This is a genomic window from Clostridium sp. CM039 (genome assembly GCF_055081075.1).
This window is the reverse complement of sequence record NZ_CM143649.1, coordinates 692,058-749,728: the sequence shown is the minus strand read 5'-3', so window position 1 is coordinate 749,728 and position 57,671 is coordinate 692,058. Positions and strand designations below refer to the sequence as shown.

The 57,671-nt window shown below is 31.3% G+C and carries 57 protein-coding genes and 1 pseudogene (2 of these 58 cut by a window edge); 7 read left to right on the top strand and 51 right to left on the bottom strand.

Features of this window, described 5'->3' with window-relative positions:
* Together pulA and ACWJJ2_RS03515 are read right to left on the bottom strand one after the other, a co-directional pair.
* A protein-coding gene (pulA, locus tag ACWJJ2_RS03520) for a type I pullulanase (protein ID WP_462953824.1) crosses the window boundary here: on the bottom strand, positions 1-1,524 show its 5' portion. Its footprint begins 1,224 nt before the window's first position; only the first 1,524 of its 2,748 coding nucleotides appear in the window; it begins with the start codon at positions 1,522-1,524; the stop codon falls past the left edge of the window.
* 338 nt (positions 1,525-1,862) lie between these two features.
* Positions 1,863-2,099 carry a TIGR04540 family protein gene (locus ACWJJ2_RS03515; RefSeq protein WP_165412791.1) on the bottom strand — a complete coding sequence of 79 codons (237 nt, stop codon included), beginning with the start codon at positions 2,097-2,099 and terminating at the stop codon, positions 1,863-1,865.
* Positions 2,100-2,295: 196 nt separating this feature from the next.
* On the opposite strand from ACWJJ2_RS03515, the gene ACWJJ2_RS03510 reads away from it, so the two are divergent.
* Complete coding sequence (locus ACWJJ2_RS03510) at positions 2,296-2,463, top strand: hypothetical protein (RefSeq protein ID WP_224578941.1); 168 nt, start codon at positions 2,296-2,298, stop codon at positions 2,461-2,463.
* Positions 2,464-2,554: 91 nt separating this feature from the next.
* Here the strand turns inward: ACWJJ2_RS03510 and deoD are convergent, their stop codons facing one another.
* Positions 2,555-3,268: a purine-nucleoside phosphorylase gene (gene deoD, locus ACWJJ2_RS03505; RefSeq protein ID WP_165412790.1), complete on the bottom strand. Its 714-nt coding sequence runs from the start codon at positions 3,266-3,268 to the stop codon at positions 2,555-2,557.
* A 407-nt stretch (positions 3,269-3,675) separates the two neighbouring features.
* Between deoD and nudC the strand changes: the two genes are divergently transcribed.
* Entirely contained in the window at positions 3,676-4,503 is an 828-nt protein-coding gene (gene nudC / locus ACWJJ2_RS03500; protein WP_165412789.1) for an NAD(+) diphosphatase, read from the top strand.
* Between the two features lie 574 nt (positions 4,504-5,077).
* On the top strand, positions 5,078-6,256 hold the full coding sequence (locus ACWJJ2_RS03495; RefSeq protein ID WP_462953823.1) for a DUF4317 family protein: 1,179 nt from the start codon (positions 5,078-5,080) through the stop codon (positions 6,254-6,256).
* Positions 6,257-6,305: 49 nt separating this feature from the next.
* Here the strand turns inward: ACWJJ2_RS03495 and ACWJJ2_RS03490 are convergent, their stop codons facing one another.
* The 10 genes from ACWJJ2_RS03490 to ACWJJ2_RS03445 form a co-directional block, all read right to left on the bottom strand.
* On the bottom strand, positions 6,306-7,001 hold the full coding sequence (locus ACWJJ2_RS03490; RefSeq protein ID WP_165412788.1) for a response regulator: 696 nt from the start codon (positions 6,999-7,001) through the stop codon (positions 6,306-6,308).
* Between the two features lie 5 nt (positions 7,002-7,006).
* Positions 7,007-8,578 (bottom strand): ATP-binding protein, encoded by a 1,572-nt coding sequence (locus ACWJJ2_RS03485; RefSeq protein WP_220320190.1) that lies wholly within the window; start codon positions 8,576-8,578, stop codon positions 7,007-7,009.
* A gap of 20 nt (positions 8,579-8,598) precedes the next feature.
* Positions 8,599-8,949, bottom strand: coding sequence for an FMN-binding protein (locus ACWJJ2_RS03480; RefSeq protein WP_165412786.1), 351 nt, complete (start codon positions 8,947-8,949; stop codon positions 8,599-8,601).
* Positions 8,950-9,094: 145 nt separating this feature from the next.
* The gene (locus ACWJJ2_RS03475; RefSeq protein ID WP_165412785.1) at positions 9,095-9,838 is read right to left on the bottom strand and encodes an ABC transporter permease; all 744 of its coding nucleotides are present in this window, start codon (positions 9,836-9,838) and stop codon (positions 9,095-9,097) included.
* Positions 9,839-9,840: 2 nt separating this feature from the next.
* The gene (locus tag ACWJJ2_RS03470) at positions 9,841-10,587 is read right to left on the bottom strand and encodes an ATP-binding cassette domain-containing protein (protein WP_216302834.1); all 747 of its coding nucleotides are present in this window, start codon (positions 10,585-10,587) and stop codon (positions 9,841-9,843) included.
* Positions 10,584-11,165, bottom strand: a complete 582-nt coding sequence (locus tag ACWJJ2_RS03465; RefSeq protein ID WP_165412783.1) for a UbiX family flavin prenyltransferase — start codon at positions 11,163-11,165, stop codon at positions 10,584-10,586. Before ACWJJ2_RS03465 ends, ACWJJ2_RS03470 begins: the two co-directional genes overlap by 4 nt.
* Positions 11,166-11,177: 12 nt before the next feature.
* Positions 11,178-12,041: a UbiA-like polyprenyltransferase gene (locus ACWJJ2_RS03460; protein ID WP_220286561.1), complete on the bottom strand. Its 864-nt coding sequence runs from the start codon at positions 12,039-12,041 to the stop codon at positions 11,178-11,180.
* Complete coding sequence (locus ACWJJ2_RS03455) at positions 12,022-13,467, bottom strand: menaquinone biosynthesis decarboxylase (protein ID WP_216302832.1); 1,446 nt, start codon at positions 13,465-13,467, stop codon at positions 12,022-12,024. The genes ACWJJ2_RS03460 and ACWJJ2_RS03455 overlap by 20 nt, the downstream gene beginning before the upstream one ends.
* A gap of 24 nt (positions 13,468-13,491) precedes the next feature.
* Positions 13,492-14,463: a polyprenyl synthetase family protein gene (locus ACWJJ2_RS03450; protein ID WP_216302831.1), complete on the bottom strand. Its 972-nt coding sequence runs from the start codon at positions 14,461-14,463 to the stop codon at positions 13,492-13,494.
* Between the two features lie 176 nt (positions 14,464-14,639).
* Positions 14,640-16,496: an FAD-dependent oxidoreductase gene (locus ACWJJ2_RS03445; RefSeq protein WP_216302830.1), complete on the bottom strand. Its 1,857-nt coding sequence runs from the start codon at positions 16,494-16,496 to the stop codon at positions 14,640-14,642.
* Positions 16,497-16,916: 420 nt separating this feature from the next.
* On the opposite strand from ACWJJ2_RS03445, the gene ACWJJ2_RS03440 reads away from it, so the two are divergent.
* The 3 genes from ACWJJ2_RS03440 to ACWJJ2_RS03430 all read left to right on the top strand — a co-directional run bounded on the left by ACWJJ2_RS03440 (position 16,917) and on the right by ACWJJ2_RS03430 (position 21,169).
* Positions 16,917-17,867, top strand: a complete 951-nt coding sequence (locus ACWJJ2_RS03440) for an ABC transporter substrate-binding protein (protein ID WP_216302829.1) — start codon at positions 16,917-16,919, stop codon at positions 17,865-17,867.
* An 82-nt stretch (positions 17,868-17,949) separates the two neighbouring features.
* The gene (locus tag ACWJJ2_RS03435) at positions 17,950-19,899 is read left to right on the top strand and encodes a peptidase U32 family protein (RefSeq protein ID WP_216302828.1); all 1,950 of its coding nucleotides are present in this window, start codon (positions 17,950-17,952) and stop codon (positions 19,897-19,899) included.
* Positions 19,892-21,169 carry an aspartate aminotransferase family protein gene (locus ACWJJ2_RS03430; protein ID WP_462953822.1) on the top strand — a complete coding sequence of 426 codons (1,278 nt, stop codon included), beginning with the start codon at positions 19,892-19,894 and terminating at the stop codon, positions 21,167-21,169. The genes ACWJJ2_RS03435 and ACWJJ2_RS03430 overlap by 8 nt, the downstream gene beginning before the upstream one ends.
* 132 nt (positions 21,170-21,301) lie before the next feature.
* Here ACWJJ2_RS03430 and ACWJJ2_RS03425 read toward each other — a convergent pair whose 3' ends face one another.
* From ACWJJ2_RS03425 to ACWJJ2_RS03400, 6 genes and pseudogenes are all read right to left on the bottom strand, one after another.
* Positions 21,302-21,667 carry a hypothetical protein gene (locus ACWJJ2_RS03425; RefSeq protein WP_216302826.1) on the bottom strand — a complete coding sequence of 122 codons (366 nt, stop codon included), beginning with the start codon at positions 21,665-21,667 and terminating at the stop codon, positions 21,302-21,304.
* 117 nt (positions 21,668-21,784) lie between these two features.
* A complete protein-coding gene (locus ACWJJ2_RS03420; RefSeq protein WP_216302825.1) occupies positions 21,785-22,516 on the bottom strand; it encodes a TIGR03915 family putative DNA repair protein in 732 nt (243 codons plus the stop codon).
* Complete coding sequence (locus ACWJJ2_RS03415) at positions 22,509-23,771, bottom strand: putative DNA modification/repair radical SAM protein (RefSeq protein WP_216302824.1); 1,263 nt, start codon at positions 23,769-23,771, stop codon at positions 22,509-22,511. The genes ACWJJ2_RS03420 and ACWJJ2_RS03415 overlap by 8 nt, the downstream gene beginning before the upstream one ends.
* 75 nt (positions 23,772-23,846) lie before the next feature.
* Positions 23,847-23,975, bottom strand: coding sequence for a hypothetical protein (locus ACWJJ2_RS03410; protein ID WP_258280755.1), 129 nt, complete (start codon positions 23,973-23,975; stop codon positions 23,847-23,849).
* A gap of 231 nt (positions 23,976-24,206) precedes the next feature.
* A complete protein-coding gene (locus tag ACWJJ2_RS03405) occupies positions 24,207-24,395 on the bottom strand; it encodes an alpha/beta-type small acid-soluble spore protein (RefSeq protein ID WP_165413544.1) in 189 nt (62 codons plus the stop codon).
* Between the two features lie 142 nt (positions 24,396-24,537).
* Positions 24,538-24,705: pseudogene (locus tag ACWJJ2_RS03400) on the bottom strand (RNA polymerase sporulation sigma factor SigK); the annotation flags it as partial.
* Between the two features lie 575 nt (positions 24,706-25,280).
* Here ACWJJ2_RS03400 and ACWJJ2_RS03395 point away from each other — a divergent pair.
* The gene (locus ACWJJ2_RS03395) at positions 25,281-25,787 is read left to right on the top strand and encodes a methylated-DNA--[protein]-cysteine S-methyltransferase (RefSeq protein ID WP_216302841.1); all 507 of its coding nucleotides are present in this window, start codon (positions 25,281-25,283) and stop codon (positions 25,785-25,787) included.
* A 59-nt stretch (positions 25,788-25,846) separates the two neighbouring features.
* Here the strand turns inward: ACWJJ2_RS03395 and ACWJJ2_RS03390 are convergent, their stop codons facing one another.
* The 32 genes from ACWJJ2_RS03390 to ACWJJ2_RS03235 all read right to left on the bottom strand — a co-directional run.
* Positions 25,847-26,053 (bottom strand): hypothetical protein, encoded by a 207-nt coding sequence (locus tag ACWJJ2_RS03390; protein WP_165413541.1) that lies wholly within the window; start codon positions 26,051-26,053, stop codon positions 25,847-25,849.
* Between the two features lie 65 nt (positions 26,054-26,118).
* A complete protein-coding gene (locus ACWJJ2_RS03385) occupies positions 26,119-26,862 on the bottom strand; it encodes an amino acid ABC transporter ATP-binding protein (protein ID WP_216302823.1) in 744 nt (247 codons plus the stop codon).
* Between the two features lie 13 nt (positions 26,863-26,875).
* Positions 26,876-27,559, bottom strand: coding sequence for an amino acid ABC transporter permease (locus tag ACWJJ2_RS03380; protein ID WP_216302822.1), 684 nt, complete (start codon positions 27,557-27,559; stop codon positions 26,876-26,878).
* 12 nt (positions 27,560-27,571) lie between these two features.
* Positions 27,572-28,369: an amino acid ABC transporter substrate-binding protein gene (locus ACWJJ2_RS03375; RefSeq protein WP_216302821.1), complete on the bottom strand. Its 798-nt coding sequence runs from the start codon at positions 28,367-28,369 to the stop codon at positions 27,572-27,574.
* Between the two features lie 248 nt (positions 28,370-28,617).
* Positions 28,618-28,956 (bottom strand): hypothetical protein, encoded by a 339-nt coding sequence (locus ACWJJ2_RS03370; RefSeq protein WP_165413537.1) that lies wholly within the window; start codon positions 28,954-28,956, stop codon positions 28,618-28,620.
* A gap of 196 nt (positions 28,957-29,152) precedes the next feature.
* Entirely contained in the window at positions 29,153-30,325 is a 1,173-nt protein-coding gene (locus ACWJJ2_RS03365; RefSeq protein WP_216302820.1) for an NAD(P)-dependent malic enzyme, read from the bottom strand.
* 32 nt (positions 30,326-30,357) lie between these two features.
* Complete coding sequence (locus tag ACWJJ2_RS03360; protein WP_165413535.1) at positions 30,358-31,638, bottom strand: dicarboxylate/amino acid:cation symporter; 1,281 nt, start codon at positions 31,636-31,638, stop codon at positions 30,358-30,360.
* A 411-nt stretch (positions 31,639-32,049) separates the two neighbouring features.
* Positions 32,050-33,477, bottom strand: a complete 1,428-nt coding sequence (locus ACWJJ2_RS03355) for an aspartate ammonia-lyase (RefSeq protein ID WP_258280667.1) — start codon at positions 33,475-33,477, stop codon at positions 32,050-32,052.
* Between the two features lie 696 nt (positions 33,478-34,173).
* Complete coding sequence (locus ACWJJ2_RS03350; RefSeq protein ID WP_165413534.1) at positions 34,174-34,614, bottom strand: GatB/YqeY domain-containing protein; 441 nt, start codon at positions 34,612-34,614, stop codon at positions 34,174-34,176.
* Between the two features lie 145 nt (positions 34,615-34,759).
* The gene (tenA, locus tag ACWJJ2_RS03345) at positions 34,760-35,413 is read right to left on the bottom strand and encodes a thiaminase II (RefSeq protein WP_462953821.1); all 654 of its coding nucleotides are present in this window, start codon (positions 35,411-35,413) and stop codon (positions 34,760-34,762) included.
* An 80-nt stretch (positions 35,414-35,493) separates the two neighbouring features.
* Complete coding sequence (locus ACWJJ2_RS03340; RefSeq protein WP_462953820.1) at positions 35,494-36,360, bottom strand: polysaccharide deacetylase family protein; 867 nt, start codon at positions 36,358-36,360, stop codon at positions 35,494-35,496.
* Positions 36,361-36,551: 191 nt separating this feature from the next.
* The gene (gene spoIVA / locus ACWJJ2_RS03335; protein WP_216302817.1) at positions 36,552-38,030 is read right to left on the bottom strand and encodes a stage IV sporulation protein A; all 1,479 of its coding nucleotides are present in this window, start codon (positions 38,028-38,030) and stop codon (positions 36,552-36,554) included.
* Positions 38,031-38,177: 147 nt separating this feature from the next.
* Positions 38,178-39,170 carry an NAD(P)H-dependent glycerol-3-phosphate dehydrogenase gene (locus ACWJJ2_RS03330; protein ID WP_216302816.1) on the bottom strand — a complete coding sequence of 331 codons (993 nt, stop codon included), beginning with the start codon at positions 39,168-39,170 and terminating at the stop codon, positions 38,178-38,180.
* 1 nt (position 39,171) lies between these two features.
* Positions 39,172-40,488, bottom strand: a complete 1,317-nt coding sequence (der, locus tag ACWJJ2_RS03325) for a ribosome biogenesis GTPase Der (RefSeq protein ID WP_216302815.1) — start codon at positions 40,486-40,488, stop codon at positions 39,172-39,174.
* On the bottom strand, positions 40,488-41,825 hold the full coding sequence (locus tag ACWJJ2_RS03320; RefSeq protein ID WP_220286567.1) for a DUF512 domain-containing protein: 1,338 nt from the start codon (positions 41,823-41,825) through the stop codon (positions 40,488-40,490). Before ACWJJ2_RS03320 ends, der begins: the two co-directional genes overlap by 1 nt.
* A gap of 301 nt (positions 41,826-42,126) precedes the next feature.
* The gene (locus tag ACWJJ2_RS03315) at positions 42,127-42,951 is read right to left on the bottom strand and encodes a substrate-binding domain-containing protein (protein ID WP_220320203.1); all 825 of its coding nucleotides are present in this window, start codon (positions 42,949-42,951) and stop codon (positions 42,127-42,129) included.
* A gap of 65 nt (positions 42,952-43,016) precedes the next feature.
* The gene (gene phoU, locus ACWJJ2_RS03310) at positions 43,017-43,673 is read right to left on the bottom strand and encodes a phosphate signaling complex protein PhoU (protein ID WP_220286569.1); all 657 of its coding nucleotides are present in this window, start codon (positions 43,671-43,673) and stop codon (positions 43,017-43,019) included.
* 23 nt (positions 43,674-43,696) lie between these two features.
* Positions 43,697-44,449 (bottom strand): phosphate ABC transporter ATP-binding protein PstB, encoded by a 753-nt coding sequence (pstB, locus tag ACWJJ2_RS03305; protein ID WP_165413525.1) that lies wholly within the window; start codon positions 44,447-44,449, stop codon positions 43,697-43,699.
* Between the two features lie 12 nt (positions 44,450-44,461).
* The gene (gene pstA, locus ACWJJ2_RS03300; RefSeq protein ID WP_220286570.1) at positions 44,462-45,349 is read right to left on the bottom strand and encodes a phosphate ABC transporter permease PstA; all 888 of its coding nucleotides are present in this window, start codon (positions 45,347-45,349) and stop codon (positions 44,462-44,464) included.
* A complete protein-coding gene (gene pstC / locus ACWJJ2_RS03295; protein WP_462953819.1) occupies positions 45,349-46,260 on the bottom strand; it encodes a phosphate ABC transporter permease subunit PstC in 912 nt (303 codons plus the stop codon). Before pstC ends, pstA begins: the two co-directional genes overlap by 1 nt.
* A gap of 202 nt (positions 46,261-46,462) precedes the next feature.
* Complete coding sequence (locus ACWJJ2_RS03290; RefSeq protein ID WP_462953818.1) at positions 46,463-47,350, bottom strand: phosphate ABC transporter substrate-binding protein; 888 nt, start codon at positions 47,348-47,350, stop codon at positions 46,463-46,465.
* A gap of 180 nt (positions 47,351-47,530) precedes the next feature.
* Positions 47,531-49,234, bottom strand: coding sequence for a two-component system histidine kinase PnpS (gene pnpS, locus ACWJJ2_RS03285; RefSeq protein WP_165412724.1), 1,704 nt, complete (start codon positions 49,232-49,234; stop codon positions 47,531-47,533).
* 2 nt (positions 49,235-49,236) lie between these two features.
* Positions 49,237-49,932, bottom strand: a complete 696-nt coding sequence (locus tag ACWJJ2_RS03280) for a response regulator (RefSeq protein ID WP_165412725.1) — start codon at positions 49,930-49,932, stop codon at positions 49,237-49,239.
* 233 nt (positions 49,933-50,165) lie between these two features.
* Entirely contained in the window at positions 50,166-50,621 is a 456-nt protein-coding gene (gene nrdR, locus ACWJJ2_RS03275; protein WP_165412726.1) for a transcriptional regulator NrdR, read from the bottom strand.
* Between the two features lie 60 nt (positions 50,622-50,681).
* Positions 50,682-50,942, bottom strand: a complete 261-nt coding sequence (locus ACWJJ2_RS03270; protein WP_165412727.1) for a YlmC/YmxH family sporulation protein — start codon at positions 50,940-50,942, stop codon at positions 50,682-50,684.
* Between the two features lie 312 nt (positions 50,943-51,254).
* A complete protein-coding gene (locus tag ACWJJ2_RS03265) occupies positions 51,255-52,073 on the bottom strand; it encodes an IS3 family transposase (protein WP_253198320.1) in 819 nt (272 codons plus the stop codon).
* A 74-nt stretch (positions 52,074-52,147) separates the two neighbouring features.
* On the bottom strand, positions 52,148-52,831 hold the full coding sequence (locus ACWJJ2_RS03260; protein WP_462953817.1) for a helix-turn-helix domain-containing protein: 684 nt from the start codon (positions 52,829-52,831) through the stop codon (positions 52,148-52,150).
* 79 nt (positions 52,832-52,910) lie between these two features.
* Positions 52,911-53,618 carry an RNA polymerase sporulation sigma factor SigE gene (sigE, locus tag ACWJJ2_RS03255; RefSeq protein WP_165412728.1) on the bottom strand — a complete coding sequence of 236 codons (708 nt, stop codon included), beginning with the start codon at positions 53,616-53,618 and terminating at the stop codon, positions 52,911-52,913.
* Positions 53,619-53,673: 55 nt separating this feature from the next.
* Positions 53,674-54,480 (bottom strand): sigma-E processing peptidase SpoIIGA, encoded by an 807-nt coding sequence (gene spoIIGA / locus ACWJJ2_RS03250; protein WP_165412729.1) that lies wholly within the window; start codon positions 54,478-54,480, stop codon positions 53,674-53,676.
* Between the two features lie 286 nt (positions 54,481-54,766).
* On the bottom strand, positions 54,767-55,858 hold the full coding sequence (ftsZ, locus tag ACWJJ2_RS03245) for a cell division protein FtsZ (RefSeq protein WP_165412730.1): 1,092 nt from the start codon (positions 55,856-55,858) through the stop codon (positions 54,767-54,769).
* 15 nt (positions 55,859-55,873) lie between these two features.
* Complete coding sequence (gene ftsA / locus ACWJJ2_RS03240; protein WP_165412731.1) at positions 55,874-57,127, bottom strand: cell division protein FtsA; 1,254 nt, start codon at positions 57,125-57,127, stop codon at positions 55,874-55,876.
* A 374-nt stretch (positions 57,128-57,501) separates the two neighbouring features.
* Positions 57,502-57,671, bottom strand: partial view of a type IV pilus twitching motility protein PilT gene (locus ACWJJ2_RS03235; RefSeq protein WP_216302811.1) — the 3' portion only. Its footprint extends 886 nt past the window's final position; the window shows 170 of its 1,056 coding nt (coding positions 887-1,056); the start codon falls outside the window, past its right edge; the stop codon is at positions 57,502-57,504.

The window sequence follows — 57,671 nt, the reverse complement described above, 5'->3', positions numbered from 1 at the left end:
GTACATGTGATTATAAACTACATCCATGGTTACCCTTAATCCGTTATCATGAAGAGATTGTACTGCTTGTTTCAATTCTTTAACTCTAGTGATAGGATTGTATGGATCTGTTGAATAACTTCCTTCAGGTGCATTATAATTTTTAGGATTGTAACCCCAGTTAAATTGTGGCTTTTTTGAAGTCTCATCCACACTAGCATAATCAAACATTGGCATAAACTCCACATGCGTTACCCCTAGGTCTTTTATATAATCAACACCCGTCTTGGTACCATCTGTTCCCTTTGTCCCTGTTTCAGTAAACGCTAAAAATTTACCTTTGTTTTCCACACCACTATTTTGGTCTATAGAAAAGTCTCTAACATGTAGTTCGTATATAATTGCATCATTTAGATTTGTGAAATTAGGTTTTTCACTTGGCTTCCATTTTTCAGGAGTTGTTTCCTTTAAGTCAATTACAGCGCCCTTATCTCCATTTACAGACACAGAACGAGCATAAGGATCTACAGCCTCGTTCCAAACCCCTGCAATATTGACCTTATAAGTATAAAATATATCCTTTTGATCTCCATTTAAGTCAAAGGTCCAAGTGCCTTTGACGCTTTTTTTCATGCTAGATTCATTACCAATTTTATCATCCCATTTTTTATAAGTTACAATCTTTACCTCGGTTGCAGTTGGTGCCCATACTCTAAAGCTTGTTTTATTGGTAGAATAAGTATTACCTAAATCATTTCCTTCATAATAAAACATTTTTTCAAAACCAGCACTTCCCATTACATCCCCAATCACTACGTCCTTTTCCGGAAAACCTTCCTTAGAAACCGTAAGTTTTTGACTTAGTTTAACATTTTCACTAAGCTCTATCTTCGCAACTGTTGTAGTACCATCTTTTACTTCATTACTTGTTACTTCTTTTATTTTTACAGACTTACCATCGGCCTTAACTATAATGCCTTCAGTACTTTGTGCGATAAATTTAAATGCTAAGCTTGTTTCTATGCTTATGCTATTCAAGTCATCTAATTTTGCAGCTATAAATTTACCTGACTTATCTAAATTATTTCCAGCAGGTACGACCACCTTTGGAGCACCTACTTTAGCTTCAGCTACTGAATAGTATACTTTAGAGTCGCCTCCATTAATCCAAACTTCTCTAGCACCATCATTGAATTTCTCAATAAATCTATTCTCATCAGTGTCCTTTTCCCCTTTGTCTGTGCGTACTATAAACCCCACTTTATCATCGAATTTATCATCGAATTTAACTTCACATATCTCACCAAATGCATCCTTGCCAGCGACATCGAACTTACTTCCCTCTTCATCATCAGTCAACAACCACATGTTCCATTTTAAATCACTGCTTGGATTTTTAGCATAATGAACAATTATCTTCATATTACCGCTTTTAGCAAAAGTATCCATGCTTGGGAACAGAAAAAACAATTCTGTTATAACTAAAATAGCTGCAAGAAAAATGCTAAATGCCTTACTCTTGTTACTCTGAATATCAAAGTTCATAAATTTCTCCTCTAAAAAAATTATGGTCATCTAATCTATGTACTATCACTTACTATATAAACATTTTTAACCTTAATCCATTATATAATTTTAGAAAGATATATACAAGTAATTTATTAATCTCTTAAATCATCTTCTGCGAAGCTACAATAGCTCCGCAGGAGATGGTTTACGACTGCGGAAGGGAATGTATCCTATTCCACAAGTGAAAAACCGTACACTTTATCTCCCGTGTACGGTTTTCATTAGTTTTATTTGTAACATCATCTAAATAAAAAGACTCTTACTTAAATCATCTCCTGCGGAGCTACCTATTTTCATTTCTTATAGCTGCATAATTAATCTTGGCTTTCTGAGAATACCTTGTTAATAATATCTACTCTGGAACTACCTATTATATTAGATATTTTTAAAGATATATTACCATCCTTATAAATTCTATCCTCATTTGCATTAACTAATACCATTATTTTTTCTTTTAACTTTTCATATGATATAACATCATCCAAATAAAAATCCACTAAATCCTTCAAACATGATGCTAATGCTTTTGGGTCCTTATAAACTTTTCTCATACTGTACTCCTTATTATTCATTTTAATGTGTATCTTCTTATTATAGCCTAATATCTTTAAAATTTAAAGATATGTTGAAGGAATTGTAGCTACTTTCTATATAATTACCTTGGGAAATGTATTGTTAACAATTTTAACCAAAGAAATTTTACTAATATTAGGCAAGTATGATGTAATTGCTAATTGGAGGTATTTTATGATATTTTATTTTTCAGGAACTGGTAATTCACTTTATATTGCTAAAAGCATAGCAATGCAAAATAACGAAAATCTAATTTCCATAGCAGCTACTATGAAGAAAGATAACGAATCCTATGAATACACATTAAAAGATAGCATCCTAAAATTAGAGTTAATGATATGATAATAAATTAACTCTAAAAAACCCTCAATAATTTTATATTGAGGGTTTTTTAGAGTTAAGCATGAATGGAACTAGATTTACTACTTGACTATTATTCAGCCATCTCTAAAGCTATTTTCATCATATTAGTAAAGGCTTCTTGTCTTTCTTGAGACGTAGTCACCTCATGAGTTACTAAATTATCAGAGACTGTTAATAAACAAGATGCTTTCTTCCCCAATATATTTGCATTATGGAATAGAGCAAATGATTCCATTTCTACGCAAGTACAACCGTACTTTTCATAAATATCCTTATACTCATCAAAATTTTCACGATAAAATACATCCGATGAGTGAACTCTATTTTTATGAATTTTTATGCCTAAATCCTCTGCCGTTTTCTCTAACTTACTATTTAAAACAGATGATGCAGCAATTGTATCGGATTCATATCCACTTTGAGTTTTTGCATAAGTGGATTCACTCCAAGCCTCAGTGCAAAGTACTACATCATATAAGTTTAAATCAGCAGTGTAAGCACCACATGAACCAATTCGTATAATATTTTCTACACCATAAAAATTAAATAATTCATATGAGTAGATACCAATACTAGGCATACCCATGCCACTAGCCATTACAGAAATTTTACGTCCTTTATATGTACCCGTGTATCCAAATATATTTCGTACGTTATTAAATTTGGAAACATTTTGTAAAAATGTTTCTGCAATAAATTGTGCCCGTAATGGATCCCCCGGCATTAAGACTGTTTTTGCAATAATTCCTTCTTCTTTTACTTCAATATGCGCTGTTGGTATCATATTGAAACCTCCTTATACTTATATTTATTTTTTGAAATATAGTGAACTGTATTCCTACTAATAACAATTAAGGTACATTCATATTATACCAAATTAAAAGTATAAAAAAATGCTATATGCTATTTATTTGACAATATTTTTGATTTAATTTACAAACTCAAGCATATCTAATATATAGATTGTTATTTCGGCTTTTTTACAATATTAATTATTAATGTAGGTTTACATTTTTGTAGGTTTACATAATTACAATTATGTAAACCTATTTTCGTTATATCTCAAATTCTTTTTATTTATTAATTTTTATAATATTAATAATTATTCGTGTATGATATAATTGTATGATAATTAAAATGAATTCTAATTGTTTAGACAATTTAAAATTATAGATTGGAGATATGATACTAATGCATAACGATAAAATTATATCAACTTTTATACCCTCAGTAGCTTCAATTTTACCTGAAACAAATAATGATATTTATTTTTTATTTTACAAGGATGAGTTATTAGTTAAATCTGACGCTAATAAAACAACAATACCTACAATTAGAGATCTAGTAGATTTAAAATTAAATAATATTCAATATCTTGGCTCCATAAATGGTGAAAATTGCTTTTGTGGAGAAATGAATAAAGATGCTATTATCCCAAACAGTATGTGTTTGCTCGACCTTAAATCTTTAACTCACCAGTTACCTAACGAAATGTTTTGGATAGCTGGGAGAGCTAAACAAATAGTAAGCTTTAATAATGATCATAAATATTGTGGCAGATGTGGCACATTAACTCAGAGCGTTGGTGGAGAAAGATCTAAAAAATGTTCCAAGTGTGGACTTGTAAATTACCCTAGGATTTGTCCAGCTATAATTGTAGCTGTTGTAAAGGATGGGAAATTACTTCTTGCTCATAATAATCAATTTCCGAAAGATTTATATAGTGTAGTTTCTGGTTTTGTAGAGGTTGGAGAGACTTTTGAGGAGTGTGTTGTTCGCGAAGTTTGTGAAGAAACAGGCATTACTGTAAAAAATATAAAATATTTTGGAAATCAACCTTGGCCTTTTCCTAATTCTCTAATGATAGGATTTACTTGCGAATACGAAAGCGGAGAAATACAAGTAGACGGAAAAGAAATTGGGCATGCTAAATGGTATAGTTCTACTGAACTACCTTTAACACCTGATAGTATAAGCATAGCTAAAAAATTGATTGACTGGTTTACTGAAAACAATTAAATCAGAGAATATATATACTAATACACAAACAAATAGAAGTTAGAATCCTTAATTCACAACGAATTAGATTCTAACTTCTATTTGTTCTTAATATATTTAACAATATTTTTTCTCCTTAAACTATATTTTCTTTTTAAATTTTAATCAATAAATCAGTATAGTGTTACAATTTTAATACTTAATTTATTACGGTTAAACTTAACTTTTGTATTCCTAAGTAATTTATAAAATGGCTTCCTAGCCGATTGCAATGGCAATCATCTTTGAATTCTTAGTTTACGTATAGTTTCTATATATTTTTTATGACCTCTCCCCACTCTATTATATTTTATTGGGGGTATCAAGTTTGTTTAAAGATTTTACTAAATATATGATAAGTTGCGCTTCTTATATTTATAATATAACATGATAATTATAATTTGTCAATAGTTATTATTAATCAACAAAGGAAATTTTATAATTCCAATCCATAATTTTGTGGTATAATTTTATGTATATGAAAGAAAATAACAAGTCACTGATTTCGAGAATATTTTCTTGAATTGCTTATAAAATAACAATGAAAAGAGGTTTAATGATGAATAAAAAAGAGTTGGCAAACATAAGAAAAGGGTTTAAATTAGATAGTGGCATGATGAAAATCCAGGAGATTTATAGTGTTTATCTAAAAAAAGATAATGTACGAATTGATTATGAGCCAGTTATTCATTCAGAATTTGATTACTTTGATAGAATGGATATGGATAAAAAAGAGTTGTTCTTAGGTAATTTTAAGAAAGTTCTTACCGGTGCTATTGATACTAAAATTTTCGAGTTGAATGTTCAAAATATAGAAGAAGAAAATAATACTCAAGAAATTTTAGGTGGTGCTTTAAAATCAAGTGATAAAAATGAAATTCAAAGCTACATTAATAAGCTTATTGAAAAGATTGCGGCTAACTATAAATATGAAACTGATGTGGTGGTTACTTTCATTAAAGCTGAATACTGGCTAGGCTCTAGCCACAAAAATATGGATGCAAATGAAAGTATCGATGATGCTGTCCAAGCCTTTAACTTTATCCTAGCAAGTGTAAACAAAATAGATATTCCAAAGAGAACCCTAAAATTCGACTACACTGATAAGGAATTTAAAGCAAATTCAGCCCTAGATTCGGTTATTAATCTTAATGCCCCCTTGGAAGGCTTTATGTTTCCTAGCCTAACTAATGGGTATTCAGATATTAATAAAATTTTATATTACGCCTCAAAACCTAAGGAATTAAACACAGACTTTATTGAAAATGTTCTTAACTGTGCTTTTAAATTTACTGCTGAAGATGAAAAAAATTGCTTTAGTGATATATTAAAATCTATAATTGGAGATAAAATAAAACCTGAACTTATGCAAGATATTTATGCGAACATCCACGAATTTGCGGAGCAAGCTGACGAAGGTGAAACTCCTACTCTTTGCGCTAAAGATATTAAAAATATCCTTAATAATTCTGGTGCAGAGATTATATGCGATATAGAAACTGCTTTTGAGGAAACTTGTGGTAGCGAATATGATTTTAAGATAAACAATATTGTACCTGAATTTAATGCAAAATCCATTAAAATTACTAGTGAAATTGCAAATATTACTTTAACACCTAAGGAACTAAATTCAATTAAACAAGTAAAAAATAAGGACGGTAGAAGATGTCTACTTATTGAAATTGATGAGGATATTGTTATAGAAGGCTTTAAATTAGAAACTGAAGAGTTTTAAATTCTAACCCTCATAATAAAAGGAGAATATTAGTGCATCTTAGATGACACTAATATTCTCCTTTTATTCTATATTTGTTCTTAGGCCTACCAACTTTACCGTATTCCATTTCAACTACAAGTTTTTGTTCTTTCTCTAAATAATCTAAGTATCTTCTAGCAGTTATTCTAGAAACTCCGATATTTTTTGCCATCTGTTCTGATGTAAAAGAATTATCTTTCATGTTAGATATACCCACTAAAACTTTTTCGTAGGTGTATTGATTAAATCCCTTAATGTCACCAATATTCCCATCATATTCTATCACATGTCTATTCTCTTTTATGGTATATTTATCAATAGCTCCTTGCTCCATACTATCAAAGTTTTTAAAACTATTCTTTCTACTTTTAAATTGAAGAAGTGCTTCTTTAAATCTATTGAATATAAAGGGTTTAACTAAATAATCTACTGCACCATATCGAAAGGCTTCTTCAACCGTTTCTGTGTTCCTATCTGCTGTGATTAATATAACATCACATTTAAAATTTTGGAGTCGTATCCACTTTAATAAATCTATACCCTTCCCTTGAGGAAAAAAAACATCTAATAATATTAATTCAGGTTTCCCTCTTAATACAACTTCTTTTGCTTTTTCAATCGAGTTAACGCTATCATATAGTGTAAATCCCTCTATCTTTTTTAAAAATTTTTCGTTGATTTTTGCCACCATTGGGTCATCTTCAACAATAAGAACCTTAATCATATCATCTACCCCCTTTTCATCGGTATAAAAACATCCCATATAGTTCCATTTTCTTGCAGAATATTTATATCTCCACCAGCATAATCTATTATTTGCTTTACAATACTAAGCCCAAATCCTCTATTTCCAACTTTAGTTGTAAATCCGCGAACAAAAACACTATCCATTATATTTTCACTAATTCCAGGCCCATTATCCTGAATCCTTATTCTAAGTGCTTCATTAGTAGAATTTAATCTTATAAATATCCTACCATTTTCAAATTTCACTAATTCTTCAATAGAATTTTCTATTAAGTTTCCAATAACAGAGCAAATTTCATCTACTGTTATGTTTTCAGGAATTTTATCTATATAAGAATTTGAATCAATTTCTAAAGAAATCTTTGCTTCTGTTGCCTTGCTATATTTAGCAAGTAAGATCCCTGCTATGTGCGCATTCTTAATTTTTTTATTGAGAATATCAGAAACTTCGCCTCGTAGCTTAGATATATGACAAATATATTCAATTACCTCATCATATTCTTCTAATTGTATAAGTCCTGAAATAGTGTGAAGTTTGTTCATAAACTCGTGATTTTGTGCTCTTAAGGCACAGGTCATTTTTTTAATTCCCGTTAATTCTTCTGCCATATTCTTAACTTCTGTTAAGTCCTGAAAACTGGATACAACACCTATAATCTCTTCTCTATGATTTTTTAATAAGGTATGACTGCACATAAGGGTTCTATTCTGGCGTATTTTAATTTCTTGATTATATACCCCTTCATGAGTCCTCAATACTTCCATCATTTCATCTGTATAATTAAAGTTAAAATTAACAATCTTTTTACCTATATCCTCATCTTCTAGTTGTAATATTTCCTTAGCTATTTTATTAAAGAGTATTACTTTACCATCTTTATCAATAGCTAGAATTCCATTTTTAAGATTCTGCAAAATTAAGTCTCTCTGACCTAATAGAAGTGCAATTTCCTTTGGCTCTAGACCAAATATGCTCTTTTTTATTCTATTTGATAAAATGGCTGCGGCAATTATACCCATTAAAAGTCCACCTACTAAAGCTATCTTTAAACAAAATAAATGAAAGCTAAGTTCAGCATACACGGTATCGGTTAATAGACCCACTAAAACTGCTCCTACTTGTTCTCCTTTATAATATATGGGTACGAAGGCTCTTATTGCAGAAATCAGCACATTCCTGTCCTTAGATACATAAGCCTCACCCTTTGCAATTACCCGTTCTTCTCCACCATCAGCATATTTTTTGCCTAGCGAATTTCCAAAGGGATAAGAATATTTTATTCCCTTCATATCCATAACAATAATATATTTAAATCTAGTTTTATCTCTGAAACTTTCTATAGTCTTTTGAACAGTTCCATAATCATTTGAGGTTGCTAAAGTTTCTTCAATTATATCAATAGAAGCAATAGTTACAGCTAAATCCATAGCATTATTTCCCATTTGAGTTTCCACAGAATTTCGTGCTTGGTAATAAGTAACAACTCCTATACTACCGATCACGATAAATATTATAATGCTCATAAATATTGTTAATCTATACTGTAATTTCAATAACACTCCACCTCATATTGTCATTTTTTAACTTTTGCTTTATTTAACCCATCCTTAATTGCTTTTATGAGCCCATCACTCGTATATGTAGCTCCTGCCACAACCTCAACCTCTGAACTATTGGCTTTAATGACTCTCACTGGGATCTTTTCATAAACTATATTAGCTATTATTGGTATTTCTTGTTGCTCCAATATCTTAATTTCTTTTATTTCATATTTGTCAGTTGCTATTTGTACTTTTATAGGCCCAATATGTCCTTCTGCATTTCCCTCATAGATTCCTTCTTTATAAATTATATTTTTAGAACCACAAGATACTAGGCTAGTTGCTAAAACTATTATTAAAGTTAGTCCTAATAATTTTTTCAAATAAGTCTCCCCTCTTGTTATTACCCTTGACCTTCTCTGGAGTAAATATCGGTTATTATAATAAAATCGATTTTGAGCTTCTTCTCATTTCAAGTATACCATTTACTAGTCCATTATAAAACTCTTGAGAATTTTTTTAATATTTTTATATCCAAGGACAAAATATCCCCTCTAAAATGTCGATTATAATAAAGAAAAATAAGCCAATTATACTTAGAATTAAAATTCCTGAGTACATTTGTATATAGTTAATTCTCATCCATGAATCCATAATAAAATATCCCATGCCGTATTCAGTTCCGAAATTTTCAGTAAAAAACAAAACCGATATTGCTGTGCCTATGCCTATCCTAAGAGATGTTAATATAGCTTTAAGAATCCCTGGAAAAACAATTTCTTTTATTATTTGAAAATTTGTTGCTCCCAATGAATACATAGGATAAAAAACATCTTCAGGAATATTTTTCACTTCATCTCGTATATTAACTACTACGGGAAAAAAGGTAATTAAAAATATCATAACTATTTTTGTCAAATCTCCTAACCCAAAAATAAGCATTACTATAGGAAGTAATGCAATCTTGGGTATTGGATAATTAAAATATATAATTGGTGAAAATATTAAATCAATTTTTTTAAAGTATCCCATTAAAATACCCACTGGCACACCTATTGCCAATGTAAATAATATACCTACCATAATTCTATTAAAACTGTAAATAACATGGATTGAAATATCCTTATGAAAAGTTCTAAATATATTTATAACTATTGCATATGGTGGTGGAAATAAAGGCTTACTAATAATCATTGCTATTATTTGCCATAAACTAAAAATAATGATAAAAGCAATAACAAAATTAATTATTTTATATTCTTTAAGTCTCATTACTATGCGTCCCCTTTAAGAATTTTTCTAAGTTTACTATTTACATGGATATATTCTAAATCTACCTCCGTAGTTACACGTCCAAACAATGGATTGCTTATAACTTCAACTATTTTTCCTGGAGACGATGAGATTACAGCTATGTCCTTTGCTAAATATATTGCTTCCTTAATATCATGGGTTACAAGGATGGTGGTAACCTTATGTTCTTCCCATACTTCTAAAAACAATTTTTGAACATCCTCCCTAGTCATAGCATCTAATGCAGAAAAAGATTCATCCATTAAAAGTAAATCTGGTTTTAATAATAGAGCTCTAGCCAGGGAAACTCTCTGCATTTGTCCCCCACTTAGCTGACTGGGGTACCTTTTAACAAAGTCTTCAAGCTTTAACTCTTTTAGAATTTTTTTATAAAATTCTATATCTATATTCACCTTGCCATCTTTAATTTTAGTTGAAAGAAATATGTTTTCTTCTACGTTTTTCCATTTAACTAGTCCGTAATTCTGAGGTATTAACCCAATTCTATGATTTTTAGGATCTACTGTTTTTCCATCTATTAAAACTTCACCTTCATAGTCTACAATAATTCCTGCTAAAACTTTTAATAAGGTTGATTTGCCTCCCCCTGAGGGGCCAATTACAGCACATATTTCCCCCTTTTTCACTGTTAAATTTGCATTTTCTATCGCCTTTACATTTTTGTCTACATTTTTATAACAAACATTTAAATTATTTATTTTTATCATTTATTTCCACTCCACTCATGACATAAATCACTATCTATATCTAAGTTTTCAAGAATCCTCCCCACAGTGATATTTATAATATCGTCAATGGTTTTAGGCTTTTGATAAAAAGCTGGCATAGGCGGTATAATTCTAACATTTAAATCACTTAAAAAAAGCATGTTCTGAAGGTGAATAGAACTTAGAGGAGTTTCTCTTGGAATCAAAATCAACTTTCTTTTTTCTTTAATAATTACATCCGCAGCTCTTATTAGTAAATTATCGGAAGTACCACTTCGTATTTTTGAAAGGGTTCCCATTGAGCATGGCACAATTACCATTCCATCAGTCTTAAAGGAACCGCTTGCTATAGAGGAAAACATATCGTCTATTTCACATAGTTTAAGCGTTCCTTTGGTTTTATTCATATTTTGGAGCCATTCCTCAAAATTAATTTCAACCTCATATTCTAAAACCTTTCTACCATTATCTGTAATAACCAAATAAACTTCATTATCTTTTTCTATTAGTTCTTCTATAAGTCGTACACCGTAAATGCTACCACTAGCTCCAGTAATCCCTACTATATATCTTCCCAAATAAATCACCTCTTAATTATAATATATAAACATATCTAATACAGTAAAAACAAATATCAAAACACTTACAACTTGGTTTATGTGATAAGAAGCAATTTTCATCTTCTTTTCGTTTGTTGGCGATACAATATAATGTTCTAATGCTAATAAAATAGCACTTATAAAAATACCAAATAAATATATAAGACCTGTATGCATTATAAAATATAAGCTAAATAAAAGTAAAATCATAATAAAGTGAAACAAGGTGGATATGTATAAAGCCCCCTTTAGGCCAAATTTAGCAGGTATAGAAAATAAACCTGCCTTTCTATCAAAGTCAATATCTTGAGTTGCATAAATTATATCAAACCCTGCTACCCATAGAGTAACTACAGCACCTAAAATAATTGGTGTGAGCGCAAATTTTCCTGTTACTGCAAGCCATGCTCCCACAGGAGCTCCTCCACAAGTAATACCTAGAATAATATGGCATATCCATGTAAATCTTTTAGTATAGGAATAAATTATAAAAAGAAAAAGCGCCACTGGTGATAATAGAAAACATAAATCATTTAATTCATAGGCTGCTAAAATAAAGATTGAAAAACACAGTATTATGATTCCCCAGACTTCATAATCCTTTACTATTCCTTTTGGCAAATGTCTACTTGCCGTTCTAGGATTCTTTTTATCAATATCTTTATCTACAATTCTATTGAGAGCATTAGCTCCATTGCGAGCTCCAATCAAAGCAATTAATATCCAAAATATTGTAGGACCTGAAGGTAACCCATCTGCTGCCCAAATCATTGCTATTAAAGCGAAAGGAAGTGAAAATAATGTATGCGAAAACATAACTAACTCTCCATATTTTTTAAGTTTCTTTAATACCATATTCCTTCCACCTCTTATCTACCATTTCCTTAATTTCATCCGACATTTCTATATCATCTGGCCAAGGTCTTAAATGTCCTTCTGTGGGCCATTTTTTTGTAGCATCTATACCTATTCTAGATCCATAATGAGGAGTATTTGATGCATGGTCTAGTGCATCTAAAGGTCCATCTGAAATTACTAGATCCCTCTTAGGGTCAATATTGTTAAATACTTTCCATGCAACGGTTGAAATATCATGTGGATCTATATTTTCATCTACAACTATAATCATTTTTGTATACATCATTTGTCCAAGACCCCATAGCGCATTCATAACTTTATGAGCATGCTTTGGATAGGCTTTTTTAATAGAAACAATTACACAATTATGAAATACTCCTTCTAAAGGGAAATTCATGTCTATTATTTCTGGGCATTGAACCTTTATTAGGGGTAAAAAAATCCGTTCTGTAGCTTTTCCTAGGTAACAATCTTCCATAGGAGGCTTACCTACAACGGTTGTAACATATACTGGATTCTTTTTTCTTGTAATCTTTTCAATATGAAACACGGGATACATATCTTCAAGAGAATAATATCCTGTATGGTCACCGAAGGGGCCTTCTAGTCTTTTTTCATCTAAGTCTACATATCCTTCTAGTACAAATTCAGCATTAGCAGGTACATAAATGTCATTGGTGATACATTTAACAATTTCTAAAGGTGATTTTCTAAGAAATCCTGCAAAAATCATTTCATCTATCATTTTTGGAAGTGGTGCAGTTGCTGCATATATAGTTGCCGGGTCACAGCCTATGGCTACAGATACAGGCATTTTCATTCCAATCTTCCTATATTTTTCATATATCTCTTTGCCGTCTTTATGTAGATGCCAATGCATACCAGTGGTATTTTTATCATATACTTGAAGCCTATACATTCCAACGTTCTGCTGGTTAGTCTCTGGATCCTTTGTTATTACGAGTGGCAGTGTTATGTATCGTCCTCCATCTTTTGGCCAGCACTTTAATATTGGAAGTGTACTTAAATCCGCTTCCTCTATTATCTCTTGACAAGGTGCATTTTTGACTTTTTTAGGAAATACCCTTGCAAGCCTAGCAAGTTTTGGAATAGATTTTACCTTATTCATTAACGTTATGTAATTAGTAACGTCCATAAAATCCATTATAGTCTCCGCAATTTCATCAAGATCTTCCACTTCTAGTCCATAGTTAATTCTTTCGTAGCTTCCTAAAGAATTAATTAATACTGGGTAGTCAGAATTTTTCACATTCTTAAAAAGCAATGCATTACCATTTTTTTTTGAAACCCTATCAGCTATCTCCGTAATTTCAAGATCACTATCTACTTCTATTTCAATTTCATCTAAAAGTTTTTTTTCTTTCAAATAATTTATAAAATCCTGTAAATCTTTATAAGCCATAAAATGACTCCTTTCTAGAATTCATTAAGAATTCCGAGTTAATAATTTTTGTGTGATATCTTTAATTATTTCTTTACTTTCACAATCAGGTAATTTTTCTATATAATCAAAAGCTTTTTTAGTATATTTATTCGCTAAGTTTTGAGCTTTATCTATTCCTTTGTATTTATTAACTAATATAGTTATTTCGCGTACATCTTCATCACTTAATGAAGAGTTATCTAAAATAGTAGCGATCCTATTTTCTTTGTCCCCTACCATAGCATATATTAGGGGTAGTGTATAATACCCTTTTATTAAATCACTTTGAGGATTTTTCCCTAGTTTATTAGCATCTCCACTGTAATCCAGCGAATCATCTATAATTTGGAAAGCCATTCCAATATAGTAACCAACTCTTCCGAGTAATTTTGAAGTTTTCTCACTACAGTTAGATTCCTTTGCACCAGTGTAAAAGCTGATAGCAAATAAAGCTGCTGTTTTTCCAGATATAATCTTTATATATTTTTTAAGGCTTGTGTTTCTTGCGTATCTTATATTGTATTGTCTTATTTCCCCTATACATATTTTAGATATAGCCTTTGAAATATCTCTTAAGTTTTCCGTAGAATAATCAAATCCAGATAGCATTATAAAACATTGACAAAATAAAAAATCACCTATATACACTGCATATTCTTTACTGTATTTATGTTGTATGGTTTCTGTGCCGCGCCTCAGTTTTGATTCATCTACAATATCGTCATGAACTAATGTTGCCATATGCATCATTTCAATGGCAGCCGCTAAATTATACATTTTATCACAGTTATACTCCCCGAATTTTGCTGCTAATAACAGAAAGGCAGGCCTTAACATCTTGCCTCCTGCGTCAACTAATGGAGAAATAGCTTCATCAAACTTTTTCTCACTAGATTTTACATTGTTCTTAATTATTTTCTGAATGCTTTTCAATTCCTCTGCAATATCAGGGTAATCACCCCAAAACTTACTCATTTTATCACCTATGTCCAATTATTATTTTAAAATCTTTTTTTCATTTTATAACTATTAATTTCTTATTATAATTATTCCACTACAAAATCAAATGTCCTTTTAATTATTTTTAAAAGGACATTTGATTTATAAAATTCAATTTTTAATTATATAACTGTTGTTTAAATGTATAATTGTTAATCAACGTATAAATAAGATTTTTTAACAAATCCTATACGCTTCCAATATTTTTTAAGTACTGGTAATACATAGTAATCTAACCCGAAAGTACTTCCAGATCCACCTATAAGCGCGATTCCTGCACTTAAGTACCATAACATCTCAGTAGGAGCCATTCCTGAAGTCCAAATCATTATACCCATAGCAATTGACATAAGCGAAGCTAATGCTGTAAATAATCCAACTATCAATAATAATCCTACGCATATTTCTGCAATTACCATACCTGTTTGGAAAACTGAAGCTAAAGTCGTAAATCCACCGTCCCCTGTATAAAAGAAAGTATCCATAGACAATTTAACCATTTTCCCTATAAAACCTGGCACTGGCAAGGATGCCACTGCAGTCGTTGCCGCTTCTACTGCAGTCTTTGCTCCTTCTGCCGCAGCCGTTGCTGCAGTTGCTCCATCAACTACTGGAGCAGGTATTAAGAATATTTTTGAAGGATCGGCTATTATTTTAGGTAATTTTGCAAGCCCTTCTGATAACCACTTGTAACCAACGAATATTCTTAGTACTACTAGCCAAAAATTTGGAGATGACTTTGAAAAATGTCCACCTACAAGGCTTCTATTATCTTTAACATGGAAAAATTCATGCAATAAATATGAAAAGCATTTGTTAAACCCAGCAACCTGGATAAAGTACACAATATTTATAAAGTGTTTAACAAATAATGCGAAGAACCCAGATAAACTATAGAATTTTTTGCCGGATCCAATGCTTGCTAATCCATATTTACCACCTATGCATACCATTGCACCATGGAATGTAGGTTTATAAGATTTTTTTTCTAAGCCTAATATATCACTATAAACATTATGTGCAATTAATTCAGCAGATGCTTCTGCATTTTCAACCATCTGAGGAACAGGTCTTTCCTCACCTTCAGGAATAAAGAAGATATTATCACCAACAATATAAACATTTTTATAATCTAAAGATTGTAACTTGTCGTCAGTTACTATTCTTTTTCTACCCTTTTGCGCTATATCCATTTTACCGACAATATCTGAACCTTCAACACCAGCTGTCCAAATTACCGTGTAGGTATTAATGGTACCATTATTTCTTATTGTAGCACAATCTTTTGTAACTTCCGTAACACCGGCATTAGTTAGTACTTTAACTCCTAATTTGTTAAGTCTTTTCTTAGCTTTTGCAATTAACTTATCCGGAAAAGTAGGTAATATTTTAGGCAAGTCATCTACTAAATATAACGTTACCTCTTCTTCTCCTATGTAAAATTCCTTACATAATCTTTCTTTCCACTCCCCTAATTCACCCATCATTTCAACACCTGTGAACCCACCGCCAACAACAATAAACGTTAGCAGTTTTTGTCTTTCTGCTTTGTTTGGTTCTTTCACAGCTTTTCTGAACATTTGAAGGATATGCTCTTTTAAATTTACAGCATCTTCGTATGACCATAATTTGTGGCAGTATTCCTGCGCGCCGTTTATGCCAAAGTAAGTTGGCTTGGAGCCAGCACCAATAACTAGATAATCGTAATTATAGTTATTATTTTTAGATTTTAACACATTATTTTTAAAATCTAAATCTGTAATTTCGTCAAGTACAACCTCTACTTTTCTTTTTGCAAATATTTTTTTCAGATCAATTCTGATTGATTCTTCCGTTACCCTTCCAGCTGCCACTTCATGAAGTTCAGTAAGTAATGTATGGTATGGATTTTGATCTATAAGAGTAATTTCAACATTCTCATCTTTTTTAAACTTTTTAGCTAGTTTCTTCGCGGTTAATATTCCGCCATATCCGCCTCCAAGTATAGCTATTCTTTTCTTTTCACTCATACTATATCCCCTTCTGTTTAAAATTATTATTTTATAGGACTGTTTTTATAAAAATCATAGTTTATAAATATCAAACCATAGAATTATTAATACATTAGATTAAAATATATTACTTTATAAAAAATTAAATATGTTATTAACACTATCACCAAGTCTTTATTTATTTTGAACTTCCTTAGTTAAAATTTTATCATAATAATTTTAGCTAAGCAAATAAGAAAGCGATTTGTTCATTAATAATGTATTTTGTTAATTTAGTTCATGTATATGTTCCACGAGCTGGGTCTATAGCTGTTTACACTAGTTTAAATAAGTGTTATGATAACTGCGTTATTTACATTTCATTACAGCGCTTTATATTATTTTATCCATACTTCACTTTTTTTAAACTTTCTAAAATTATATTATTGGAGGCACTTTATGAAAAAAAATTTTTTAACACTTATGTTAGTATTAATAATGAGTATAAGCATCATTGGTTGTTCTAACAATCAAAAAAAAGATACAAGTTCACAATCCCTAAAGACTCTAACTATTGGTGTTATGCCTGATTTAGATTCCCTTCCACTTATTATAGCAGAGCACAATGGATATTTTAAGCAAGAAGGTTTCCAGGTAAAACTAGAGCATTTTAAAAGTGCATCGGATAGGGATACAGCTCTTCAAACCGGGAAAATTCATGGAGCAATATCTGATATGCTTTCGGTAGTATTTTTTAACGACAATAACTTTGATGTTAAAATCACATCAAAGACAGAAGGTAGCTTTAAATTGATCTCTGGAAAGAATTCTAATATTTCTAAAATTGAACAAGCTGATGGAAAATCCATAGGGATTTCTAAAAATACTATTATTGAATACTTAACAGATAGAATTATAGAAAGTTCAAACATAGATGTTAACTCACAAAAAAAAGTTGCAATACCAAAAATACCTACTCGCCTTGAGATGCTAACTAATGGTAAATTAGATATGGCTACATTACCAGAACCTCTTGCAAGTACTGCGATTTCTGCAGGTGGCAAGATTTTGAGTAGTTCTGATAAACTAGGTATAAACCCTGGTGTAATGTTATTCACAAAAGATGCAGTATCCTCAAAATCTGAAGAGATAAAATCATTTTATAGAGCTTATAATAAAGCTGTTGAATACTTGAATAAAGAAAAACCTGAAAGCTATATTGATTTTGTAATTAAAGAAGCTGGCTTCCCTGATACAATAAAAAGCACACTAACTATTCCGAATTATTCAAAGGCTTCTATGCCACCAGAAAAAGAGTTACAGGAAGTTATGACTTGGCTTAAAGCAAAAAAACTAACTACTAATAATTACAAATTACAAGACTTATCAAATAGTTCATTTATTAAATAATATACCACTGTAATAATATATAACCTCTTTTTCACTTAGTGTAGAAAGAGGCTACATCACTAGTAAAGGAAGGTGCTTTAATATGAGTAGATTTTTTAACAACAATGAAATAGAATTATTAGCTCCTGCAGGAACTTTCGAAATTTTTGAAAAGGTTATTCACAGCGGTGCTGATGCTGTATATTTGGGCGGCAAAAAATTAAATATGCGTATGCATCGAAAAGATTACAACCTGTCAAATGATGAATTAGAAAAAGCAATCAATATTGCTCATTCTTTAAATAAAAAAGTTTATGTAACAGTAAACAATCTTTTTAGTCAGCAGGATTTAAAAGATGCGGTGGAATATCTAAAATTCTTAGAAAAAGCTGGACCAGATGCTTTAATTATTCAAGATTTTAGCATATTAGAGTTAATAAATAGTTTAAATTTAAACCTAACTATCCATTCATCTGTAATGATGAATGTTCACAACTTAGAGACTATTAAAGCACTTCGAGGTTGTGGAATTACTAGGATTGTTGCGTCCAGGGACATGGATTTACAAACCATAAAGAACTTGCATTACCAAACCGATATGGAATTCGAATATTTTGCTCATGGAGATATGTGCATTGCCCATGGTGCTCAATGTTTGTATAGTGGCATGCTTTTCGGAAAGAGTAGTAATCGAGGACTTTGCATGAAGCCCTGCCGTTGGAATTTTACAATGAAACAAGATGGTCTAGCTTATCCTACAGAATATCCAATGGCTGTAAAAGATATGTATATGTATGAACATCTACCTGAAATGATTGAGGCAGGTATCCTCTCCTTTAAAATAGAAGGAAGAATGAAAGATGCAGATTATCTAGTTACCATGATTAATTACTACAGCGATGCTATAAATAGATATATTGATGACCCTATTTGCTATGATAGAAAAAAAGATGCCCAAAGTATTTATGGAACCCGCATTAGAGACTTATCTACCTGCAGTGCCTTTGGAAACCCAGGGCTCTCAAATATCAATAGACGCTATGAAGGTACGGGGAAATTTTATAGCCATGGTAAAGTTTTTAGTAAGCCTGTAGAAGAAATCGAAATTAGTAAAGAAACGGTAGAACAAATCAAGACCCTTTTGAATGAAAAAACTTCTCTAGCACAGAAACCTAATCTAAGTGTAAAAGTCAATTCCTATTCACAAGCTAAAGTCGCGATAGAGGTCGGTGTAGACGCGATTTATTTATCTGGAGAAGTTTTTGCGCCAAACCTTCCTTTTAGCAAGAGTGAAATACTTAAATTAACAAATGGAAAAGGAAATACAAAAATATATCTAGGCTTTCCAAAAATGATGTTTGAAGAGGATTTTTCAAAATACAATCATTTACTTGTGAAAAATAACTTAGGACTTGATGGCTTATTAGTAACCAATTTAGGAGCTATTCATAAATACAAATCTTTAGGACTTGAGCTTATTGGAGATTATTCCTTAAACATTTATAATCAATATGCGACTAGTTTCTATGAAAAGCAAGGTTTATCTGTTGCTACACTTTCTGTAGAGACCCCACTGCTAGACGCTAAACAGACCATTGCTAAATCACCAATTCCTATTGAAATCATAGTTCACGGCTCTCCAACAGTTATGTATATGGATCATAATTTATATGAGAATACCAAAGTCTTAGAGTCTGTGATATGCGAGAATAATTCTCACGTAGATAACAAGGTGTTAGTTTTAGTTGATGAAAAAAAACATGAACACCCAATATATCAAGATAACTATGGCAGGAATCATATGATGCTTTATAAAGAGCTTTGTTATCTTCCCTTTTTAAAAGAACTAAATGATATTGGTGTAAACCATTTTAGAATTGAAGCTTGTCATTATGATACTAATAATCTACGAAAAGTTTTAAGTATTTACAGAGAAGCCATTAATGACTTAAGCAAATGTGAAGAATTATTCCATTCCCTAAGTCCTAGTGATGCTGGATTTACCCTTGGAGCATTTCAATTTAATAATGAAGGCGGTTATAATAATGTGTAATTATATAGGTCCTGAAAAAATTATTCAAAAGAAAAAAGAATTCCTTTTTCCCTGTTCGCAGCATTTTTATAAAAACCCACCTCAGATTACACGTGGAGAAATGCAGTATTTATTTGATTCAGAAGGTAAAAAATATCTCGATTTTTTTGCAGGAGTTTCTGTTGTTAATTGCGGTCATTGTAACCCTGAAATTTTAGATGCAACAATAGAACAAATGAAAACCCTTCAACATACAAGTACTATATATTTAACACAGCCAATAGTTGATCTAGCTGAAAAGCTTTCATCTGTATTACCTGGGGATGTTAATCATTCGTTCTTCTGCTGTACGGGCTCAGAAGCTAATGAAGGTGCTCTTTTACTTGCTAGACTTTACACAGGCAGAAATGAATTTATTTCATTGAATAATAGCTTACATGGTAGAACTTATTTAACTATGAGTGTTACAGGAATACCTATGTGGAGAGCAGATCCTACGCTTTCTGATTGTGTTACCTTTGCCCCCAATACTTATGCTAAAGAGAAAAGCATTGAAGCAGCAGCTACAGAATCCTTAGAATCTGTAGAAAAATTAATTGAGGCTAAAGGACCAGATAAGATTGCTGCTTTAATTGCAGAGCCCGTGCAAGGTAATGGAGGCATTATAACTCCACCTCAGTGGTATTTCAAAAAATTAAAAACTCTACTTGAAAAACATGGAATACTATTAATTATTGATGAAGTTCAAACAGGATTTGCAAGAACTGGTAAGATGTTTGCCATAGAACATTATGAAATAATTCCAGATATAATTACAGTGGCAAAAGCTCTTGGAAACGGAATGCCGATATCAGCTTTTTGCACGAATGATAAAATTGCAGCAACATTTACCAAAGCTTCTGCATCTACTTTAGGTGGAAATCCAGTAGCTGCAAGTACTGCTATAGCTGTCCTTGACTACATTTCTAAAAATAACTTATGTATAAATGCAGAAAATTTAGGAGTAAATTTAAAAAGTGGCCTTCTTAAACTTAAGGAAAAGTACTCAATAATTTATGATGTTAGAGGTATAGGCCTTATGTTAGGTGTAGAGCTAGTAAAAGAAAATGGTGAACCAGCGTTTAAAGAAACTGACTTTGTATTAGAGATATTAAAGGATGAAGGCATTCTTTTAGGTAAAAATGGAATAGGTAGAAATGTGCTAGCTTTCCAGCCACCTCTTGTTATAACAGAAAATGATGTAGATTTTATGATAGATAAATTAAATTTAGCTTTGAGTAAATTATGTTAGTTTCCACGTGCTAATATAATACAATATGTTCATTAATGATATATTCGAATAAAAAAACTAAGTCTTAACTTTTAAGACTTAGTTTTTTATTGCAGTTATGTGTTTGTATTGCTGAAAAGCAAATGATAAATATTACATATCTCTAGGATCTATATCATTAATCATTTTTGCAGTCCCCAGTATGTACCATTTAACTTCCTTTTTCTCTACGCTTGATACTTTACCAAGTATTCGAGATTTAGACATAAGTCCTGCAAGTGAACCTACAAATGAAGGTGTATTTAATTGCACTTTCTTGATTTTTTTCACACTATCTATATCTTTAATAGTAGGCTCCTTAGGAATAGAGTTGTTTATTTCTTTACTCGTTTTACCTTTTTCTTTACTGGTAGCCCCCAAATCTTCTAGTGTTTTATAGATTTTTTCCATCATATGTTTTTTTCTTTCAATACTTATGCTAGGACTTTCAACTTCTGTGTATTCTACTGATTTTTTCATAATCATCGTTCCTTCCTTTAATTACAATAACCTAATAATGTGTTTATATCTATTATAACATGATTGTTAACATTTTTTTTAAAAATACTGAAATTTAAAATAGTGCAACTAGTGACACTATTTCATTTCAATTAAATTATCCCAATATTTCTTTGGCATATGTTGCATTTGTAGTCTTTTATTACTCCTTTCTTGTATGCCAACACTTTTATGAAAAACTTTCCAAAGGTTTCGATAGAATAACTCTTCCTTCTCATTACTTTCTAATTTTTCAAATTTCAAATCCCTTAATATCCATTCATGATTTTCATAAACTACACCTGTTTTTCTCTTCACATCATGAATTATCCACTTTTCATTTGTAAGTCTTGCTTTAAAGTGATTTGCTATGAGCTCAAGAATATTGTAAGTAGGTTCAATTGCTGCATACAATATGCCCTTGAATTCTTGAAATCTAACTAATCCTAAAAATCTATGTGCTTCAAAGCCAACTTTTCTAGAATATTTCTGTACTTCATTTACAATGTCATCTGTTAAAAAATCATTAACTTTACTCCCTAACTTAAACCCTAACTGAATATATTTAAATAATATTAACTCTATTCCTTGTACCTCAGATAAAAACGCTTGATACACATGAATTAATGCATCTTTTGATATTTTTTCTAGTATTGACTTAGATACTTTATTTGATTTTATTATATCAGTTTCTATAAACTTGTCCTTATATATCATGTCAAAAGTATATCTATCTACCCTATCTATGCATTCAGGTATTCTATCATAGTAACAACCATATACAACAGATAAAAACCCATCGAAACTTCCATCATAAATGTATCTAAACAAATAAATCACTCCTTTGAGTAAACAAGCTCATTTGTTGTGGCTTATCAAAACTTTCATAGTCTAATAAATAATTTTTGATCCTTCCTCTTTCCATCGCCTTATCTCCATAAAATTTACCACTACAAGTTATAAAGTATCTAGCTCTTTTGAGCACTACTCCTATTTTTTTTAAATTATCATAGGAAAGATTGCAAAGTCTTCTTGATTTTATAATTCTTAAAGCCGATGTTACTCCTATTCCAGGCACTCTAAGTAATGTTTCATAGGGAGCGTTATTTACTTCTAACGGAAACTTATCCAAATTATTTAATGCCCAAAAGGCTTTGGGATCTAAATTTATATCAAAGTTCGGATTTTGCTCATCTAATAATTCATTTGCCTTAAATCCATAATATCTTAAAAGCCAATCTGCTTGATACATTCTATGTTCTTTTAATATTGGAGGTGTGCTTTGAATAGCGGGTAAATTTGCGTGCTGCACCACCGGCACATAAGCAGAATAATACACCCTCTTAAGCCCAAAAGTATTATATAATCCTTCAGTAAGACTAATTACTCTTAAATCACTTTCATTAGTTGCCCCTACCATTATCTGAGTACTTTGTCCACCAGGAGTAAATCTAGGAGCTTTAAATCCTTTTTTCTTATATTCATTAGATTCTATTATACTGTGTTTAATAAGTCGCATAGGTTTTAATATATCTGCCTTATTCTTTTGAGGTGCTAAGAGTTTTAAGCTTTTTTCTGACGGCAACTCAATATTTACACTCATTCTGTCTGCATACAATCCCGCCTCATATATGAGCTTTGGATCAGAGCCTGGAATAGCTTTTACATGAATATATCCATTAAATTTGTGAATCAGTCTTAAATCCTTTAAAATTCTCACTAAATTTTCCATCGTGTAATCTGGGCTTCTTTCTACCCCAGAACTTAAAAATAATCCTTCGATATAATTTCTTCTATAGAAATTTATAGTTAAATCTACTACTTCTTTTGGAGTAAAGCTTGTTCTCTCCAGATCATTACTAGCTCTATTAATACAATATTTACAATCGTATATGCATTTATTGGTATACAAAATTTTAAGTAGCGAAATACATCTACCATCCTGTGACCAGGAATGGCAAATACCTGTTGATGCTGCATTACCTATGCCTCCCTTTGTGTTCTTTCTATTAGAACCGCTCGAAGAACAAGACGCATCATACTTCGCTGAATTAGATAATATTTCAAGTTTTTTCATTATATCCACTTTCATCACCCCACAAACGTTTGTTCTTATTTTATCACGTTTTGTCCAATTTTGAAAGATATATTTCCTGGATAATCACGAAACTCTATTAAAATACACATTAACCACGCTACCATTTCCATAGCATCTTTTTCCTATCTTAATACTATTTATACTTGAACATCCCTCTACTTGAACTAAATATACCTGTCTTCCATTATTAATGGGAAAACTTATTTCACTCTCTTTTTCAAATTCTAAAGAATATATATTTATTCTTGATTAACTTTTATTAGTGCAATAGCTTCTTTACTTACCATGTGTAACCATTTATTTTCTCTTTCTTCCCACGCAAACTGACAATTTCCATATTTCTATGGGGCTGTTTATCAAATTTAAATGATTTTACAAAAAAGCCTAGCAATTATGCTAGGCTAACTTCTTCCACATTTCTTATTACAAATTCTTTTCGTAAGACTCAACCATTTTCTTAACCATTTGTCCGCCTACCGAACCATTCTCTCTTGAGGTTAAATCTCCATTGTAACCGTCTGTAAGATTTACTCCTACTTCTTTAGCAGCTTCCATTTTAAATTTGTTTAATCCAACCTTAGCCTCCGGAACCAATACTCTATTTCTTGACATATAATAACCTCCTCTATATTTGATAATCGTTTTCAATTACACTATTATCATGTGTATTATTATAAACAATATTCATAGAAAATTATGTCTATTCCAATATAATTAAATAGATGATTTTTAAGGGCTAGTTATTATATAAATTGAGTCCCACTATTCCAATAGATATTAGCTCATCTACATCCTTTCCTGGATAGGAATATTTTTTTTCTTCTTCACACAATGGTTGAGGGAATGAACTACTGCCAGTTATATAGGCTGTTAAAAATGTAATATTTCCAATCATATTTAATAAACAATTCATGAAAAACACAGATGTTCCTCCTACTAGAGCTTCTAAATATAATATGATTTGTTATTTGTTTTCATGTACCTATTATTTAATTATTAAATAAGAACTTTTAAGGCCGGTTTTTAAAATGCTTATGCAGAAGGGACCCACTAGAGGACTCTTTACATACTCATACCCTAAAAATTTTATTTATTCTACCACATTATATTTTTTTACGCATTTATAATTGATAACCAACAATTAGACATTTTCTTGATTTCAATGTTGCATTACAAAAACAAGTTTTGATAAATCAATATTCATAAATGAATACTCATAGGAGTAATAATACTATTTTAAAAGAATGCAGGAACTTGGACTCTATACTTTAGATATAGATGAGATTAAAGGTAAAATAGAAAATTTAAATTTAACTAATATATTTAATAAAAAACTTATATAGATTAAGAAATTGAAAGGCCCGCCTTAAAGTCTGGCCTTTTTCATTTGGAGAAAATTAATATTCACGTTTTCATTTTATATGATAAAAAAATTGCTTTAAACTGGACAGAATATGAATCTTATGCTACCTTTTATTTATGGTTTCTATTATACAATTGAGGAGGCGTTTTGTGAAAATCGGTTATGATGTTTATGATTCCCCTATTGGGCTTATCCATGTAGTAGTGAATGAGATCGGTGTTATAAAAGTAGAAATTTTTGAAGAAGATTGGATACAATACAAGAAAAAACATGAAGCTATTCCCAAAGATAATGAGTTATGCAAGGAAGTTATAGTTCAGCTAGACGAATATTTCAAAGGTAAAAGGAAAAATTTCGATATACCTTTATCTATAGAAGGCACACAGTTCAGAAAGAAAGTATGGAAAGCCCTTAGAGATATACCTTATGGTGAAACGCGGAATTATTTGCAAATTGCAGAATCCATCGGAAACCCTAAAGCTGTAAGGGCAGTAGGTCAAGCTAATAAATATAACCAATTGCCTATAATTATACCCTGTCACAGGGTCATTGGTAAAAGTGGTAAGTTGGTAGGCTTTGCTGGTAATAGAACGCCTACACAAAAATTACTATTGGAAATTGAAGGATTCAATTTCCAATAGTAATTTTTACACATAATAATAATTATAGACATAGCCCTAATAATGGTTATGTCTATAATCTAATTTAAAATTTTTATCAAATACAATCCATCATCTAAAATACTTAGTTCACAACTAAATTTAACACCCACATCAATCAGTTCAAAGCATACGTCCCTTGTACTATCTATATCAAATAGGCACTTTCCCTTTTCATCTAAAGCACTTACAGCATCTTCATGAATGCCTTCTCTCAATAGATTCTCTTTAACTTCTTTATTTAACATTTTCACGCCTCCAACTTAATAAAATTCTTAGTGTCGAAATTATTTTTTCTCAAACAATCTATTATCTAATCAGATACTAAATTTAAAAATTGTTTTATTCTTGGGTTAGTTGTGTTAATTAATAACTCCTTCGGTGTTCCCCTGTCAACAATGATTCCGTTATCCATAAATATTATATTGTCTGCTACTTCTCTTGCAAAACTCATATTATGAGTAACAACTACCATTGTCATACCTTCAAGTGATAGATCCTTCATAACTTTAAGCACCTCCGCTTCAAGCTCAGGATCCAGTGCAGATGTTGGCTCGTCAAATAATAGTACTGATGGTTCTATAGCCATAGCACGCGCTATAGCAACCCTTTGTTGTTGTCCTCCTGAAAGCTCATGAGGATAACTGTTGCACTTGTCTAAAAGCCCAACCTTATCTAAAAGCTTAAGTGCTTTATCATGGGCTGCCTTCTTAGATTGCTTAAGTACAGTAACAAGCCCTTCCATAATATTTTCTACCACAGTCATATGAGGAAATAAATGGAATCCTTGAAATACCATTCCAGTATTCCTGCGAAGTGATATCACTTCTTTATCAGTTGGATTTTTATTTTCCCCAAACACTAATTCATTATCCCCAATGCTCATAGTCCCCTTATTAGGCAGTTCTAGCAAATTCATACATCTAAGAAGTGTGGTTTTACCCGAACCTGAAGGCCCTATAATAATGGTTGCTTCGCCTCTTACAATTCGCAAATCTATACCTTTTAATATTTCATTATTTCCGAAACTCTTGTGTAAATTTTTTATATTAATCATGAATTTCCTCCAATTACCTAGCGACATATTTTTCAAGATTTTTCTCTATTTTCTGTTGAATTGTAGATAGTATAGTACAAAATAATAGATATATAAAGGCCACTTCACAGTACAATACAAGTGGTTCATATGTTACTGCTGTTATTCTTTGAGCAATCTGAAACATTTCCGCTAAAGTAATCGACGCAGCAAGGGATGTATCTTTAACAAGGCTTATAAATGAATTTGACAGCGGCGGTACAGATACTCTAGCTGCTTGTGGCAAAATTATACGAATCAACGACTGAGTATGAGTCATACCAATTGAAGATGCTGCTTCCCACTGCCCCTTAGGTATAGATAGAATTGCAGCCCTAATTACTTCCGAATTATAAGCTCCAACATTTAATGTAAAACCTATAATTGCTGCCGGTAAAGCTCCCATGGTTATACCAGCAGCTGGTAATCCGTAGAATATTATAAATAACTGCACGAGAAGCGGTGTCCCTCTTATTATCCAAACATAAAAACTTGATATTAAAACTAATGATTTATGTTTGGATATACGTGCAAGAGCCGTTGCCATAGCCACAATTGAACCGAGTATGAAAGAAAGCACTGCCACTGGAATGGTAAATTTTACACCAGCTATTAATAAAGGAAAAAAAGAGTCTTTAATTATGTTTAATATTCTTAGTGTTTGCACATCAAAATTCATCTTATCACCCTCTTATTTTGATACATCGCTGCCAAACCACTTATTTGAAATTTTTAAATAAGCACCATCTGCTTTCATATCAATAAGTGCTTTATTAACCGCATCCACTAATTCTTTATTTCCCTTTTTAAACATAAATGCGCTTGGCTGTGCATTTCCTTCCTCATCAACAACTTTTATAGCAAGGTCTGGTTTTTGTTTTTTAAGATCAAGATAAGATAAACTGTCATTAACTGTGGCATCTACCCTTTTAGAACCTAAAAGGTCAATTGCTTGATTAAAGCTGTCAACTGGTTGAAGTATTGCACCATTATCTTTTGCAATTTTAGATAAGTTACTAGTTAATGATTGAGCAGATTTCTTCCCCTTCAAATCTTCAAACTTTTTGATAGTGTTATCATCACTGTTTACTATAAGCACTGCTTTTGAAACTATATATGGTTCTGAAAAATCATATTTTTCTTGTCTATCTGGTTGAATTCCAACTAGATTTACTACCATATCAAATCGCTTTGCGTCGAGCCCAGCAAACATACCATCCCACTTTGTTTCCACAAATTCTGGTTTTACGGAAAGACGTTTAGATACTTCCTCTGCAATTTCAACATCAAAACCAGTTAACTTTCCTGATTTATCATGGAAGCTGTATGGTGCGTATGTTCCTTCAGTACCAATTTGTATTTTCCCTTCACTCTTTATTTTTGATAATAGGTCCTTAGATTCAGTGTTTTTACTACTACTTGTGGCGCATCCTACAAGTCCCAGTGTTGCTATTAATAAAGTACTAATTAATACAGATGTTTTTTTCATTTATTACCCTCCTAGTATTCCTATCGTTTTAGTAATGTATTGCATTGTATTTATAATACCATAGGTTTTCTTTTACTGTCAATATTTATTTTTAAGTTACTATAGTGAAGACTAATTATATATTATCACCATATTCATTTGTTTTGAAAACAAAAAAAAGCCCTAGTGAGCTCTTTTTTTCATTTTCCCTATATAAACATACATATTCAAAGCAGCTCTTCGACTCTTTCATCCCCCTACAATCTATTTCAATTGATTATTTCCACATACTCATCTTCTGGAAGTTGCCTTATGAATTCATATTCTTTTACATACATTAACCGAATTTTTTTTCCCTCTTCGCTTGAAGTTTGAGGCTCTTCTTTATTAACTTTCATTTCAACTATATCCGCCTCAATTAACCTATCATCATCAATACCGATTCTAAATTTATATGTATTAGCAATATGTTCATTCCAAGACTCTAGGTAAACCGCCTGCATTATTGTATTTTCACATTTTGAGCACTTGATATTTAGTTCCTGTCCAACTTTTTCAATGAGTACTCTATTGTTATCACATGTTTTGCACACCATAGTTCTATACATATTTAACCACCTCCACTAATTATATGTAATAAGGCGGAGATTTATTCTAAAAAATTCTATAAGAAATTAATAGAAAAAAAGATAGCAAAACCTTATTATAAAGTTTTTACTATCTTTTTAAATTAAAAAAATAAATCATTTGTAATTTATTCATGATTCTCAATGGTCATGAAGAGGTAATCCTAGCAGCGCTTGGTTATATTCTTGCTGCGCCTGTTTCTTTTGCAGCTTTCGCAATTGCTTCTGCTACTTTTGTTGCTACACCTCTATCTAATGCACTTGGAATTACATTGTTTTCGTTTAAATCTTCATCTTTTATATAATTTGCAATAGCATATGCTGCTGCAAGCTTCATTTCTTCATTTATTTCTTTTGCTCTCACATCTAATGCACCTCTGAATAACCCTGGAAATACAAGAACATTATTTACTTGGTTTGGAAAATCTGAACGTCCTGAACCACATACCCTTGCGCCCGCTTTTTTAGCTTCATCTGGCATGATTTCTGGGGTTGGATTTGCCATTCCAAAGACTATAGAATCTTTTTTCATAGATTTAACCATCTCAGGTGTTACTATTCCTGGTGCAGAAACCCCTATAAATACATCTGCACCTACTAATGCATCACTTAAGCTTCCTTTTATATTTTCTGGATTAGTTATTTCTGTAAGGGCTGTTTTTGCATCATCAATTATTGCCATCCCTCTATAAAGTACTCCTACTTTGTCACAGACAATTAAATTCTTCACTCCTGAGGAGAGTAAAAGCTTTGATATTGCTGTTCCCGCAGAACCAGCACCGTTTACTACAACCTTTAAATTCTCAAGCTTCTTTCCAACTACTTTACAAGCATTGATAAGACCTGCAAGAACTACAATTGCTGTCCCATGTTGGTCATCGTGAAATACTGGTATATCTAATATTTTTTTAAGCTTTTCTTCTATTTCAAAGCATCTTGGAGCACTAATATCTTCTAAGTTTATCCCACCAAACCCTGGGGAGATAAGCTGTATTGTGCGAACAATTTCATCTACGTCCTTTGTGTCTAAGCAGATTGGAAAGGCATCTACATTACCAAACTCTTTAAACAATATAGCCTTTCCTTCCATAACCGGAAGTCCTGCCTCGGGTCCTATATCTCCAAGCCCTAGAATAGCAGTGCCATCCGTAACCACTGCAACCATATTCCCTTTAGATGTATATTTATACACATTTTCTACGTTTTCATAGATTTTCTTGCAAGGTTCTGCAACACCAGGTGTGTACGCAAGTGCCAAATCATCATTTGTTTGGATTTTTATTTTTGATATTACTTCAATTTTGCCTGTATGTTTTTCATGCAGTTTTAAACTTTCTACAAAATAATTCATTCAATACTTCCCCTTTTATTAAATTGTATTATTTATACATTGCCACTTAATTCTTCGTTCTCACTATTGAATACGTCAACGTCTAATTCCCCTTCTTGCTTAGCTATTATAACAGTGCAAATAGCATCTCCTGTAATATTGACAACTGTTCTGCCCATATCTACCAATCTATCTACACCCATTATAAGACCGATTCCTTCTAAGGGAAGACCTACAGCCTGAAATACCATAGACAGCATTATAATGGAAGCACCAGGGACTCCAGCTGTACCTACAGATGCAATAGTTGAAGTTAGAACTACTGTTAACATCATATTTAGTGTAACAGGAATGCCATATGCTTGAGCTACAAAGAATGTTGCTACCCCTTGCATAATAGCAGTACCATTCATATTAACTGTTGCACCTAATGGAATAGTGAAGGCCGCAATACCTTTTGATACCCCTAATTCTTTTTCACATGTTTCCATATTCACTGGTACTGTAGCATTACTACTAGCTGTTGAGAAAGCTACAGACATAACTGGGAAGAATTTTTTGTAAAACTTTTTTATAGATAACCCAGTAAAACTTTTTAAAAGACTTGCATATCCTAATATTGAGATAAGTAATAGACCCAAATATATTGTAAGAATATATTTCATTAAAGGCATCATAGCTACATACCCTACAGTAGCAAAGGTTTTAGCTATAAGCCCAAATACACCTATAGGTGCAAATGTCATAACGATTTCTACTAATTTCATTATTAAATCATTTAGGCTTTCAAGTAAATTAATTAGGGGCTGACCTTTTTTACCTAATAAAGATAAGCCTATACCAGTTAATACAGCAACTACAATAATTTGAAGCATATTACCTTCCGACATAGCTAAAATTGGATTACTTGGTACCATTTCGTATAACGTTTGTACCAATGGAGTTTTGGTAGCAATTGTAGTTTTCACTGCTTTTACGGCTGTTAAATCTAACCCTGATCCTGGCTTTATAAAATAACCTAAGACTAGCGCAATAGCAACAGCTATTGCTGTAGTTGATAGATAAAAAGCTACAGTCTTTCCCCCGACCCTACCTAATTTCTTTACATCTCCCATACTGGCCGCACCATTTGCTAAGGAAATAAACACCAGTGGGACTACAAGCATCATTATTCCTCTTAAAAAAAGTTGACCTACTAACTGGAAAACACCATTTATTAAAAAAGCATTTTTAAAAGTTCCATTAGGAAATTGAAATACAATAATTCCAGTTATTGATCCTAATAATAGAGCAATAAGGATTCTAGTTGTCAAGTTCACCTTTTTTTTACTCATACAAAACCCTCCTTTATATATTTTATTAGCTGGCTATGAAATGCCACAGCCAGCATTAATACCACATTTTTATATATTGAAATGGCTGTAATCCGCCCACCTTGGGCGCATATACATTTACAAGATGGGTATAAACTAAAAATGAATTTCGAAAGGAGCCCTTCATGTCAGTATGCTCCTAAACAACCAAATGTTGTTTAGGAGCATACTGGTAACCGTTTTCTTAATATTCACTCAATATGTTTTAGCCACTTCCGGAGTATATGCAATGCTAAGATCATCTCTAGTTTCAATCCTCGAAACTAACTGAGCCTTTACTTTATTCCATGATGATTGCAATTTCACTATACTATAATACCACAAAAAATACCTAATTGCATACTATTGTTTACATTTAATTAATAAAATAATTTATATAGCCATTAAATGCTTTGCTGCTATTCCTGGCTCGGTCATTGCTATTGTATCTAGTATTTCATTAAGTTGTGCTTTCGTTAAAATACTCTCTTTAAGTACCAATTCACTTACAGGTTCGCCTGTTGCAATCGCTCTAGCTGCAATTTTTGCAGCTGCCTTATAACCTACATGAGGTACTATCGCTGTAATTATACCTACACTATTATCTACTAAGTATTTGCACCTTTTTCTATTAGCCGTAATACCTGCAATACAATTTTCTCTAAGGGTATTAACTCCGTTACCTAGTGTTTCTATAGATTCATATAAGTTATAGAATATAACTGGTTCAAATGCATTTAATTCTAATTGTCCGGCCTCTGCTGCCATAGTTATAGTAATGTCATTGCCTATAATATTAAAAGATACTTGACTCATAACTTCTGGAATTACAGGATTTATCTTTCCTGGCATTATTGAAGATCCATTTTGTTTTGCTGGCAGATTGATTTCCCCAAAGCCTGCTCTAGGACCTGAAGACATTAACCTTAAGTCATTTGATATCTTGGATAGACTTACTGCACAAGTTTTAAGAGCTGATGAAACGTCCACAAAAACATCCAGATTTTGTGTCCCATCTATTAAGTCTTCTGCTTGATGTAAATCTAAATTAACAACATCATTAATTGCTGGCACGATTTTTTTAAAATATCCTGTATCCACATTTATTCCTGTCCCTATAGCAGAAGCTCCCATATTTACACTCTTTAGCCCTTCACTGGCTTTTTCTAACCTATCAATATTTCTTTTTATTACTGAGCTATATGCATGGAATTCTTGGCCTAATCTAATAGGTACAGCATCTTGCATTTGAGTTCTTCCCATTTTAATAACATCATCAAATTCTTTAGACTTTTCAACAAGTACATCACCAAGTTTTCTTAACTCCTCTAAGGTTTTTGGAATAAGTTTTAGAGCTGCCATCTTGCCTGCTGTTGGGAATACATCATTTGTAGATTGTCCCATATTTACATGATCATTTGGATGAACTTTATCATACGCTCCCAATTTACCACCCAATATTTCATTTGCTCTATTAGCAATTACTTCATTTGCATTCATATTACCCGATGTACCTGCTCCACCTTGAATAGGATCAATTATAAATTCATTATGTAATTTACCAACTATTATTTCATCACATGCTTGTACTATAGCGTCGCTGATTTTTTTACTCATTAATCCAGCTTCATTATTTGCAATAGCTGTAGCTTTTTTTACTTGCGCAAGACTGACTATTAAGTCTTTGTGCATCCTCCTACCTGTAATATTAAAGTTTTCTGACGCCCTTAATGATTGAACTCCATAATATGCTTCTATAGGTACATTCTTAGAGCCAACAGAATCGCTTTCCACCCTAAATTTTTGCATGTTTTCATTCATAATATTTCCTCCTTGTTTACTATAATATACTAATAATACCCTTTGAAATAAATTTTGTCAAATAAACATCTGTCTTTTTAAGTATCATAAGTAAGTCTTTTAACTAAATTAAGACTAATTTATTACTTAATATTTATTGATTTACGGCGCTTTAAAGCATTTGAAATTGAAAATTAATTCTTAATATACCTAGTGTTATATCGAATACAACCTTAAGTTTGAATATTTTGAATATTGTTTACTTTGCAAGATTACCGTTAAGATTAATTTTACATCTGCTCTCTAAGTGGTATTCCACATAAAAAAAATAAGTACCTCAAGGGTACTATGATATGACCTGAAGATAACTACTTGCTACTAAGAGTTTTTTGATATTTATAGGCATATAACATCACAATGAATTAATTAACCTGTTAATAAATCATATTGTAATTGTTTACACTATTATATTTATAATTATTTAGTACTTATTATATAATTTAAATCCAGTATTATCAACTATTGTTATACCCTTAAATTGATTATTCAATAAGGACTCATTACTTATTAAAACTCCATTTTATAAATTTTAACATAAAAAAATACTTTCTTAATAAAATTCAAAAGTGAATCTTACCCCTACATATGGGATAAAACTCACTCATAATTACTAATTTGCCTTTACCTTTAATAAATGGTATCATTACTCCATTTTTCCTATGCCAATAATTGATTCACAAGAGGATTTACCTTCCTGCTATCATACTTTCCTTTTAACTTAGGCATAACAGCCTTCATAACCTTCCCCATGTCACCCTTTCCGCTAAAGTGATTTTGGGTAATAACTTCACTGATAATTATTTTTGCTTCATCGTCACTTAATTGCTTGGGCATATAAAATGTAAACATTTCGATAGCAATTTCTGTTTCAGCTATAATATCTTCTTTATTAGCTTCTTTCGCATAACTAAGAGTTTCATTTAATTGTTTAATTGTTTTCTCAATAATACCAACTAAGTCGTCGTCAGAAAGTTCTTTTTTCAAATCCATTTCTTTATATTTAACGTCAGCCATTAAAGTCCTTAAAGCAGTCAGTCTTACCTTATCCCTACTCTTCATATATTTAATAATATCATCTTTCAGTGTTTGTTTTAACATATGTGTTACCTCCTAAATAATTCAATATTTTTTAACAAGTCATTTTGTTACTTTATTAAAACTATACTTATATATACATTATACTCTTATAATCTCACTTTAACGACATTTCAGAAGGAAAGTTTCCCAATTTTATAATCTAATATTAATTATATGCCCTATTCCAAAATTCTAATTCATACATGCATGATTTCATAAAAATAGCTAATAATCTTTTCTTTTCTATCTCATCTATGTCTTCGCATAAATCATTTATATAATCCAGCCAGTCATTAGTGAATTTTTCAAAATCTTCAGAAGCGTATTCTTCAATCCATGGATTGAAAAAATTCCCCTCTAGCTTATGTCCATAAGTCTTTTTAATATATTTGCCTATGTAGCTATAACTCCACGTACACGGCGTAGCAACAAGGGCAATCTCCTTTAAATCTCCGGTAAGCGCCACACCTTGCATATAGCTTGTATAACTTGTAGTTATTAATTTATATTCACATTTTTCCGTTTCTTTAGCAGTTAATCCAAAGCCTTCTAAATATTTTATATGAACAGCCGTTTCATCCTCCATAATTCCCCTTATTGAATTATAATAAAATTTCATCTCGTCCATAGTTTTTGCCTTAATTAACCCTACAGAAAATACCTTTGAATATTCTTTTAAATATAGATAATCCTGTATAAGATAGTTTTTAAACTTTTCCTTATCTAAGGTACCTTCTCCTATCTCCTTTATAAATGGATGCTCTAAATATGAATTCCAAAATTCCTTTACCTCTTCAAATATATAATCTGTAAATTTCATACTATTCCACCCCTCCATCGTCATTTAATTTCTCAAACAGTTCTAAGCCCAAAAATGTCTATATAAGTCTATGCTATTTTCTAAGGAAGGTCATTCAATGTTTTAAACTCATATCCCTGACTTTTCCACTCTTTAATCAGACTGTCGAGTATTTTTGTATTGGTTTCTGAAACTGCATGAAGCAAACATATCATTCCAGGCTTTGTTTGCTTTAAAAGATTTTTTTTTGCCGTTTCAGGGTTTGGCTGATCCTTAGGTTCATAATCCTTATAAGCAAGTGTAAAAAACACTGATTTATAACCAAGCTTTTGAGTGTAATAAAGAGAAAGTTCACTGAAGTCACCCATAGGCGGTCTAAAAAATTTCGACATTTTTAAACCGGGGATGTTATTAACAGTAGTTTCATTTTCTGTAATCTCTGAATTAAAATCCATTTCATTAGTTATAGACGGCATGGATTTATGATGCACTGAATGATTCCCTATAATATGGCCTTCATTCATCATTCTTTTTACAAGATCAATATCTTTTGCACCATTAAAAGAACCCGTTACATAGGGCTTTGTTACAAAAAAAGCTGCTTTAACATTGTTAGCTTTTAAAGTATCAAGAATGCTTGCTGTATAACCATTCTCATACCCCTCATCAAAAGTTAGATAAATTACTTTTTTAGAAGTTTCGCCAAAAGCATAAGCATGATATTTCGATAATAATGTTGAATTTTCTCTTGGTGAATAAGCCCATGACCAGTTAATAGTTTTTGTCTGTAAATTCGGACTATTCTCTTTTAAAGTTGATTTAGAGTTTGTATTTCCATCACTGCCCGTTTTAAGGCTGCTATTTGTTTGCTTTGCATTACTTAAACTTATCTGATTTTGTCTGTCATTTGCACAACCACAAAGCACAAGTGTTAATACTATTAATAACGGTATTTTTTTAAATTGCAATTAGATCACCTCTATGTATATTTTAATATATTCATATACGATAAACTTCCACATAGCTATTATACCTCTTTTAAAATATTTTATAATATTTTTTTGTATGTATTATTATAATTATTTGCAAATGAAAATAAGCTTTGAGCCATAAGGAATACTCCCTATAACTCAAAGCTACTATATCCTGAAAAATCTTATTATAATATAATGCATATTAAGCTGCCATTACCCTCATTTATAATTCGTTGTAGAGTCTTTTGAATTTTCACTTGAACGTCATCAGGCATCTTAAACAGCTTACTTTGGAGGCCTTCTTTAACTAATACTTCTAAAGATTTACCAAACATGTTACTCTGCCAAATTTGAGATTTATCATTCTCAAACTGTTCTAAAATGGATTTATAGAAATCTTCACTTTGCTTTTCTGTACCCATAATAGGTGATATTTCTGTTTGTATATCTGCCTTAATAAAATGAAGAGAAGGTGCAGATGCCTTTAATTTAACTCCATACCTCCCACCATGTTGCACAATTTCAGGTTCTTCTAATGTCATTTCTGAAAGCTGTGGTGCAACTAATCCATAGCCTTTTTCTTTAACATCTTTTAAAGCCTCTGAAATTTTATCATATTCTACTTTAGCTCTAGAGAATTCCCCCATTAATGTTAATAAATCATTTTCTCCTTTTATTTCACAATCACAAGTTTCGCCAAGTATTTTGTAAAATAATTCGTGTTTAGGAATTATATTGACTCTAGCAGTACCTTCTCCCATATTCATTTCATCAAGTATTGCAGAGTCTAAAAAATCAACTTCTTTAAATGTTAGTAGCGATTTATTTATATCCCTAACTTTAAAAATATCTTTACACGTATCTTTTAAGAACTTCATAAAGTTAATTTTTACCCAGTGCTTAGAACTTAAGTTTTCAATCCATTCTGGCATATCTATGTTAATTTCTTTAACTGGAAATTCTTTAAGAATTCTTTGAAATATATTAGCTATATCCTCCTCTTTCATATTTACAACATCCATAACTTGAACTGGAACATCATATTTTTCTTCTAATTCTCTTGCTAAAACTTGTGTTTCAGGAGCATCTGCATTTTTAGAATTTAATACCATTATGAAAGGTTTATTAATGGATTTAAGTTCATCAACTACCCTTCCTTCCGCTTCTAAATATTCTTCCCTTTCTATGCCTGTGATAGAACCATCTGTAGTAATTAAAAGACCAATAGTTGAATGCTCATTTATTACCTTTTTTGTTCCAATCTCTGCGGCTTCCTCAAATGGAATTTCGTAATCATACCAAGGGGTTGTCACCATTTTAGGCGTCTCTCCTTCAGCATATCCTACCGCTCCTTTAACAATATACCCAACACAATCGACCATCCTTACTTTAAATTTAGTTCCCCCTTCAAACTCAATTTCAACTGCTTCGTTGGGTACGAATTTAGGTTCAGTAGTATGAATCGATTTCCCTGAACCACTTTGAGGAAGTTCATCTTTTGCTCTTTCTTTTTTATGAGGATTGTCTATGTTAGGAATTACCATAAGCTCCATAAATCTTTTTATAAATGTTGATTTTCCAGTCCTTACAGGACCCACAACACCTACATAAATATCCCCTTGCGTTCTCTCCGCTATATCTTTATATATATCAAAATTATCCAATATATACCTCCCAATACTTATTATTATCACTATAAATATATTTTAGAGATCAATGAATTATTACTATAGATTAAAAATATATAAAAAAAAACCAATTTTTTATTAAATTCTTAATAAAAAATTGGTCTTTCCATACTAATAGTTTTCTTAAAACTCATCTTTTTTGTTTCTTGACATCAATTCGTATACCCCATATTTAGGGTCTTTACCTTCAAATAATACTTTGTATAACACATCCGTAATAGGCATAGAAATCTGCTCTTTTTCTTTAAGCTCATAGAAGGCTCTTACAGCTTTTATACCCTCTACTACCATTCCTATGTCTTCGCATGCCTTTTCCATTGGAACACCCTTTCCAATCAAAATACCAGCTCTTCTATTTCTACTGTGCATACTAGTGCAAGTTACTATAAGATCACCCATACCCGTTAAGCCATAGAATGTTTCAATTCTGCCTCCGAGCTTTGTGCCTATTCGTATAATTTCACTCATTCCTCTTGTCATTAGTGCAGCCTTAGCATTGTCACCGTAGCCTATACCATCAGATACGCCTGCAGCTAGTGCAATAATGTTTTTAACTGCTCCACCTATCTCTACACCCACAATATCTTCATTAGTGTAAACTCTAAATTTACTAGACATAAATGCATCTTGCACAATACTTGCATACTCCATTTTTTTAGATGTAACTACTAGCGTTGTAGGTATATCTAATGCAACCTCTTCTGCATGACTAGGACCAGAAAGTATTACTATAGGGTTACTTACAATTTCTTCCTCTATAACTTCTGAAATCCTTTTTGCTGAGCCCTCTTCTATCCCCTTTGCAATGCTAACCACAATTTGATTTTCTTTTAGATGTGGTGCTATCATCTTACTTAAGCCTCTTATTGCATGCGAAGGCACTGCTAATACAATTAGCTCACTATCAGTTATAACCTTTTCTATGTCCGTAAATGCTGTTACTCCTGCTGGCACGATAATGCCTGGTAAGTACTTAATGTTTTCTCTCTTAATGTTAATATCATCAATAACACTAAGCTTTCTATCCCAGATATTAACGCTCGTACCTTTTTTGGCAAGCATTATTGATAACGCAGTGCCAAAACTCCCACCACCTAAAAAAGCAACTTTTGACATTCTATTCCTTCCTTTCCCTAAATATAAGTCTTATCCCTGTTCCGATAAACTCAAAGCTATTTCTTAATTGATTTTCTAAATATCTTTCATAAGAAAAATGTAGTAAATTTTCATTATTTACAAAGAATACAAATGTTGGTGGTTTAGAGTCTACTTGAGTAACGTAGAATATTTTTAATCTTTTATTTGCCACCGTTGGAGGTTCTTTCATAAGTACAGCCTTATTTACAACTTCATTAAGTATTCCTGTAGAAATTCTTTTTGAATAATTCTCATAACATTCTTTAACTGTTTTTAAAACCTTATGTACTCTTTGGCCGGTTTTTGCGGATATAAATAAATAAGGTGCATATGCCATGAAATTTAATCCTGCTTGTAATTTTTGTTTATATTCAAGCATAGTCTTTGTATCTTTTTCAATAAGATCCCATTTATTCACTATAACAAAAATTGCTTTTTTCATCTCATGAGCATAACCTATAATTTTCTCATCTTGATCACTTAATTCATCCGTAGCATCAAGGATAAGTACAACTACATCAGCTCGCTCAACAGCAGCTAATGATCTAATAACACTATACCTTTCAATTCCTTCTTCTACTTTACTTTTTCTTCTTATTCCCGCAGTATCTATAAGAATAAATTTACCTTCTTCAGTTTCTATTTTACTATCAATAGCATCTCTTGTAGTACCTGCAATATCAGTTACTATGTTTCTTTCTTCTCCAAGTATTTTATTTATAAGCGATGATTTACCAACATTCGGCTTACCTACTACTGCAACTTGAATATATTCTTCATCTTCTGTGTTTGAATAAACACTTTCAAAATGGGCTACTACTTCATCTAGCATATCTCCAAGTCCAAGGGCTTGAGTTGCAGAAATAGCTATAGGAGTCCCTATACCTAAATTATAGAATTCAAAGGCATTAGCTTCTAGTTCAAGATGGTCTATTTTATTTACTACGAGTACTACTGCTTTTTTGCTTTGTCTAAGCATCTGTGCAACTTCAGTATCCGCACCTGTAAGTCCTTGTTTACCATCTACAATAAATATTATAACATCTGCTGTTTCTATCGCTATTTGTGCCTGTCTTCTCATTTGAGCTAAAATAATATCTTGACTTTCAATTTCTATACCACCTGTATCAATTAATGTGAAATTGTGTCTAAGCCAATCTGCATCTGCATATACTCGGTCTCTTGTTACACCTGGTTTATCATCCACTATTGAAATTCTTTTACCTGCCAACTTATTAAATAATGTAGATTTCCCTACATTGGGTCTTCCTACTATTGCTACGATTGGTTTTGCCATTATTCTTCCTCCCGACTATTTTGGTTTATTATATGGATTAAATCTTCTCCTGAATAATCACATATTAAAATTTTTGTATTTAAGCTTTTTTCTAAATCACTTATCGTAATATTATCCAAGAGTATTTGTTCCTCATAGTTTCCTAGTTCATATCCTTTTTTTAGCATATTGCTAGGAATTATTAAATAATCTCCTAGCTTTTCATCCCTTAGCTGCTTAATTATGTCATTTCCTGTTAAAAGACCCGCTACTGTAATAGTTTCTCCAAAAAAAACATTATTTATTTTTTTAACATCAGTTTTTATTTTATTATTACATGCAGTAATTTTCTCAGCTACCTTTAATATTTCTGTATAAGCTGAATGCCCTGTTACAAATGTAAAGCTTCCCTTATTATTCGGCTTTAGGTTTGCTATATCTTTATCAATAACACTTCTAAGTAGTCTAATCATACCAATGCCATCTTCTAATTGATCATACCCATCATAAAACTCTTCTTGTGGTACATCACTATGTGCTACAACATAGAATTCATCAGACAATCGTATAAAAGGTGAGCCTACTTCTCTAATATATTTTTCTTGTAATTGCTTTACACTTTCTATTTCCTTTGCTGCAGTATTTTTATCATACAATGTTAAATTAAATAAGCCTTTTCTATACTTTGTTATACCAACTGGAACAACTGCTAAGTTTTCTATGCTAGGATAAAGTTTATATAAATCCTCAATGGTTTTTATAAGCTCTTCTCCATTATTAATACCTGGACAAGAAACTACTTGACAATTAATTTTAATACCCGCTTCAGCCAGCCTTTTTAACCTATCATACACATTTCCAGCAAATTTATTGTTTAACATTATCTTTCTAAGCTCTGGATCAGTAGTGTGAACTGATACATTAATAGGGCTTATTTTGTATCGAATAATTCTATCTATGTCCTCTTCCTTCATATTAGTTAAAGTTACAAAATTACCTTGAAAAAACGATAACCTTGAATCATCATCTTTAAAATACAAAGTTTCTCTCATTCCTTCTGGCAATTGGTCAATAAAACAAAATATACATTTATTATGACAGTTCATTGGTTTATCCAAAATAGCATCAACAAATTGGATTCCTAAATCTTCATCATATTCCTTTTCAAATTCAATTTCCCAAATCTCACCATCTATCTTTTCAATTTCAATTTCAAGAAGTTCATCTGTAATTAAAAACTTGTAGTCTATAATGTCTACTACGTCATTGCCATTTATACTTATTAATCTATCTCCTACTTCTAACTCAATTTCTTCTGCGATACTTCCTGGAAGTATCTTAGCTATTTGGTTTTTCATTTTTACCTCCTGCTCAACCATAACCTTTCATCTAAAAGGTTTTATGAGGAATTAGAAATATTATATTAAGATTAAATCACACCTTTAAATTTATAATAAGAAATTAGTTAAGTAATAAATTATAGTATTCCATTAAGTTATATTACATTAATTAAATACCTAAGTCAACGCTATTAGTCGTTAAAAGAAGAAAAAAAGCAAATTACGCTCATTTTGCGGTTTTTTAACTATCTTATACTAATGGATTTAAACCTGCTATGCAATTTACTACAGAATAAAAATACCTCCTAAGAAGGAGGTATTAAAATGCTTCTATGCAATATTTTCTAATAATTTTCTTACCATCTTCACTTTTAAAATACTGAAAAAGATCCTTTAAACTGTCTTCTTTCTCTTTAGAATAATACATTTTTATTGGAATCCTTAGAAAGTAAAGTTCATTTTGTAAATTTGATTTAGTAATTTCAATACCATTTAATTTTAAAAATTTACTTTCTTTATTATACCACTGTCCAGGTATAAATCCTATAGAATTTTTATTCTGAGCAACAAAATTCTTCATCTCTTCTACACTTGATACATATTGAGTGCTATTACCCATTTGTTCTTTTACAGGAGTATCCATTATCCTTATGTTAAATCCCTGCTGGGCTGTATTTAACATATTTTTATATGCTACAGGTACTATTGTTTTTGATTCACCATTTAATTTTTCCCAGTTTACTATATTTCCAGTATATATTTTTTTTAATTCCTGAGTTCCCACACCATCCACTTTATTGCTAGCGTTAACAATAATCCCTATTCCATCACAAGCTAGCATGTCAGCTTCAATCTCCTTCTTATCTGGCTGAACATATCCAATTAAAACATCCCCTTCAGAATTATCTAATTTATTAAAAGCACTTTCTTTCTCAGCAGATTCCACAGTAACTGCATGCTCATTATTTAAATTATAATCACGTGCTAAATCATTTACCAAAGGAAAAACTGTGTCTTCACAAATTATTTTAATGCTTTTGGACTTTTTTTCTTTGAATTCTGCACCTTTTTTACACCCTGTACTTAGCATTATCATACTAACGCAAAAAAATATAAAAAAATTTTTTAGTTTTTTTTTCTTCATAATCACAACTCCACTACAATATTTTAAATTTGTATTTATTGTAGTTTTTGTATTTTATCTAAAAACTATTCGTTTAAATTAATTTTTTCACCAGTAACTAGATAAATTGTCCATTCACATATGTTTGTTGTATGGTCAGCAATTCTTTCTAGCCACTTACAAATGAATATAAATTGAGTAGCTTGATTTACTGTATTTTGATCTTTAATCATTAATTGTAGTAGTTCTCTAAATACTTCCTTATATATAGTATCTACCTCATCATCCCTTTTGCAAACTGCATAAGCCTTTTTAACATCTCCTGCCACATAGGCATCCAAGGCATCTCTTATCATAAGCACTACTATTTCAGCCATTTTAGGTATACTTACTAGTTGCTTTACATACTTTTCATCTTTTAATCTTAATGTGATTTTAGCAACATCAACGGCATAATCAGCCATTCTCTCAAGGTCCGTTACTATTTTTGTCATAGTGAAAATATTTCTTAAATCTATTGCTAAAGGCTGCTGCATAGCGATTAATTTTATTGCTTTATCTTCTATTTCTCGCTCCATTTCATCAACTATGTCATCATTCTTCATTATTTTTTTAGCTTTTTCGGTGTTTTGAGTAACTAAGGCATCGATGCAGTCATAAATTTGTTTTTCTACTATGCTTCCCATTCTAATTAAATCATTATGAAGCTCTTGAAGATTCGCTTCAAATACTTTTCTTGCCATTAAATCACCTTCCTTATTATATTTTAGCCAAATCTTCCTGTAATATAATCCTCTGTTCTTTTATCTCGAGGTTTGTAAAAAATCTCCTCTGTTTTTCCATTCTCAATGATTTCTCCATTTAAGAAAAATGCTGTATAATCAGAAATCCTACCTGCTTGCTGCATATTATGCGTAACAATTATAACTGTATACTTTTTTTTGAGAACATCCATTAATTCTTCAACCTTTAAAGTTGAAATAGGGTCTAATGCTGAAGTTGGTTCATCCATCAGTAAAACCTCAGGTTCTACTGCCAAAGTTCTAGCTATGCATAAACGTTGCTGTTGTCCACCAGATAATCCTAGCGCACTCTTTTTAAGCCTATCTTTTACTTCATTCCAAAGTGCAGCTCCCTTTAAACTATTCTCTACAACTTCATCAAGTTGTTTCTTATTAGTTAGACCATGAATTCTGGGTCCATAAGCCACATTATCGTATATTGACATAGGGAAAGGATTAGGCTTTTGGAATACCATTCCTATTTTCTTTCTTAAATCTATAACATCATAATCTGGATTGTATATATTTTTATTTTCGTATAATACTTCTCCATCTATTTTAACAGAATCTATTAAATCATTCATTCTGTTTATAGTACGTAAAAATGTCGATTTACCACAACCTGATGGTCCTATAAGTGCAGTAACAGAATTTTTTTCTATATTAATGTTTACATTTTTCAGTGCTTGAACGTTGCCATAATATAGATTTAGATTCTTTGCTATAACAATTCCCATATTATACCCTCCTTATTTACTTCCTGTATGAGATTCATACAATTTTTTCCCAATTACCCTTGCAGATACATTAAATATAAGCACTGCAATTATTAAAACTGCTGAAGCTCCATTTGCTATCTTAGTAGCATCAGGTACCATCCCTTCAGAATTCAACTTCCATATATATACAGATAAGGTTTCAGCGGGCCTTAATAAACTATAAGCTGAAGCTTTACTAGTTAAACTTAAATTAGTAAAATTCAAAGTTGGTGCACTCATACCTGCAGTATATAGTAATGCCGCTGCTTCTCCAAATATTCTTCCCGCTGCCAGTATAACACCCGTTAGAATTTGAGGCATTGCAGATGGCAATATAACATTTTTAATAGTCTGCCATCTAGTTGCACCTAATCCTAAGCTTGCTTCTTTAACACCAGACGAAGCGGCTTTAATAGCATTTTCACTAACTCTAGTAAGTCCAGGTAAATTTATTATAGTTATAGCTAATGCTCCAGCAATAAGAGAATATCCCCATCCTGTCATATTAACAAACACTAAAAGTCCAAATAGACCAACTACTATAGACGGTAGAGATGCCATAGTCTCAATACTCAATCTAATAATATTTAATAGCTTGCCTTCTTTTGCGTACTCAGCTAAATATATTCCAGCCCCTACACCTAGTGGCACTGTGATTATAAGTGTTACTACAAGCAGATGTAACGAATTATATAATTGACGTCCAATCCCTCCACCGGCTTCACCAATTTGGGGTTCTCCAAATATAAATTTTAAATTTAATGATTGCCTTCCATTATATAGTATATATCCTATGAGGCTTACGAGTAAAAGAATTACTAAAGCAGAAATTATATATAAAACTATGGTTGCTATTTTATCTTTAACTTTAGAACTCATTATACCTCACCTCTTCTTCCAAGTTTTCTAATTATAAGTATAAATACAAAGGATATTATTAGTAATAATAATGCCATTGACCATAACGCATCATTCCAAGCTGTACCATAGATTGTATTTGCCATATCCATAGTAAGTATGCTTGTTAATGTAGCTGTGGTTCCGAGTAACCCCTTAGGGAATGCTACTGAGTTTCCTATAACCATTTGCACTGCTAATGCTTCTCCAAATGCTCTTGAAACTCCGAGTACTATACCTGTTAATATTCCACTTTTAGATGCAGGAATAATCACCTTAATTATAGTTTGCCATCTAGTTGCTCCAAGTCCATAAGATGCCTCTATATAATCTTTGGGTATGGTTTTTATAGCATCAGACGCAATACTTGTGATTGTTGGCAAAATCATTACGCTTATAACTAATACTCCTGCGAGTAAACTAAAACCAATTCCTCCGAACCAAAGCTTAATAATAGGCACTAAAACACTTACACCTATCCAACCATAAACAACTGAAGGTATTCCCACAAATAACTCTATGGCAGGTTGAAGAACTTTTGTGCCAAGTTTTGGTGATACTACATTCATAAACACTGCTAAAGCTACCCCTATCGGTGCACTTACTAGCACTGCAAGGAAAGACACTGCTGAAGACCCAAGAATAAATATCAAAGTTCCAAATTGAGGAGGTAAAGATTCTCCCCCCACCTCTGGATTCCACTCTCCAGAGAATATAAAATGAAATATTGAGTATCCGTGCTTTATAAAGGTATTTAATCCTTTAGTCGTTAGGAAAAATATGATTGAAAAAGTAAGAATAACTATAACAGCACCACAAAATGTTGCAAATCCACGTCCTAAATATTCATTCTTTAGTTTTAAAAATATTTTTTTCATAGCATTTTTTTTCATATCATTGTACCTCAAAAAAATTATTTTAACGATATTCCAGAAGGAAAGTCCCCCTACCTTCTATAAATGTGGACTTACTACCCTAACAAAAATGAAACTTCGGCGAGGTTATAAATCTCCTTCTGAAGTCGTTAATATTGTAGAACCGAAAGTGATAATTTAATGCAAAATAAGACCGGTTTTACCCAGCATTTAGAGAATATTAATCTCTTTTAGCCTTCATATCTGCCATTGGAATATACCCTAATTTTGTTATACCTGCCTTCATTTCATCACTTACCATATAATCCAAGTATGCTTTTGTTATTCCTGTAGGTTCACCTTTGGTATACATATGTTCATATGCCCAAATTTTATATTTATCTGTGCTTATGTTCTCTGCATTTGCAGAAACACCATTAATTTTCAGTACGGTTAAACCCTCTTTATTAGCCTCATCAGCGAAGTATGATAATGCTAAGTAACTTATTGCCCCATCTGTTTGTTTAATTGCTTGTTTAACAGCTCCGCTCGAATCTTGAGTTAAACCAGCGACTTCTTCCTTTTTATCCAGACCAAATTCTTTAAATGTTACTCTAGTTCCTGAAGATTTTGGTCTATTTATAACAGTGATTTTCATGTCAGCTCCGCCAACTTCTTTCCAGTTTTTTATCTTACCTGTAAATATATCTATTAATTGAGCCTTTGTTAAAGATTCAACTTTAGATTTTTGATTTGTTACTGCTGCAATTCCTATAACACATACCTTATTGTCTTTTAATTTAGTTGCGTCAATTCCTTCTTTATCTTTTGCATAAATATCTGAATTTCCTATTTCTACACTACCTTCTAATACTAATTTAAGTCCAGTACCACTACCGCCACCTTGAACATTTACAGTTGCTCCTGGGTTTTTATCTAAAAAACTCTTAGCACCTAATTCAGCTAAAGGCTGAAGTGATGTTGATCCTGCTGCTGTTATTGTACCTGATAACTCATTTTTTTTAGTCTCAGTTTTAGGTGCAGTTTTACTTGAACAACCCGTGGAAATTCCTGCTGTCATTGCAACTGCTAGTGCAGCGACCATTAATTTTAAGTTTTTTCTTTTCATTGATAATTCCCCCGTTCATTTATTTAGATTGTTTTATTAGCTACTCATTACACTTATAATATTATACCCCGAAAGTTAACTTTGTATTAAGGCAAAGTTAACTAAAGTTTAGCTAATGTTAATTAAACTTTACAATGATAAAAATAAAGCTATCACGTTAATAACGCGATAGCTTTATTTTTATTTAGCGTACGGAATTTCAACTATAAATTTACTGCCTGATCCTAGCTGACTTTCCACATATATTTTTCCATTTAATTTAAGTACTATATGCTTAACAATAGCAAGTCCTAATCCAGTGCCACCTTTTGATCTTAAACGAGCCTTATCCACTCTGTAAAATCTCTCAAATATACGTGGAATTTGTTCTTTGTCTATTCCAACCCCAGTGTCCTTAACCCATAGCATGCATCTATCATCCTTGCTCTCCATTCCAATGCAAACACTATCTCCAGTTTCTGAGTAGTTTATTGCATTATCTACTAAGTTAATTAACATTTGTTTAAACCTATCAGCGTCACCTATCACTTCTTTTACATTTCGCTGATCAACCTTTAACTTGATTCCTTTTAATTCTGCTATGTTTTTCATTAAGTTGTAGACATTTTCTACAATTTTATTAATATTAATTTTTTCATTTTTAACTTCCTTTTGTTGTTCTATATGTGAAAGTGTTAAAATATCTGTACTTAATCTAGTTAATCTTTCAGCTTCTTCATTGATTATATTTAAAAATTTTTCCTTTGTGTCAGCATCATCAACATATTTTAGAGTTTCTGCAAACCCTTTAATAGAGGTTAAAGGCGTTTTAAGCTCATGAGAAACATTAGCAACAAATTGTGTTCTCATATTTTCCAATTTTTTCACTTCTGTAATATCTTGAACAACTGCCACAGTGCCTATATGTTCGCTTCTGTTAATTATATCTGTAGTTTTTATTCTAAGTTCTCTTTCTTGTGGCCAAACTATCTTTATTTCCTTATAATCATTATCACTTTGGTGGAAGATATTTTCTAATTCAAAATCCCTTATATTATCCAGAAGATTCTGCCCTATAATATCTTTAGTGATTCCAAATGTTTTTTTAGCATATGGATTAATCATTATCACTTTATTTTTTCTATCTACAGCAATGACTCCACTATCCATACTTTGCAAAATAGCCTCAAGCCTGTTTTGCTTATCGGTAACTTCATTCAATGTAGACTCTAGTTTATCCGCCATCTCATTAAAATTCTTAGCTAGTTGTCCTATTTCACCATCTGATAATACTCTAGCTCTTCTATGAAATTCGCCCTTACTAATTCTTGAAGTAATAAAAATCAAGTCGGTAATTGGTTTTACTATAATATATGATAGTTTTAGAGAAAACCAAATTGACATTATTGCTGAAAAAATTATGGCTAAGATGTAAAGCTTAAAATATTTACTGCCTAATCCATTTACAATTTCAAGAGGCATAGAACTTCTAATAATAAACCCATCACCAAAAGTGGTTGCAAAATACATCATATTCCGATCAGTAGATTTACTATATCTCACTGTAAATCCACTGCCGCTTTTTCTTGCGTCTTTTATTTCTTGCCTATCATTATGATCATCCATAGTTTCCCCGCTTATATTTGAATCATAAATAACTTTACCATTTTTATCAACATAGGTAACTCTTAGCTGCGAACTTTCTAAGTTCTCCATAAAAAATTTCTGAGGGTCTCTTAAATTATTACTTTGCAATAATCTAATAATCATATTGTTATTAATTTGAAGCTTCCCTTTTAGATTTTGCTGATATTCATAATTAAAAATAGACGTGAATAATGCAGTTACTACCACAAATATAAAAATCACAGTGCTTAACAAATATATAAGTAATTTTTTTTTCATAATTACTCTCCAAAATTAAATCTATATCCTATGCCCCTAATAGTCTGGATATACATTGGATTTTTATCATCTTCTTCAATTTTTTGCCTTAAATGTCTTATGTGAACGTCAACAGTTCTTGTTTCTCCTAAGTATTCATAACCCCATATTTTATCTAATAAAAAGTCTCTAGTCATAACTCTTCCTTTATTCTTTATCAAAATTTCCAATAGTTCGAATTCCTTTAATGTCAAATCAATTTTGATTTCACCTTTAATAACCTCGTGCTTACCAAAATCAATAGTCAAATTTCCAACACTAAAAGACTTTTCAGCTACTTGCATATTGGTTCTTCTAAGCATGGCTTTGATTCTTGCTACTAGCTCCCTTACTGAGAATGGCTTTGTAATATAATCGTCTGCCCCTAACTCTAGCCCTATTATTTTATCTATTTCTTCTGCTTTTGCTGTTATCATTATTATTGACATATTTGACATAGATGAATCTTTTCTAATTTCCTTACAAACATCTAGGCCATCCATTCCAGGTAACATTAAATCTAGTAACATCAATTGCGGCAATTGTTCTTTAGCAAGTTTTATAGCATCTATACCATTATTAGCACACATAACTTTATAACCATTCTTCTCCAAATTAAATTTAATTAACTCTTGTATATGTTCCTCATCATCAACCACTAATATTTTTTCTTCAGCCATGTTAATCCCTCCATATTTCAGCGTTAGTTTATTGTTTTAAATAAACAATAATACATTTTCTTTTGTTTATTATTACTAGCCTTAATATTACTCTAAATATCCTCACTAGTAAACTGTTCTATTACTTACCTGATAGTTTCATATCATCAGCCTCTAATATATTTAGCTGCTACGTCATAATTTTCTCGTAGTTTTTCAAAAAAAAATTATAAAAAAAATGCCTAAGGGCATTTTCATTCCTTAGACATTAATTTCCTTATCTCTTCCATGAATGTATTAATATCTTTGAATTGCCTATAAACTGAAGCAAACCTCACATAAGATACCTCATCTACATTTTTTAATATGCTCATAATGATTTCTCCTATATAATCTGATTTCACTTCTGTAAGCATTTCATTGTTTAACTGTTTTTCTACTTCATCACAAATAGCTTCTATTTGTTTTCTTGACACCGGCCTCTTTTGGCATGCCTTCATAAGGCCATTTAATATTTTCGTTCTGTCAAAATATTCTCTATTAGAATCCTTCTTTATTACTAAAATAGGTACATCTTCCACTTTTTCATATGTAGTATATCTCTTAAAACAACTTAGGCACTCTCTTCTTCTTCTAGTTGCAATATTCTCATCTGTTGATCTAGAATCAACTACTTTACTTTCTTCACAGCTGCAATATGGACATTTCAATGGCCTTCACGTCCTTTTCATAGTATAGTTAGCAAATATACTAACATTATACACTTTTTCCTATTCGTTTTCTATATTTACATCACTACCATCTACAAGAATAACATCTACCCCAATTTTCTTTACTTTTTCCCAAGGTATCTCAACACTATTATTTTTATTGAACCAAGATGACTTTTGGGTTGGCATTAGGATTGAAATAATTCTATAGTCTTCACAATCAACTTTTAAATCTTTGATATATCCCATTTTTGAGCCTGAACTTATATCTATAATTTCCATCTGTCTTAAATTATTTATTGCAAACATTAAACTTTCCATTTTGTTCACCCCCAATAAGTTTTCATAAACCCTTTTTTTAAACCAGCTAGTCACTACTCTAGTCTATTTTTAGAGGCCTAGCACTTTATATTATTTATATTCATAAGTTATTAAAAATATTATTTATAATTAGAACATTTCTTTATTTGTTTCATTTTGCTTAATATTTAATCTTCAAATAATAACTTTTAAAATCGGTTTCTAAAATAAATTTATAAAAAGGGTCCTACTTTGAACTGCCCCCTGTCAAGTAGACAGTGGAAATAATTAAAGATTTTATGTAAGGCGTCTATCATTTGGTAGGCGCTTTATTTATGCTGCATTACCTAATAGATATCGCTGATATTCCATTGGTGTCATGCACTTTAAACGTTTTTGATAACGTCTATTATTATAATATTCTATATAGTCTTCAATCGATTTCTTTAAGCTTTCATAGTCTTCAAATTTATGAAGATAATACATTTCTGTTTTTAAGATTCCCCAAAATCCTTCCATTGGACCATTATCAATACAATGCCCAACCCTCGACATGCTCTGTATCATTCCAGCTTTTTTTAGTTTTTCTTTAAATATTTTTGAAGTATACTGGAAACCTCGGTCACTATGAAATATTGGTTTAGCATCAGGGTATACTTTAACAGCAAGATTAAAGGTTTGATAAACCAATTGGTTATTATTAGAATGACCAATGACATATGAAACAATACTTCTATCACCTAAATCAAATATTGCACTTAGATAAGCCTTTTGTCCACTTCTCCCATATTTAAACTCGGTTACATCTGTAAGCCATTTTTTATTGACTTGTTCTGCTTTAAAATTTCTATCCAAAATATTTTCTGCAGTAACTTCAGGAGTTGACTTAATATAATTATATCTTTTTTTTCTGCATACGGATTTTAATCCTAATATCTGCATCAGACGATAAATTCGTTTATAATTAACTTTTTTATTATATTCTCTACGGATTTTAATCGTCATCTGGCGATAGCCTAAGATACCGTCTTTTTCCTCATATAACTCACAAATAAGCTTTAATAATTCTTCGTTTTTCAATACTCGGTTACTTTTTTCTCTGTGTAGCCATTTATAATATGCAGAATGGCTAACGCCGCCTATAATGCACAACTCAGTTATAGGAAATTTATCTTTGTTAGATAATTCTTGGATTGCAAGATAAGTATCTTCGTATCTAGCTTCGCTTAATATCGCCTTCTTTCTATCTCTTGGATTTTTTTTAGAAGAGCATTCTCCATCCGTAATCTTCTATTTTGTGCTTCTAAAAGCTTGTATTGAGCTTTTAGCTTTTCATCTTCTGTCATTAACTCTTCAGCCTTTGGCTTTCCACGTCGGTCCAAAAGCCCTTCAATACCAAACTGATTATACTTCTTCATCCAGGTATAAATCTGAGGATAAGATACCTTATATTTTTCAACAGTTTTATTATAACTGTTATTGTTTTCAATACAGTACTTTATGATTTCAATGCGTTCAATATAAGAAGTTTTGCGTCCTTTGGTCATGATTATTTTTCCTCCTGTTCCAGAAGATTTTATGTTTTCATGACCATTATACTTCTTTATCCAATTGCATAAAACTGTATTTGACGAAATATGATACTTAATGCATAAATCATTCAGTGAGCCATGCCCATCAAGATATTCTTTTACAATGTTAATCTTGATTTTGGCAGTATAAGAAGTATTTTTGCTAGAATGTTTTAACCCAGCTTCACCTTCTGATTTATATCGTATTACCCATTTTTGAAAAGAACTCTTATGTACTTGAAGTTTGTTGCATAAACTTAACATACTAGCTTTTCCATTTAAATATGATGTTACAGACTTAATTTTTTGTTGGTCTGATATAGTTGATTTTCTTCCCATAAAAAAATAGCCCTCCTTATAGTAAACAGTTTTATTATTTTAACTGTCTACCATAAGGGGAGCATATCACTTGCGGCCCCTATACCATTTTATTTATTTCTTTTTGTAATCTTTTTATTATTCTTTTTTCAAGCCTTGAGATATAAGATTGTGATATTCCAAGTATATCAGCCACTTCTTTTTGTGTTTTTTCTATGGTTCCATTTAAGCCAAATCTTAATTGAACAATTTCTTTTTCTCTTGAATTTAAACGTTGCATAGCAAGCCAAAGCAATTGTTTATCTACATCTTCTTCAATAATATTATAAACCACATCGTTGTCCGTTCCAATAATGTCTGAGAGCAGCAATTCATTACCGTCCCAATCAACATTTAGAGGCTCATAAAGAGAAATTTCTGTTTTAATTTTACTATTTCGCCTAAGATACATTAAAATTTCATTCTCTATACATCTTGAAGCATATGTAGCTAGCTTAATGTTCTTTTCAGGATCAAAAGTATTAACTGCTTTTATAAGCCCTATGGTTCCTACAGAAATTAAATCTTCAACATTTAAGCCTGTATTCTCAAACTTCCTTGCTATATATACTACCAGTCTTAAATTTCTTTCAATTAAGGTAGCTCTCACCTGCTTATCACCTGTATCTAATTTAACTACTAACTCATACTCTTCATCCTTAGTTAAAGGAGGTGGCAATGCATCGTTCCCTCCTATATAAAACAAATTGTTTGAAAATATTTTGAATTTAGCAAATAACTTGTTTAACATCACTTTAAAATTGAACATAATTTCCTCCCCATCTATATTATTAGCACATAGCGATCATTTCCTATTAAATCATCTAACTGAGTATCCCTCTAGACATAAGAGCGTTATAGTCATTATCTTTGCTTAATTTATACTCACAAAATGCTATAATTACATCTCTTGTTTCAACATTCTTTTTATCAATATGAATATTAATATACTGTGGTTTAAACCCTATAAGCCTTCCATTAGTGCCATTCACTACATTATAAGGAATAAAGTAAGTGTTGTTTCTTTCTAACAAAATTTCGCTTAAAATATCCCGTTCAACAATTAATACTGGTAAGTTGGTAGCAGGTTCACGAAGCTCATTTCCAGTATCTAAAAATGCCTTAATAGTTTTTTTATAGCTTTTATTTATTATATCAACAGTGTATATAAGTGTTGATATTTTTTTTCTATCTCCAATAAAAATCATGATCCTGTATATCAATATATAAATTATCATTACTGAAAGCATTAATTTTTCGTAAGGAAAATTTATTATGATTATATCAAATGACATATTTTTACTATTGTTCATTTGTATAAATAAACACATTCCAGCTAAAAGTATTGAATATAATATAAATATTAAAGAAGCCTTAATATTGAATAAAATGTTTTTTTCTCTAAAAACAATTAAAATCATCGCGACTGGTACTAATATTTTAAAAGGCAAATATGTCAAGTATCTAAGCTTTGGATAGACTACTGTTAATACATATAAGCTGCCTATAAAACTTGAAAGACACATCCATATAAGATTTACTCTTTTTCTTAATGTTTGAACTGTAATATGCAATATGAATAGATTAACTATAAAATTCACTAATATAAGGACATCTATATATACTATCACTTGCTCTTCCTCCTTTAAAATTATTATATAACTTATGCAATCAAAATTTTGTCATTTTTTACAATATTTTTTTATTTTTATTCTTCTATAAATCACCATTTTTTCCCATATTGTGTTAGGAAATACAACGTAAAAAAAAGGACCATTCCTTATTAATTCACCACGTTAACTAGCCCCTCTAAAACGACTTAAGTTAACTCAGTGAATTTGCATAGAGATTATGTCCTATTAGCAATTAAAATTGCCCTAAACGCAAATAAAGTGCCAAAAGGCACTTTACTATTTATTACTTGCTTTGTCTTCTTAAAAAAGCTGGAATTTCTAAATCAGAATCTCCATACTCTTTAGTATATGCAACTTCTTCAATAGGATTAACTGGTTCTTTTACTTTAGGCTTTGGGACAGTTTTATTTTGCACAACTTTGTCACTTTCAAAACCAGTTGCAATAACTGTTATTCTTATTTCATCTTTTAGGTCTTCATCTATAACTGCACCAAATATAATATTAGCGTCTGGGTCAGCTGCACCTTGTACAATTTCCGCAGCCTCATTTATTTCAAGTAAACCTAAGTCCATTCCACCAGTAATATTTAAAAGTACACCTGTAGCACCGACTATAGAAGTTTCTAGTAACGGGCTTGAAATAGCTTGTTTTGCTGCCTCTTGAGATCTATTATCACCAGAGGCTCTACCAACACCCATATGTGCAAGACCTTTAGCAAGCATAATTGTTCTCACATCTGCAAAATCTAAATTTACAAGACCGGGTATAGTAATCAAATCAGATATACCTTGTATACCTTGTCTTAAAACATCATCTGCCATTTTGAAAGAGTCCATCAATGTAGTTTTTTTATCTACCATTGTTAATAATCTTTCATTTGGAATTGTTACTAAAGTATCAACTACTTCTTTAAGCGTTTTTATTCCGATTTCAGCATTAATCATTCTTTTTCTGCCTTCAAAAGGGAATGGTTTTGTTACAACTCCTACAGTAAGTATTCCCATGGATTTAGCGATTTCTGCAACTACAGGTGCAGCTCCAGTACCTGTACCGCCTCCCATACCTGCAGTAATAAATACCATATCCGCCCCTTTTATTGCTTGAGAAATTTCTTCTTTACTTTCTTCTGCTGCTTTCATACCTATTTCTGGATTAGCGCCTGCTCCTAGCCCCTTAGTTAACTTATCACCAATTTGAATTTTTTGAACTGCATGAGAAAGAATTAAAGCTTGTTTATCCGTATTTATCGCTATAAACTCCACGTTTTTGAGTCCCTCTATAATCATTCTGTTTATAGCATTGTTTCCTCCGCCTCCACACCCAATTACTTTAATTTGAGCAAATTCTTGAACATCAACATCAAAATCTAGCACAACACTACCTCCTCTTTAGAAAAAATCTGCAAAAAAACCTTTTATTTTTGATGCAAATCCATTTTCTACTTTTATATTTTTGTTTTTTGACCATTTGTTATCATATGAATGTTCATCTGATTCTTCCAATGAACTATTACTAGTTTTAATATTATTAACAGCTTGAAGCACTATACCTACTGCTGTAACATATATAGGGCTAGCTGCTCCTACATACTCTGGTGAACCTATTCTCACTGACTTATCGAGTATAACTTTACTGAGTTCATTAGTGCCTCTTAATAAAGCTATACCTCCACCAACTATTACTACTCCAGAAGTTTCATTATAAAATCCACTATTTACTAGGTTTCTTTTAATTAAATGTAATAACTCATCTACTCTAGCATAAATTATATCAACTAATAAATTATTATCAATTTCCATTAAATTATCATAAGAATCTTTGACTCTAATTTTTTCAACGTTTTCTCCTTTTTCTTTAATTAAGCTTCCATATTTAAGCTTTAATCTTTCACCTTCGCTAAAAGGAACTTTAAGACAAACCGAGATATCGTTGGTTATGTTATCTCCACCTAATTGAATAATAGAAGTATGTTTTAATTTTCCACTCTTGTAAATAGAAATATCAATAGTTTGTGCTCCAACATCAACTAGTGCTATTCCCATGTCCTTTTCTTCTTTTCGTAATACAGCCTCTGATATAGCTGATGGTTGAAGTACTATCCCATTAACTTTAATTCCAGCTCGCTTCACACTTTTTAATAAATTACTAACTACTGTGGATTGTGCCATGACTACTTGTCCTTCAACTTCTAGCCTTATACCACTCATTCCTCTAGGGTCTTTGATATTATCATATCCATCAACAATATATTGTTCGGGCTCAACACCTACTATTTCTTTATCGGGCGGAACTGAGATGAGTTTAGCTGCCTCAATTACCCTGTCCACGTCGCTCTGCTTTATTTCTCTGTCTTCAGAAGATATCGCAATCATACCTGTATTTCTTACTAGTTCACAAATTCCTCCAGGTAAAGATATATACCCTTCATTGATTTGTGTATCTGTCATACGCTCTAATTGTGTAATACATTTTTTTATAGCTTCCGCTGTACTATCAATATCTATTACAACTGATTTATTTAAACCACTACATACAACTGATGTAATGCCTATAATCTGAAGTTTTCCATTACTACTGATTTTACCAACTGATCCACATATTTTTGATGATCCTAAATCAATCCCTACTATTTGTTCATTCATTAAGTTTATCCCCCCTCATAAGAGAAACCTTAAGTGTATATATTCAACAAAAAGATAAATTTTCCTCTTAATTTAAATGATTTTTTTAAATATTTATTATAAATTTAAATATAATCAAAATTAATTTCATTTTATTGTATATTTGCAGATATATATAACCTTAATTTCAAATTAGTAAATACATTATATTATGATGTTAAAAAGCTAACTTGTCCTTCTAGACTAATTATAATAGCAAAATATAGAAAAAGCAATATCATATCGTTAAGTAAATCAACCAAATAGTATATAAATTGGTTAATTTTACATTAAATTAAAAATAAAGCTGAAAGCTATAATTTATCTATGCTTTTAGCTTGTTTTTTAATTATTTACTAAAGCGATAGCATTCTTACAATCATTTCATTGTCAACTGAGTAATTAATTGCTTCCTCTTTAGATATAACACCTTTTTTATATAACTCTGCAATTGACATATCCATAGTTTTCATACCATATTTCCCGCCAGTTTGAACACAAGATTGTAATTGATGTGTCTTGCCTT

Coding starts and splice junctions, on each gene's coding strand:
- ftsA (WP_165412731.1), bottom strand. CDS start 57,127: ATGAATGAACAAATAGTAGGGATTGATTTAGGATCATCAAAAATATGT.
- ACWJJ2_RS03435 (WP_216302828.1), top strand. CDS start 17,950: ATGAGTAGATTTTTTAACAACAATGAAATAGAATTATTAGCTCCTGCA.
- deoD (WP_165412790.1), bottom strand. CDS start 3,268: ATGATACCAACAGCGCATATTGAAGTAAAAGAAGAAGGAATTATTGCA.
- ACWJJ2_RS03440 (WP_216302829.1), top strand. CDS start 16,917: ATGAAAAAAAATTTTTTAACACTTATGTTAGTATTAATAATGAGTATA.
- ACWJJ2_RS03425 (WP_216302826.1), bottom strand. CDS start 21,667: ATGAAAAAATCAGTAGAATACACAGAAGTTGAAAGTCCTAGCATAAGT.
- ACWJJ2_RS03490 (WP_165412788.1), bottom strand. CDS start 7,001: ATGATTAAGGTTCTTATTGTTGAAGATGACCCAATGGTGGCAAAAATC.
- der (WP_216302815.1), bottom strand. CDS start 40,488: ATGGCAAAACCAATCGTAGCAATAGTAGGAAGACCCAATGTAGGGAAA.
- nudC (WP_165412789.1), top strand. CDS start 3,676: ATGCATAACGATAAAATTATATCAACTTTTATACCCTCAGTAGCTTCA.
- pnpS (WP_165412724.1), bottom strand. CDS start 49,234: ATGAAAAAAAAATTACTTATATATTTGTTAAGCACTGTGATTTTTATA.
- ACWJJ2_RS03315 (WP_220320203.1), bottom strand. CDS start 42,951: ATGAAGAAAAAAAAACTAAAAAATTTTTTTATATTTTTTTGCGTTAGT.
- ACWJJ2_RS03445 (WP_216302830.1), bottom strand. CDS start 16,496: ATGAGTGAAAAGAAAAGAATAGCTATACTTGGAGGCGGATATGGCGGA.
- ACWJJ2_RS03510 (WP_224578941.1), top strand. CDS start 2,296: ATGATATTTTATTTTTCAGGAACTGGTAATTCACTTTATATTGCTAAA.
- ACWJJ2_RS03375 (WP_216302821.1), bottom strand. CDS start 28,369: ATGAAAAAAACATCTGTATTAATTAGTACTTTATTAATAGCAACACTG.
- ACWJJ2_RS03380 (WP_216302822.1), bottom strand. CDS start 27,559: ATGAATTTTGATGTGCAAACACTAAGAATATTAAACATAATTAAAGAC.
- ACWJJ2_RS03290 (WP_462953818.1), bottom strand. CDS start 47,350: ATGAAAAGAAAAAACTTAAAATTAATGGTCGCTGCACTAGCAGTTGCA.
- ACWJJ2_RS03405 (WP_165413544.1), bottom strand. CDS start 24,395: ATGTCAAGAAATAGAGTATTGGTTCCGGAGGCTAAGGTTGGATTAAAC.
- pstB (WP_165413525.1), bottom strand. CDS start 44,449: ATGGGAATTGTTATAGCAAAGAATCTAAATCTATATTATGGCAACGTT.
- tenA (WP_462953821.1), bottom strand. CDS start 35,413: ATGAAATTTACAGATTATATATTTGAAGAGGTAAAGGAATTTTGGAAT.
- phoU (WP_220286569.1), bottom strand. CDS start 43,673: ATGGCAAGAAAAGTATTTGAAGCGAATCTTCAAGAGCTTCATAATGAT.
- ACWJJ2_RS03260 (WP_462953817.1), bottom strand. CDS start 52,831: ATGGGAAGAAAATCAACTATATCAGACCAACAAAAAATTAAGTCTGTA.
- ACWJJ2_RS03430 (WP_462953822.1), top strand. CDS start 19,892: ATGTGTAATTATATAGGTCCTGAAAAAATTATTCAAAAGAAAAAAGAA.
- ACWJJ2_RS03470 (WP_216302834.1), bottom strand. CDS start 10,587: ATGATAAAAATAAATAATTTAAATGTTTGTTATAAAAATGTAGACAAA.
- ACWJJ2_RS03280 (WP_165412725.1), bottom strand. CDS start 49,932: ATGGCTGAAGAAAAAATATTAGTGGTTGATGATGAGGAACATATACAA.
- ACWJJ2_RS03495 (WP_462953823.1), top strand. CDS start 5,078: ATGATGAATAAAAAAGAGTTGGCAAACATAAGAAAAGGGTTTAAATTA.
- pstA (WP_220286570.1), bottom strand. CDS start 45,349: ATGAGTTCTAAAGTTAAAGATAAAATAGCAACCATAGTTTTATATATA.
- ACWJJ2_RS03350 (WP_165413534.1), bottom strand. CDS start 34,614: ATGTTAAAACAAACACTGAAAGATGATATTATTAAATATATGAAGAGT.
- ACWJJ2_RS03355 (WP_258280667.1), bottom strand. CDS start 33,477: ATGAATGAAAACATGCAAAAATTTAGGGTGGAAAGCGATTCTGTTGGC.
- ACWJJ2_RS03515 (WP_165412791.1), bottom strand. CDS start 2,099: ATGAGAAAAGTTTATAAGGACCCAAAAGCATTAGCATCATGTTTGAAG.
- ACWJJ2_RS03390 (WP_165413541.1), bottom strand. CDS start 26,053: ATGTTAAATAAAGAAGTTAAAGAGAATCTATTGAGAGAAGGCATTCAT.
- sigE (WP_165412728.1), bottom strand. CDS start 53,618: ATGTTCAATTTTAAAGTGATGTTAAACAAGTTATTTGCTAAATTCAAA.
- ACWJJ2_RS03330 (WP_216302816.1), bottom strand. CDS start 39,170: ATGTCAAAAGTTGCTTTTTTAGGTGGTGGGAGTTTTGGCACTGCGTTA.
- ACWJJ2_RS03455 (WP_216302832.1), bottom strand. CDS start 13,467: ATGGCTTATAAAGATTTACAGGATTTTATAAATTATTTGAAAGAAAAA.
- ACWJJ2_RS03475 (WP_165412785.1), bottom strand. CDS start 9,838: ATGAGACTTAAAGAATATAAAATAATTAATTTTGTTATTGCTTTTATC.
- ACWJJ2_RS03460 (WP_220286561.1), bottom strand. CDS start 12,041: ATGGTATTAAAGAAACTTAAAAAATATGGAGAGTTAGTTATGTTTTCG.
- ACWJJ2_RS03450 (WP_216302831.1), bottom strand. CDS start 14,463: ATGAGTAAGTTTTGGGGTGATTACCCTGATATTGCAGAGGAATTGAAA.
- ACWJJ2_RS03370 (WP_165413537.1), bottom strand. CDS start 28,956: ATGTATAGAACTATGGTGTGCAAAACATGTGATAACAATAGAGTACTC.
- ACWJJ2_RS03270 (WP_165412727.1), bottom strand. CDS start 50,942: ATGGAAAGTTTAATGTTTGCAATAAATAATTTAAGACAGATGGAAATT.
- ACWJJ2_RS03360 (WP_165413535.1), bottom strand. CDS start 31,638: ATGAGTAAAAAAAAGGTGAACTTGACAACTAGAATCCTTATTGCTCTA.
- ACWJJ2_RS03365 (WP_216302820.1), bottom strand. CDS start 30,325: ATGAATTATTTTGTAGAAAGTTTAAAACTGCATGAAAAACATACAGGC.
- pstC (WP_462953819.1), bottom strand. CDS start 46,260: ATGAAAAAAAATGCTATGAAAAAAATATTTTTAAAACTAAAGAATGAA.
- ACWJJ2_RS03320 (WP_220286567.1), bottom strand. CDS start 41,825: ATGAAAAACCAAATAGCTAAGATACTTCCAGGAAGTATCGCAGAAGAA.
- ACWJJ2_RS03385 (WP_216302823.1), bottom strand. CDS start 26,862: ATGATTAATATAAAAAATTTACACAAGAGTTTCGGAAATAATGAAATA.